Annotated in this window: 48 protein-coding genes, 3 tRNA genes and 2 pseudogenes (1 of these 53 running past the window's edge); 21 read left to right on the forward strand and 32 right to left on the reverse strand. The window is 73.6% G+C overall.

The features are described from left to right. Positions 1–110: 110 nt before the first annotated feature. The 4 genes from O3T09_RS09400 to O3T09_RS09415 all read right to left on the reverse strand — a co-directional run bounded on the left by O3T09_RS09400 (position 111) and on the right by O3T09_RS09415 (position 5878). Entirely contained in the window at positions 111–593 is a 483-nt protein-coding gene (locus tag O3T09_RS09400; protein WP_269295509.1) for a DUF3800 domain-containing protein, read from the reverse strand. A 29-nt stretch (positions 594–622) separates the two neighbouring features. After that, positions 623–3895 carry a type ISP restriction/modification enzyme gene (locus O3T09_RS09405; protein WP_269295510.1) on the reverse strand — a complete coding sequence of 1091 codons (3273 nt, stop codon included), beginning with the start codon at positions 3893–3895 and terminating at the stop codon, positions 623–625. Between the two features lie 200 nt (positions 3896–4095). Further along, on the reverse strand, positions 4096–5055 hold the full coding sequence (locus tag O3T09_RS09410) for an ornithine cyclodeaminase family protein (RefSeq protein ID WP_269295511.1): 960 nt from the start codon (positions 5053–5055) through the stop codon (positions 4096–4098). A gap of 31 nt (positions 5056–5086) precedes the next feature. Beyond that, positions 5087–5878, reverse strand: coding sequence for a glutamine amidotransferase (locus O3T09_RS09415; RefSeq protein ID WP_269295512.1), 792 nt, complete (start codon positions 5876–5878; stop codon positions 5087–5089). A gap of 128 nt (positions 5879–6006) precedes the next feature. Between O3T09_RS09415 and O3T09_RS09420 the strand changes: the two genes are divergently transcribed. Beyond that, entirely contained in the window at positions 6007–7017 is a 1011-nt protein-coding gene (locus O3T09_RS09420; RefSeq protein WP_061867064.1) for an IS481 family transposase, read from the forward strand. 61 nt (positions 7018–7078) lie between these two features. Here O3T09_RS09420 and O3T09_RS09425 read toward each other — a convergent pair whose 3' ends face one another. From O3T09_RS09425 to O3T09_RS09440, 4 genes are all read right to left on the reverse strand, one after another. Beyond that, positions 7079–7651: a GNAT family N-acetyltransferase gene (locus O3T09_RS09425; RefSeq protein WP_060774482.1), complete on the reverse strand. Its 573-nt coding sequence runs from the start codon at positions 7649–7651 to the stop codon at positions 7079–7081. 117 nt (positions 7652–7768) lie between these two features. Continuing rightward, positions 7769–8668, reverse strand: coding sequence for a DUF6707 family protein (locus O3T09_RS09430; protein WP_225941407.1), 900 nt, complete (start codon positions 8666–8668; stop codon positions 7769–7771). A gap of 2 nt (positions 8669–8670) precedes the next feature. Continuing rightward, positions 8671–9210 carry an NUDIX hydrolase family protein gene (locus O3T09_RS09435; RefSeq protein ID WP_036316089.1) on the reverse strand — a complete coding sequence of 180 codons (540 nt, stop codon included), beginning with the start codon at positions 9208–9210 and terminating at the stop codon, positions 8671–8673. A 56-nt stretch (positions 9211–9266) separates the two neighbouring features. Beyond that, positions 9267–10394: an oxidoreductase gene (locus O3T09_RS09440; RefSeq protein WP_044659058.1), complete on the reverse strand. Its 1128-nt coding sequence runs from the start codon at positions 10392–10394 to the stop codon at positions 9267–9269. A gap of 123 nt (positions 10395–10517) precedes the next feature. Here O3T09_RS09440 and O3T09_RS09445 point away from each other — a divergent pair, with 123 nt between their 5' ends. Beyond that, positions 10518–10841: a hypothetical protein gene (locus tag O3T09_RS09445; protein WP_044659057.1), complete on the forward strand. Its 324-nt coding sequence runs from the start codon at positions 10518–10520 to the stop codon at positions 10839–10841. A 12-nt stretch (positions 10842–10853) separates the two neighbouring features. Here O3T09_RS09445 and O3T09_RS09450 read toward each other — a convergent pair whose 3' ends face one another. The 10 genes and pseudogenes from O3T09_RS09450 to O3T09_RS09495 form a co-directional block, all read right to left on the reverse strand. After that, positions 10854–13190, reverse strand: a complete 2337-nt coding sequence (locus tag O3T09_RS09450) for a hypothetical protein (protein ID WP_269295513.1) — start codon at positions 13188–13190, stop codon at positions 10854–10856. 2 nt (positions 13191–13192) lie between these two features. After that, positions 13193–13798 (reverse strand): DedA family protein, encoded by a 606-nt coding sequence (locus tag O3T09_RS09455; RefSeq protein WP_060775810.1) that lies wholly within the window; start codon positions 13796–13798, stop codon positions 13193–13195. After that, complete coding sequence (locus O3T09_RS09460; protein WP_044659053.1) at positions 13795–14844, reverse strand: pseudouridine synthase; 1050 nt, start codon at positions 14842–14844, stop codon at positions 13795–13797. The genes O3T09_RS09455 and O3T09_RS09460 overlap by 4 nt, the downstream gene beginning before the upstream one ends. A gap of 56 nt (positions 14845–14900) precedes the next feature. Beyond that, complete coding sequence (locus tag O3T09_RS11895) at positions 14901–15362, reverse strand: AMP-binding enzyme (RefSeq protein WP_406924915.1); 462 nt, start codon at positions 15360–15362, stop codon at positions 14901–14903. Then, positions 15360–15923, reverse strand: a pseudogene (locus tag O3T09_RS11900) (AMP-binding protein); the annotation flags it as partial. The pseudogene O3T09_RS11900 and the gene O3T09_RS11895, both read right to left, overlap by 3 nt. A gap of 73 nt (positions 15924–15996) precedes the next feature. Continuing rightward, positions 15997–16476, reverse strand: a pseudogene (locus tag O3T09_RS11850) (AMP-binding protein); the annotation flags it as partial. Then, positions 16473–16940, reverse strand: a complete 468-nt coding sequence (locus tag O3T09_RS09480; protein ID WP_020625414.1) for a MaoC family dehydratase — start codon at positions 16938–16940, stop codon at positions 16473–16475. The gene O3T09_RS09480 and the pseudogene O3T09_RS11850, both read right to left, overlap by 4 nt. Positions 16941–16961: 21 nt before the next feature. Continuing rightward, complete coding sequence (fabG, locus tag O3T09_RS09485) at positions 16962–17717, reverse strand: 3-oxoacyl-ACP reductase FabG (RefSeq protein WP_020625413.1); 756 nt, start codon at positions 17715–17717, stop codon at positions 16962–16964. A gap of 55 nt (positions 17718–17772) precedes the next feature. Continuing rightward, on the reverse strand, positions 17773–18987 hold the full coding sequence (locus O3T09_RS09490) for an acetyl-CoA C-acetyltransferase (RefSeq protein WP_020625412.1): 1215 nt from the start codon (positions 18985–18987) through the stop codon (positions 17773–17775). Positions 18988–19033: 46 nt separating this feature from the next. Beyond that, on the reverse strand, positions 19034–20236 hold the full coding sequence (locus O3T09_RS09495) for an acyl-CoA dehydrogenase family protein (protein WP_036316076.1): 1203 nt from the start codon (positions 20234–20236) through the stop codon (positions 19034–19036). A gap of 177 nt (positions 20237–20413) precedes the next feature. On the opposite strand from O3T09_RS09495, the gene O3T09_RS09500 reads away from it, so the two are divergent. Beyond that, positions 20414–21676 carry a PucR family transcriptional regulator gene (locus O3T09_RS09500; protein ID WP_020627988.1) on the forward strand — a complete coding sequence of 421 codons (1263 nt, stop codon included), beginning with the start codon at positions 20414–20416 and terminating at the stop codon, positions 21674–21676. Here the strand turns inward: O3T09_RS09500 and O3T09_RS09505 are convergent. The 5 genes from O3T09_RS09505 to O3T09_RS09525 form a co-directional block, all read right to left on the reverse strand. Continuing rightward, positions 21666–22916, reverse strand: a complete 1251-nt coding sequence (locus O3T09_RS09505) for a glucose-1-phosphate adenylyltransferase family protein (RefSeq protein WP_044659051.1) — start codon at positions 22914–22916, stop codon at positions 21666–21668. The genes O3T09_RS09500 and O3T09_RS09505 overlap by 11 nt on opposite strands. A 77-nt stretch (positions 22917–22993) precedes the next feature. After that, positions 22994–23935 carry a DNA-formamidopyrimidine glycosylase family protein gene (locus O3T09_RS09510; protein WP_044659050.1) on the reverse strand — a complete coding sequence of 314 codons (942 nt, stop codon included), beginning with the start codon at positions 23933–23935 and terminating at the stop codon, positions 22994–22996. 14 nt (positions 23936–23949) lie between these two features. Continuing rightward, complete coding sequence (locus tag O3T09_RS09515; protein WP_069941965.1) at positions 23950–24462, reverse strand: VOC family protein; 513 nt, start codon at positions 24460–24462, stop codon at positions 23950–23952. 137 nt (positions 24463–24599) lie between these two features. Then, positions 24600–29648, reverse strand: a complete 5049-nt coding sequence (locus O3T09_RS09520) for an ATP-dependent helicase (protein ID WP_144825678.1) — start codon at positions 29646–29648, stop codon at positions 24600–24602. Then, complete coding sequence (locus O3T09_RS09525) at positions 29645–30103, reverse strand: 23S rRNA (pseudouridine(1915)-N(3))-methyltransferase RlmH (RefSeq protein WP_174232859.1); 459 nt, start codon at positions 30101–30103, stop codon at positions 29645–29647. Before O3T09_RS09525 ends, O3T09_RS09520 begins: the two co-directional genes overlap by 4 nt. Positions 30104–30208: 105 nt before the next feature. Between O3T09_RS09525 and O3T09_RS09530 the strand changes: the two genes are divergently transcribed. Next, positions 30209–31297: an alpha/beta hydrolase gene (locus O3T09_RS09530; RefSeq protein ID WP_102708780.1), complete on the forward strand. Its 1089-nt coding sequence runs from the start codon at positions 30209–30211 to the stop codon at positions 31295–31297. Positions 31298–31363: 66 nt separating this feature from the next. Here the strand turns inward: O3T09_RS09530 and O3T09_RS09535 are convergent. Further along, positions 31364–31454: transfer RNA gene (locus O3T09_RS09535), tRNA-Ser, on the reverse strand. A gap of 74 nt (positions 31455–31528) precedes the next feature. Further along, on the reverse strand, positions 31529–32035 hold the full coding sequence (locus O3T09_RS09540; protein ID WP_044659043.1) for a nucleoside deaminase: 507 nt from the start codon (positions 32033–32035) through the stop codon (positions 31529–31531). An 83-nt stretch (positions 32036–32118) separates the two neighbouring features. Here O3T09_RS09540 and upp point away from each other — a divergent pair, with 83 nt between their 5' ends. The 3 genes from upp to O3T09_RS09555 all read left to right on the forward strand — a co-directional run bounded on the left by upp (position 32119) and on the right by O3T09_RS09555 (position 34612). Next, the gene (gene upp / locus O3T09_RS09545) at positions 32119–32754 is read left to right on the forward strand and encodes a uracil phosphoribosyltransferase (RefSeq protein ID WP_069941749.1); all 636 of its coding nucleotides are present in this window, start codon (positions 32119–32121) and stop codon (positions 32752–32754) included. 474 nt (positions 32755–33228) lie between these two features. Continuing rightward, on the forward strand, positions 33229–34017 hold the full coding sequence (locus O3T09_RS09550) for a winged helix-turn-helix domain-containing protein (RefSeq protein ID WP_036316068.1): 789 nt from the start codon (positions 33229–33231) through the stop codon (positions 34015–34017). Positions 34018–34087: 70 nt separating this feature from the next. Further along, positions 34088–34612 (forward strand): SixA phosphatase family protein, encoded by a 525-nt coding sequence (locus tag O3T09_RS09555; RefSeq protein ID WP_002854135.1) that lies wholly within the window; start codon positions 34088–34090, stop codon positions 34610–34612. Positions 34613–34691: 79 nt separating this feature from the next. Here the strand turns inward: O3T09_RS09555 and O3T09_RS09560 are convergent. Next, a tRNA-Arg gene (locus O3T09_RS09560) sits at positions 34692–34765 on the reverse strand. Between the two features lie 244 nt (positions 34766–35009). Between O3T09_RS09560 and O3T09_RS09565 the strand changes: the two genes are divergently transcribed. From O3T09_RS09565 to O3T09_RS09610, 10 genes are all read left to right on the forward strand, one after another. After that, entirely contained in the window at positions 35010–36854 is a 1845-nt protein-coding gene (locus tag O3T09_RS09565; protein WP_144879285.1) for a phosphoenolpyruvate carboxykinase (GTP), read from the forward strand. A gap of 243 nt (positions 36855–37097) precedes the next feature. Then, complete coding sequence (locus O3T09_RS09570; protein ID WP_002854142.1) at positions 37098–37400, forward strand: urease subunit gamma; 303 nt, start codon at positions 37098–37100, stop codon at positions 37398–37400. 20 nt (positions 37401–37420) lie between these two features. Further along, complete coding sequence (locus tag O3T09_RS09575; RefSeq protein ID WP_098093639.1) at positions 37421–37855, forward strand: urease subunit beta; 435 nt, start codon at positions 37421–37423, stop codon at positions 37853–37855. Between the two features lie 20 nt (positions 37856–37875). Continuing rightward, entirely contained in the window at positions 37876–39591 is a 1716-nt protein-coding gene (gene ureC, locus O3T09_RS09580) for an urease subunit alpha (RefSeq protein ID WP_100056464.1), read from the forward strand. A 13-nt stretch (positions 39592–39604) separates the two neighbouring features. Then, positions 39605–40096 carry an urease accessory protein UreE gene (gene ureE, locus O3T09_RS09585; RefSeq protein WP_100056465.1) on the forward strand — a complete coding sequence of 164 codons (492 nt, stop codon included), beginning with the start codon at positions 39605–39607 and terminating at the stop codon, positions 40094–40096. 1 nt (position 40097) lies between these two features. Beyond that, positions 40098–40814: an urease accessory protein UreF gene (locus tag O3T09_RS09590; protein ID WP_100056466.1), complete on the forward strand. Its 717-nt coding sequence runs from the start codon at positions 40098–40100 to the stop codon at positions 40812–40814. An 82-nt stretch (positions 40815–40896) separates the two neighbouring features. Further along, complete coding sequence (gene ureG / locus O3T09_RS09595) at positions 40897–41508, forward strand: urease accessory protein UreG (protein WP_002854154.1); 612 nt, start codon at positions 40897–40899, stop codon at positions 41506–41508. Next, positions 41501–42355: an urease accessory protein UreD gene (locus tag O3T09_RS09600; protein WP_002854155.1), complete on the forward strand. Its 855-nt coding sequence runs from the start codon at positions 41501–41503 to the stop codon at positions 42353–42355. The genes ureG and O3T09_RS09600 overlap by 8 nt, the downstream gene beginning before the upstream one ends. Positions 42356–42393: 38 nt before the next feature. After that, the gene (locus O3T09_RS09605; RefSeq protein ID WP_100056467.1) at positions 42394–43452 is read left to right on the forward strand and encodes a HoxN/HupN/NixA family nickel/cobalt transporter; all 1059 of its coding nucleotides are present in this window, start codon (positions 42394–42396) and stop codon (positions 43450–43452) included. Further along, positions 43449–44441 carry an urea transporter gene (locus tag O3T09_RS09610; protein WP_060775568.1) on the forward strand — a complete coding sequence of 331 codons (993 nt, stop codon included), beginning with the start codon at positions 43449–43451 and terminating at the stop codon, positions 44439–44441. The genes O3T09_RS09605 and O3T09_RS09610 overlap by 4 nt, the downstream gene beginning before the upstream one ends. Before the next feature lie 26 nt (positions 44442–44467). Here O3T09_RS09610 and O3T09_RS09615 read toward each other — a convergent pair whose 3' ends face one another. Together O3T09_RS09615 and O3T09_RS09620 are read right to left on the reverse strand one after the other, a co-directional pair. Next, on the reverse strand, positions 44468–45658 hold the full coding sequence (locus O3T09_RS09615) for a globin domain-containing protein (protein WP_269295514.1): 1191 nt from the start codon (positions 45656–45658) through the stop codon (positions 44468–44470). Between the two features lie 94 nt (positions 45659–45752). Continuing rightward, complete coding sequence (locus O3T09_RS09620; RefSeq protein ID WP_002858036.1) at positions 45753–46211, reverse strand: RrF2 family transcriptional regulator; 459 nt, start codon at positions 46209–46211, stop codon at positions 45753–45755. Between the two features lie 71 nt (positions 46212–46282). Here O3T09_RS09620 and O3T09_RS09625 point away from each other — a divergent pair, with 71 nt between their 5' ends. Then, on the forward strand, positions 46283–48478 hold the full coding sequence (locus tag O3T09_RS09625) for a RecQ family ATP-dependent DNA helicase (RefSeq protein WP_269295515.1): 2196 nt from the start codon (positions 46283–46285) through the stop codon (positions 48476–48478). 10 nt (positions 48479–48488) lie between these two features. Here the strand turns inward: O3T09_RS09625 and O3T09_RS09630 are convergent, their stop codons facing one another. Beyond that, positions 48489–49964, reverse strand: coding sequence for a phosphomannomutase/phosphoglucomutase (locus O3T09_RS09630; protein ID WP_063189907.1), 1476 nt, complete (start codon positions 49962–49964; stop codon positions 48489–48491). A gap of 141 nt (positions 49965–50105) precedes the next feature. On the opposite strand from O3T09_RS09630, the gene O3T09_RS09635 reads away from it, so the two are divergent. Continuing rightward, entirely contained in the window at positions 50106–51257 is a 1152-nt protein-coding gene (locus O3T09_RS09635) for an MFS transporter (RefSeq protein WP_256748653.1), read from the forward strand. Positions 51258–51302: 45 nt separating this feature from the next. Here the strand turns inward: O3T09_RS09635 and O3T09_RS09640 are convergent, their stop codons facing one another. Beyond that, positions 51303–52373 carry a hypothetical protein gene (locus O3T09_RS09640; protein WP_240756393.1) on the reverse strand — a complete coding sequence of 357 codons (1071 nt, stop codon included), beginning with the start codon at positions 52371–52373 and terminating at the stop codon, positions 51303–51305. Between the two features lie 195 nt (positions 52374–52568). Here O3T09_RS09640 and O3T09_RS09645 point away from each other — a divergent pair, with 195 nt between their 5' ends. After that, positions 52569–53420 carry a hypothetical protein gene (locus O3T09_RS09645; protein WP_100056526.1) on the forward strand — a complete coding sequence of 284 codons (852 nt, stop codon included), beginning with the start codon at positions 52569–52571 and terminating at the stop codon, positions 53418–53420. Between the two features lie 77 nt (positions 53421–53497). Here O3T09_RS09645 and O3T09_RS09650 read toward each other — a convergent pair. Beyond that, positions 53498–53589: transfer RNA gene (locus tag O3T09_RS09650), tRNA-Ser, on the reverse strand. A gap of 196 nt (positions 53590–53785) precedes the next feature. After that, positions 53786–54664 (reverse strand): PRC and DUF2382 domain-containing protein, encoded by an 879-nt coding sequence (locus O3T09_RS09655; protein ID WP_049146144.1) that lies wholly within the window; start codon positions 54662–54664, stop codon positions 53786–53788. Between the two features lie 291 nt (positions 54665–54955). On the opposite strand from O3T09_RS09655, the gene O3T09_RS09660 reads away from it, so the two are divergent. Beyond that, positions 54956–56081, forward strand: the 5' portion of a protein-coding gene (locus O3T09_RS09660) for an FAD/NAD(P)-binding protein (RefSeq protein ID WP_095354008.1). It continues 830 nt past the right edge of the window; only the first 1126 of its 1956 coding nucleotides appear in the window; the start codon lies at positions 54956–54958; its stop codon lies beyond the right edge, outside the window.

The raw sequence follows: 56081 nt of genomic DNA on the forward strand, positions 1-56081 counted from the left end.
CCCATCACGGTGGCCAGCACCACCACCCAAACGGGCAAACCAGCTGGCCACCAGTGGGCAGTTCTGATGGCCACCAGCGGGAAGAAACACTGGCCGCCTATGGGCAGAACTCAATGGCCCTTGACATACGCGGTCCTGCTGTCCTCGCGGAGGTGGTGGTCGTCGGCGATGACTAGGAGTCCTTCAGAGACCAACCGACTGTGCCGGTGGACGCGGTTGAGGAGATGACTGGAGGCAACGACGTGAGGTTCTGCGGCCTCCCAGCCGCGACGTCGACGGAGTCCGTCGACGTCTACTCCTTGCAGGCCGAACCACGGTGAGTGACGGCAGATGAGTTCCACCGCTTTCTGACTCGCCCACGCCCGTACGCCCGGTTTCAGTTCCGCCCAGCCCTCCTTTCCCTGGAATATGGCATGACCGTGGAACTCAAGACCGGCCGGGACCGAGCCCGGGTGCGCCTCGTGGAGTCGGGCATGCAGAGCATCGAGGTCCCGGTCGATGGAGCGAATCTGCTCAGCGGTGACCACGAGGGCTCCGATGTAGTAGACCCCGTCCTGTTGCTGTTCCGACTCGTCCAGGTAACAGATGCGCATAGGTCTCGCCCCTCCGTCGTCTCCGGCGTTCAGAACATCCCACGCTGCTCGGAACCGGGGTCCCGCTTGATCGTCTTGGGAACCTTCCGTTCGGCCGGGGTCGGTTCGGGGAGTTCGTTCGCCGGGATCAGGTCTCCGGCGAGGATCTCGTCCAGGAGGTCTGCCTGGTCACCGCCCAGTGACACGGTCTCGGTCAGCACTCGGAGCAGATCGAGCAGCTCGTCGTTCCACTCGTCTGCCCACTCAGTGGGGCGGATACGGTCCAGCGGGGTGGCTGCCTTGCCGGCGGCGCGGCCGATGCCGGTGGCCGTCCTGGCGCCGAGCCACTTGTCCAGGATGTTCATGCCGGACACGGCGAAGGCCCTCACCTCCGGGCTCACGCCGGTGACGACGCCGTCCCCCACCGTCAGCCGCTGGGCCGCGGGATCGTAGGACACGGCCCGCGGAGAAGCAGGCAAGGCCGTCACGGGCTCCTCCCAGCCCAGGCCGGGCACCCGCGGCACCCGACGCGCGGGGCGCTCCGGTCCTGTGAACCGCTCCCCGTAGGTCTGCAGCCACAACAGACGTTCACCCAGCTTCACGGCACGGGTGAACAGGTCAGGGTCGGCAGTCAGCGGCACGCGGACGGGGCTGCCCTCCAGGGCTTCGTCGAACCGCTGGACGTAGGCGTCATGGCCGGCGATGCCCATGACGTAGGCGGCCAGGTCTTCCGGCGTGACCTCCCGGCCGTAGCGCTCCCCCAGCAATGGGAGCAGCTCGCCGGTGACGTTGGGCTGAGTGGCCTCAGCATCCCGGTAGAGCGGGATGACGTCCTTGCCGCCGTAGGAGCCGACGAAGTAGTGCAGATCCGGCACCGCCGTCGCCACGGTCACCACCGGCCCGCCGCTGGTGCGTGCGGTCATGGGGGAGACGAGGAAGAGCTGCCGGTCGGAAAGCGCCTGCCACAAAGCGGGGCGTTCCAAGTTGATCAATCGAGGATCGTCGAAGGTCCACTGGCGGTCAAAGGAGCGCCAGGCCACGCGGACGATCGGCCGGTGCGGGGCGTCGGCGGGCAGTTCCGCCAGTGGGGTCATGCCGTTCACGGCGGTGTGGATGGTGCGCCCAAAGTTGCCCGTCACATACTTCTCCGCGCGGGCGTCCGCGGACGGGTCGGCCAACAGCTCTCGCCACCGCCGTTGCAAAGTGTCCTGATCCGGGGCCACCGGCCAGGCACGGTTGTACTTGATCCCGGGCTGCTGCCAGGGGAAGAGGTCCGCCAGGGCGGGCATGGCCGCCCAGTCCTCCCCGCCGCTGGCCGGTGCCAAGGGGTCGCCCGCCCCACCGGGCAGGCGCACCCATGTGCCGTCGTCGGGATCCAACCGGGCCACCTCGTCCAGGGCCGCGAACTTCTCCGCGCGCGTGCCCCGGAAGCGCCGGTAGTACACGGACGCTTCCCGGGCGGCCTTGCCGGTGCGCACCAGAGTCACGATCGCCACCGGGGTCTGGATGTCGAAGACGTTCTCCTCCTGGCGTGCCCCGCGGCCCTCGCCGCCCAGGTCCATCACCCAGATCTCACTGGCCGTCCGACGGGCCAGATCGCGCAGACCCACAAAGGCCGGGCCGGTCAGCCACGAGGACGCCGTGATGAAGGAGATGATCGCCTGGTCCCCGGGGTCCTGCTGGAACGCCTTCCAGATGGCCCACCGCCAGAAATACACGTACAGGTTGTACAGCGAGGCCTGGGCGGAGAAGATCACTCCCTGCTCCTGGGCGGGGCCGATCACGTCGTCGAACAGCGCGTCCTCGCCGTCCCCGTGCTCCACCCAGCCGCCGGTGCCGGAGGTCACCCGGTCATAGGGCGGGTTGCCGATGGCCACGGTGATGCGCCGGTCCCGCTTGATCTGGCGGGCCGCCTCGGCGGCCTCGGCGAGGACCCGCGCGTCGCCGAATAGCCCCGCCTCCATGCCCGCCGAGGGGTCCTCCAGGGTGTCCGTCAGGTACACGCCGATCTCCTCCGCCTGGAAGGCGTGACCCTGCGCCTCAGCGAGCCGCTGGCCGATGCGCAGGTGCGCCACCGAGTATGGGCCGGGCAGCAGCTCGAAGGCCAGCAGGTTCTTCGTGAGGTTCTTGGCCACCTGGGCCACCCCCGCCGGGCCGCGTTCCTCCCGGGCCGCTGCCTCCGCGCGGTCGATGACCGCCAGCGGGTAGGTGCCGGAGCCCGTCGCGGGGTCCAGCGTCACCACCGAGGGGGCACCGAAGCCCAGGGTCTGACCGAAACGTTCCCGCAGCAGCGCGTCCACCACGCGCACCTGGCACTGCACCACACTGATCGGCGTGTAGTAGACACCCGCGCGGTTACGGGCGGCCGGGTCGTAGCGCTGGAGGAAGTCCTCGTAAAACCACAGCCACGGCTCACCACGGGAGTCCGTGGAGCGCTCGATGGCGGCCACGTCCATGCTGGACACCAGCCGCATGATGGCCCCGACCTCCGGGGCGATGTACTCCATGAGCGCCGGGATGCCGATGATCGGTCCGAGGGACGCCGCCAGAACATTGCGGTGGGCCGTCTCCAAGGCGTGCTTGGCCTCCTCGAGCGTCACCACGCCGTCGGCGTTCCGGTCCGCTTGGCCGGAGAGACCGGCGATGGCCATGGAGTAGGCCACCACCTGGGCGACGTCGCCCGCGAACTGGGCGTCCGTGGTCGTGTGGTGCACCGTGTGGTCCCAGGCCGCCTTCGCCTCCCGCACCGAGCGGTAGTTGTTGGACAGGCCTTCCTGGAGGCGCTCCCGAAGGAAGCGGGCCAGCGGGGCCAGGCGGTCCGCGAGCTGGCTCACTCGGGTGATCGGCCGGGGCTGGGCCAGGGTGAACTGTTCCAGGACGGTGCGCAGGCGGTCCGCGTCCCAGCCTGCGACGCCGTCGACGGGCAGGAACGCGGTGTCCACAAGGGAGCCGGAAACATAGAGGGCGATCTCGTCTCCGTTCGAGACGAGCAGCGCGTCCAGCTGGGAGAGCAGGTCCCATTGGCCCTTCTCCCGGCCGCGCCACTTCTCTCCGATGACCGTGTGGCCGGGTGCCTTGAGTTCCACCCATCCGCAGGGGCGACCGTCGATCAGGGCGGCGAAGTCCGGGCGCACGCCGTCGAGCTGGGCCTCTCGCAGCAGGCTGAGGTCCCCAAGCCCGGTGACGGAGGAGAACGCGCGCAGGAACTCGGAGACCGGGACCGTCAGCTGCGCCTCCGGCTCGGCGGAGACCCCGCTCGTGGAGGCGAGCCGCGCGTCACGGGCGTACGTCTCAGCGAGCTGGGCGAGGGGTGCGTCGATCATGTGTCCTGCCTTGCAGTGAAGAGGGTGGCGCGAGTCACTCTATCCAGACGGGGCGTGCTCGACTGGGCTGACACCGCGGAGGCCGGCCGCGCCCCGCTCGTGGCGAGAAATCTGGTCGGGCTCGCCGGCGCCCTCGTCCTCCTCGCCGTCAGTCGCCGGGACACGCCCTCGGTCCGCCAGCTGGACCCGGCCGCCCCGGCTCAGCCCAGCACCACCCGCGCCACCGCGCTCGCCACCACCAGGTCCTGCCAGGGCATGCCGGTGGTGACGAACAGGGCGGGCGCACCCTCCTGACGACGCGCGGTCCCGGCCACGAGCTCGGCCAGCGTCACCGTGTCCTCGATCCCGGCCAGCGCGCCGGAGGCCACCGCGAGGGTCACGTCCCCGGCCTCGCGGGCGGCCGAGTCCCGCGACTCCACCGCCACGGTCGCACGGCGGGCCAGGGCGTCGTCGGTCTCGCGGGCGTCCGTGGTGTGCGAGCCCATCGCCACGACCGTCGCGTGCTCCGGCACGAGCGTCCCGTCGAACAGCGGGGCCATCGCGGCCGTGCACGTCACCACGACGTCCGCCTCCGCCACGGCTTCCGAGTCCGCGGTGCTCGCGGTCACGCCCAGCTCCGCTTCGATGCGCGCGGCCAGGGCGGCGGCCCGGTCGGCGTCGCGGCCCACCACGGACACCCGCTCCAGCCCGAACACGTCCTGGAACGTGAGCGCGTGCTCCCACGCCTGCACGCCCGTGCCGAACACGACCAGGTGCCGGGGCGAGGCGTCCGCGAGCAGCCGCACCCCGAGCGCGGACACCGCGGAGGTGCGCAGGCCCGTCAGCTCGACGCCGTCCAGCACGGCCCGCGGGGCCTGGCCGGGGGCGCCCGGGGCGCCGAACAGCACGTAGACGCCCTGGATGACCGGCAGTCCGCGCTCCGGGTTGTCCGGCGTGAGGGTGACCAGCTTGGTGCCGACCTCGCTCCCGCGCGTCGAGGGCATCTGCAGCAGCTGCCCGGCGGCGGTGGCCACGCGGGTGCGGGGGGCGTCGGCCTCCGGGTCCAGGCCGGCGGCGAGGGCCGCCTCCAGCGCGTCGACGGCGGCGCGCGGGCTCAGGGCGGCGCGCACGGCGGGGCCGTCGATCCAGGGCAGGGAAGCGGTGGCGCGGTGCGTGTCCATGCGGCCACGCTACGGGGTGGGCCGGGCGGGCTCACCCGAACAGCGTGCGGAAGTTCGCCAGGATCCGGCGGGGGTGCTCGGGGTCGACGGCGACCAGCCCCGCCACCGTGGGCTCGTACTCGCCCGGCGCGAAGTACCCGTGGTCGCAGTAGATCTCGAGGCGCTCGAGGATCCCGGCCTGGTCCAGCTCCGGGTGGAACTGGGTGGCGTACTGGCGGGTGCCGAGCCGGAACATCTGCACGGGACAGTCGGCGCCCGCGGCGAGCAGCACCGCGCCGGGCGGCAGCGCGCTCATCGCCTCCTTGTGGCCCACGTACGCCGCGAACGTGCGCGGCACCCCGGCCAGCAGCGGATCGGCGACGCCCTCGTCGGTGAGCGTGACCTCGACGGGCGCGGCCGACTCGCCATGGGCGTTGTCCACGACGCCGCCGGCGTGCCGGCCCAGTGTGCCGACGCCGTAGCAGCAGCCGAGGAACGGCAGGTCTCGGCGCCGGACGACGTCGAGCATCCGCCCCAGCTCCGCCTCCACGGCGCGCTGCACGGGGGACTTGGTCTCCTCGGGATCGGTGCCCGTGAACGGGCTGCCGGGCAGGATCACGGCGGCGACGTCCGCGAGCTCCGCCTCCCAGTCCAGGCCGTCGGCCGCGGCCGGCTGCTGCACCGCGCGGTCCAGGCGCAGCACGCGCAGCCGGCCCTCCGAGTAGCCGCCGAGCCGCTCGACGGCCTCGACCTCGGCGGCCGCGGCGTCGTCCTCGGGGCGTGTCTGGACGAGGAGGAACGGCCGAGGGTGCGGGCTCGGGACGGCGCCGGTCGGGGTGGTCATCTCGGCAGACTAGCTGTTGTGGGTCATGAGGTTCTTGACACGAGGCACGGGCTGAGATGAGACGAGCGGGCTCCGCCCCGCAGGATGGGAATTGCGACATCCACTCATCCGCGGAAGGAAGCCCGCTCGTGACTCACGCTAACGCACCTCTGACCCCCACCGGCCGGCTGCGCATGGTCCACCGCCACCTGAACGACGGGATCCCGCAGTCCCACGTGGCCGCGGAGTTCCGCGTCAGTCGGCCCACGGTGGCCACCTGGGTCGCCCGCTACCGTGCCGAAGGCGAGGCAGGACTGCAAGACCGCTCGAGCCGGCCCCATCGCTCACCTGCCCGGCTCGACCCCGCGATCGTGGCCGAGCTGGAGGCCCTGCGCCGGGCCGAGAAGTGGTCCGCCCGGCGCATCCATCACCATCTGGTCGGCGAGGGCCACCAGGTGTGTCTTCGCACCGTGGGGCGATGGCTGCACCGGGCCGGGATCTCCCGCCTACGGGACCTGACCCCAGCCGGAGAAGACCTCCGCCGGCAGCCGGCCCGGAGGATCACCGCGAGGGGGCCAGGGCACATGGTGCACCTGGACGTGAAGAAGATCGGACGCATCCCTGAAGGGGGAGGCTGGCGCGCCCACGGAAGAGACAGTGAGGCAGGGCGTGCTTCCAAGCGGGGGTCTGGCCAGCGGGTCGGCTACACCTACCTGCACTCGGCGATCGACGGGTTCACCCGCCTGGCGTACACGGAGGCGCTGGAGGATGAGCGGGCGGTGACCACGATCGGGTTCTACTGCCGGGCCCGCGCGTTCTTCGCCGCTCACGGCATCACCGTGGACCGGGTGGTCACGGACAACGGGAACAACTACCGGGCCGTGGACTTCACCCGGAAGGTGGTCTCTCTCGGGGGCCGGCATCACCGGATCCGCCCCTACACCCCGCGCCACAACGGGAAGGTCGAGCGGTACAACCGGCTGATGGTCGACGAGGTCCTCTACGCCCGCCCGTACTCCTCAGAGCGGGCTCGGCGTGAGGCCCTGCAGGTGTGGGTGAACCACTACAACTACCATCGGCCGCATACCTCCTGCGGAGAGGCTCCTCCGGCCTCGTTGGCCCCGGTGCGTGTCAACAACGTCATGCCCTCCTACAACTAGCGGGGCATCGGGCCGGGAGGGCGTGACGGCGTCGTGGGGCGTCGTCGGGGGCGGGCCGCGGTCAGCGGTCGGCCCAGGGGCGGGCGTCGGAGGCCCACGGCAGGGGACGGACGCGTTCCTCGGGCAGCGGGTCCGCGGCCAGCCGGCCGTAGCGGTGCACGTCGAGCCGCCGCCCGCCCGCGCGGAGGCGGCCGCGCTGCGTGCCTTCGTGTCGGAGCCCGGCGGCCCGGGCGACGGCCCCCGCCGTCGGGCTGTCCGCCCGGTGGGCCAGTTCGATCCGCTCGAGGCCGCCCTCGGCCAGCTCGGCGTCCGTCACGGTGGTCGCCGCACGCGACATGATCGCGTCCCCGCGCCAGCCCTGATGCAGCCAGGCGGTGAGCGCGCCGGTGCCGTGCGCCTCGTCGCGCACGACGGCGACCAGGCCGATGAGCGTGTCCGTCCCGCGCTCCACCACGGCGACGGCGTCCGTCCCCTCCGCCTGGACCAGTCCGTCGACGTAGGCGCGGGCGGAGGCCTCGTCGGTGACCTCTGCGGGATCGGCCATGCCGACGGTGCCCGCGTGGAAGGCCGCCAGGACGGCGGGCGCGTCCGTGGCGCGGAGGAGGCGGAGCTGGGCGGGTGCGGAGCCGGTCATGCCGGGAGCATAGCCCCGACAGGGGCTGGAAAGTGAGGTGCGCCACACGAACCGCACCCCGGAGGGCGTGTCACCGGGGACGGGGCCGGCTCCCGACGCCCGTCCCGCGGCTGGGCCTCACCGGCGCGTGGCGGCCTTCGCCTCGAGCTCGTCGGCGAGGGTGCGCAGCGTGCCGAGCTCCCGGGCGATCCGGGAATCCAGGTCGGCGTCCGTGAGCGTCTCCGAGCCGCCGCGGGCGCGCAGGTAGAGCAGCTGGTCGAACCGGGCGCGGCGCCACTGATACTCGGCCTCGGCGTCGCGGGCCTGCAGGGCGCGGGAGATCTCCCGGTCGTAGAGCGGCGGCTCGTTGAGCTGGCGTTGGCGCACCTCGAGCACCCGGGCCGCCCGGCCCGGCTCGGAGGGGACCTCGTCCGCCTCGAGCAGGCGCCGGCCGAGGTTGGCGGCGGCGATGTGCTCGCCCTCCTCGCGCAGGATCAGCGACGCCAGGGACAGCGCGGCCTGGATGGACTTCCACCGCCCCACGGCCCCGTCCCACGGCAGGTTCGTCAGCAGACCCAGGGTAGCGAGCGTGCCCTCGGTGTCCTCGTGCAGCAGGTAGAGCCGCTCGGCCATGCCGAACACGTCCTCCAGCTGGGAGCCGGAGCGCAGGTTCAACCCGTGCGAGAGCCGGGCCGCGGTGGCGGTCAGCTCGGTGTCCTCGAGGTGGCGCTTGCCGACGGCGACGATCCGCTCCTCGGGGGAGCCCGCGTCCACGGGGGAGAAGGTGGTGTCCGGGACGGCCCTGCGCTCCTCCGGGCGGTCCGTGCGGACCCGGATCACGGAGCCGTGGGCGATCTTGACCTCGCGGCCGCCCTCGAGGGTGGCGATCACGAGCGCGGGGGTGCCGAAGTCGTCCCGCATCACCCGGGTCGAGGCCACCGGCGGGGCGGGCTCGCCGCGGCGGGTCAGGAAGCTGTCCCCGGGCTGCACGTCCTGGGACTTCAGATGGCGGAGGTAGCCGCCGACGACCGGTGCCATGCTCAGCGCCCCCATCCCACGTGGGCGAGGGCCTGGCGCACCAGGTCCCCGCGGCCGCCGATGAACTCGGCCTGGATGTCCTCGCCGAGGGCCTCCTCGGGGGTGAGCCAGGTCAGCTCGAGCGCGTTCTGGCGCGGCTGGCACTCACCCGTCACCGGCACCACGTAGACCAGGGCCACGGCGTGCTGGCGGTCGTCCGTCAGCCCGGTCTCGGACGGCGCCGGGAAGTACTCGGCGACGGTGCAGGGGACCACCGACGGCGGCAGCTGCGGGAAGGCGAGCGGGCCGAGGTCCTTCTCCAGGTGGCGCATCAGCGCGGCGCGGATGGTCTCCCGATACTGGACACGGCCGGAGACGAACGTCCGCTGGAACGTACCGGTCTCGTCCGCCACGTAGAGCAGGCCGATCTCGGTGACGTAGCCGAGGGAGTCCAGCCGCACCGGGATGGCCTCCACATACACCATGGGCAGCCGGCGCCGGGCCTCGTAGAGGTCCTCGTCGGACAGCCAGCCCGGATTCGGGTCGGGGGTGCGCACGCTCATGGTTCTGTTCTACCGGAGTTCCGCGCCGGGGGCACACCGGGTCCCGCGTGTTCCGCTCACCACTTGGCTCGGAAGTACTGCCGGGCCATCGGCACCTGCTCCGAGGGGACGTCGAGCGCGAGGGCGGCCGCGGTCGGCCAGTTCGGGTTCGCCAGGGCGGCGCGGCCCACGCAGACGGCGTCGGCGCGGTCCTCGTCCACCACGGCCGCGACCTCCTCGGCGCCGGTCAGCGAGCCGACGGCGGACACCACGATCCCCTCGGTGCCCTCCTTCACGGCGGTGGCCAGCGGCACCTGATAGCCCGGGCCCTGGGGGCCCTCGTAGGTGTCGCCGATGCCCGCGGAGGACAGGTCGAACCAGTGCACGTGCCCCTGCAGCTCCTGCGCCAGGCGGACGGTCTCCTCGATGCTCCAGCCGCCCTCGATCCAGTCCGAGCCGGAGATGCGGATGCCGAGGACCTTGTCCGCGGGCCACACCTCGCGCACGGCCGCCACGACCTCCTTGAGGAAGCGGGTGCGGCCCTCGAAGTCCCCGCCGTACTCGTCGGTCCGGGTGTTGGTCAGCGGCGAGAGGAACTGGTGGATGAGGTAGCCGTGGGCGGCGTGCAGCTGCACGGCGCCGAAGCCGGCACGGTCGGCGCGCTCGGCGGCGTCGGCGAAGGCCTGGACGGTCTCCCGGATCTCGTCCACCCGCATCGCGTGGGTGCGGATCTCCATGGAGTTGGTGGCCACGCCGGAGGGGGAGAGGGTCTCCCAGGAGTCGGGGCCCTCGAGGATCGGCTGCCCGGCGGGCGCGCCCGGGTGCATGGGGACGGTGGAGGCCTTGGCGCCGGCGTGGCCGAGCTGGATGGCGGGCAGGGCGCCCTCGGAGGCGATGTACTCGGCGATCGGCGCCCACGCGTCCCGCTGCTCGTCGTTCCACAGGCCGGTGTCCCACGGGGAGATGCGCCCCTCGGGTGTGACGGCGGTGGCCTCGGCCACCACGATCCCGAAGCCGCCGGCCGCGCGGGCGCCCAGGTGCTGGAACTGCCAGCCGTGCGGGACGCCGTCGCGCGCCTCGCACGAGTACTGGCACATCGGCGGCAGGATCAGGCGATTGCGCACGCGCACGCCGTTGATCTCGATCGGTTCGAAGATCGCGGGCACGGCGGGGGCGTCGGTCTGCGGGGTGGCGGTCTGAGTCATGCGCCCCACCCTACGAGCGGGTCCGGACACGGGAGGGCACGCGTCCGCGGCGGGCGGAAGGGGCCCGGCCCGTGCGACGAGGGAAGTCGTCACCGTTGCTGCGGCCACCCCTACCCTGGGCCCATGCCCTCCTACCGTGCCCGCCTGCAGATCGGCGACCTCCTGCCCGGCCACCGGCCCGACGAGGTCATGGACCTGGCCGAGGCGGCCGTCCAGGCCTCGCACGTGCTCGCGGCCAAGGACATCGAGGTCGTGGCGCGCGTCCCGCGGATCGTGCTGCGCTTCACGGTGCACGGCTCGCACCGGGCCGGCGAGGACGCCGAGGCCGCCGAGGTGGCGCGGCGGATGGCGGAGGCGGTGTCCGGCGTCGCCGTGACGGGCCGGCTGGACGTGCTCCGGCGCGACGGCGGTCGGTGGGTCCCGGTGCCCGCTGGGCCCGGGCGCTGAACGGGGCCGGGCTCAGGCGCCGGCCGGGTGCGGCCGGCGGGCGGCGTCGCGCTCGATCTGGCGGGCCCAGGAGCGGCGCACGGCCGCGGCCGTGACCAGCAGGAGCGCCCCGAAGGCGGCCGCGAGACCCACCCATGCGCTCTGCTGCGCCCCGAGCGGGCTGGGCAGCAGGCGGGGCAGGGCGAGGCAGAGCAGGGTCCAGGCCATGCCCAGGGCCACACCCAGGCGGCCGCGCCCACCGAGCACGAGGCGCAGGGCCGCCAGCAGCAGGGCCATCAGCACCAGCAGGGCGAGCAGCTCGGTCGGGAACCAGTCGACGTGCACGCCCCAGGCGTGGAGGGCGGCGCCCACCGCAGTGGGCGCGCCGGCGAGGAGGGTGCCCAGCAGCACGCCGAGCGCGCCGTCCTCGGCCACCCGTGCGAGGCGGCGGGCCGCCGGGCGGGCGCCGAGCCGCCGGACCACACGGAGCATGAGGACCAGGGCGAGCAGCCACGGGACGACGTCGAGGCCCCCGGGGGCCAGGACGGCCAGGGGGAACCACAGCGCCAGCGCCAGCAGGGTCCCCGCGACCGCGCCCCGGATGCGGCGGTGCCGCGGCGACGCGCCCTGGCCAGGCCCCCACTGCCGGAGCACGTACATCCCGGTCAGCAGCCACAGCACCGGCCAGATCGCCGGGTGCAGCGGGGACAGCCCGAACACGCTCGCGCCGGGGCCGTGTCGGCCGTCGGCGGTGAGCGGGTACGCGCCGGCATCGAGGGCGCCGAGCCCCGGGACGCGGCCGGCCAGACCGAGGCCCCACGCACCGGAGAGCACGAACAGCGCCCACGCGACGGTCAGCAGCGTCTGGCCGCGCCGGTCCGCGCGGGTCGGTGAGCCGGCCGGCTCCTCGGGCGGGGCGGGGGTGTAGCCGGGGATCAGGGGAAGGGCGCCCGTGACCGGCCCCGCCGAGGAGTGGGCGGTGGCCTCGGCCTGGACTGCCTGCGCCTTCGTGGAGAGCCGCTGCCGCCGCCGCCACTCGGGCAGGGCCACCCGGGCCCGGGCGAACAGCTCCTCATCGGTGAGCCGCTCCTCCGGGTCGGACAGCAGCGGCCGGTCGGCGGCGGCCGGGAAGACCTCGGGGCCCTCGAGCTCGCGCGCAGCCCGGGCGAGCGCGCGGGACTCCCGCTCCTCGTGCTCGCGACGGCGGCGGGCGGCGTCCTCCGCCGCACGGCGCTCGGCCTCCCGGGCGCGGTCCTCGAGGAGCCGGGCCTGGGCGAGGGCGCGTTCGGCGTGCAGCACGGTGTGGGCGCGGACGCGGGCGGCCTGGCGACGACGTCGCTCGGCCTCGAGGCGGGCGGCCTCCTCCGCCTCGCGACGGCGCCGCTCGGCCTCCTCGGCCCGACGGCGCCGCTCGGCCTCGACGCGTTCGGCCTCGAGGCGACAGCGTTCGGCCTCGGCCTCCTGCCGACGGCGCTCCGCCTCCGCCTCCGCCTCGAGCCGGAGCCGCTCCCGCTCGGCGAGCGCGGCCTCCTCGCGGGCCCGCCGCTCCGCCTGCACGCGGGCGCGCTCGGCGGCGACCTCCGCCTCCCGGCGGCGCCGTTCCTCCCGCTCCTGTCGGCGGGCCTCCGCCTCGGCGGCGGCACGGGCCTTCTCCTCGGCCGCCACCCGACGGCGCCGCTCGGCGTCACGCCGACGGCGCTGCTTCTCCTCCTCGCGGCGGCGGCGGGCCACCCGCGCGGCCTGGGCCCGGCGGGCCTCCTCGTCGAGGCGGGCCTGGAGGGCGGCGGCGTCGCGGGCCCGGGCGGCGTCGCGGGCCTGGGCCGCGGCGGCGGCCTCGGCGACGGGCCGCTCGTGCTCGGCGGCCCGGCGACGGGCGGCCTCGGCGGCGCGCTCCCGGCCGGCTCGCAGGCGGGCCCGCCGGCGCTCCTCGGCCGCAGTGCGGCGGCGTGCGGCCTCCGCGGCCTTCTCCGGGTCCCGCCCCGGGGCGGGGAGGATGCGTTCGACCGTGCCGACGAGCGGGTCGGTGAAACGGGCGAGGTCCGGGCTGCCGAGGCGGTCCAGGATCTCGCTGAGGTCGCGGCGTGGGCGCTGCTGGGCGGGAGCGCCCGGAGTGCGCAGTCGGTCCATGGCGCGGTGCACATCCGCGCGGCGGTCCTCGCGCACGCGGCGCTCGGCGGCGGTCTCGGGTCGGCCCGAGCGCAGGGCGCGCTCGTGACGGCGCAGATCGCGGCGGGAGATCTCCCCGGGCGCGGCCAGGGCGCGGCGGGGGCGCTCGGCGGGGGCACGCGTCGCGTCGTCGTCGGGACGGGGCGCCGAGGCGTCCCGGAGGCGCTCGAGGGCGGCACGGGACTCGGAGGACGCGTCCTGCATGCTCACCCCTTCCGGCCCCGGCGACGGTGGGCCATGATCCCCGCGATCATCAACCCTGCAAGGGTACCGAACACCATGCCGACCACCGCGGACGCCCACCACGGCAGGCCGGTGGCCCGGCCGGTGATCCAGCCGAGCCCCACCATGGACCCGGACCACGCAAGCGAGCCCGCCCCGGACAGCCACAGGAACACGGGCCAGCGGATCCCGCCGATCCCGGCCGCCGCCATCGACGCCGTCCGCCCGCCCGAGACGAACCGCAGCACGGACAGCCCCGCCAGGCTGCCCGCCGGGCCCACCCGCACCAGCAGGCTCCGGATCCCCCGGTGGATCCGACGCCACCACGCCCAGCGGTCCAGGCGGTCGGCGAGGCCGTGGCGGAACAGCGCGTAGAGGCCGACGTCCCCGGCCCAGCAGCCCAGCCACGCCGCCAGCACCGCGGCCACGGGGGAGACCCGGCCCTCGGCCGCGAGCGCCCCCGAGCCGATGACCACCACCTCCGACGGGACGGGCGGGATCGGGGCGTCCAGGGCCACGAGGAGCGCGGTGAGCGGGTGGAACCACGCTCCGAGCGCGTCCATCAGGGCGGCCGGGTCCCCGCCTGTCACCGCGGTCGCTCCTGCAGCTCGGCGGGGGAGGTGAACTCCCGCTCCTCGCCCGTCACCGGGTCCGTGAAGCGCAGCGACCGGGAGAGCAGCTGCAGGGGACGCGTGACGTCGTCCGGGGCGAGGTCGAGCAGGTCCGGGTAGAACGGGTCGAACGCGATGCCCAGGCCCAGGGCGGCCAGGTGGATGCGCAGCTGGTGGGTGCGGCCCGTGCGCGGGGTGAGCCGCAGGTGCGCCACGCGCCGCCCCGCCAGCGTCCCGGCGGAGACGCCGACGCCCAGCAGCTCCACCCGGGACTCCGCGTTCGCCCCGGCGTGGGGCCGGTTCGACCGCCGGGTCCGCACCGGCGCGCCCGCCCGGCGTCCCGAGGCGGCCGGCGGGATCTCCTCCACCACGGAGCGCAGGATCCCCTTGTCCTTGCGGATCCGGCTGCGCACGGTCAGCGGGAATCGCCCCAGGACGGGGTCGGCCGGGGCGCCGGGGCGGCGGGCGCCGTCGTCGGGGGCGTCCGGCAGGAGCGCCACGGCCTCGTAGGTCTTGGCCACGGCACGCCGCTCGAAGAGCAGGTGGTAGGCGCCGCGGGTGGCCGGGTTCGCGGAGAACATCACGACGCCGGCCGTCGCCCGGTCGAGCCGGTGCAGGGGCACGAGGTCATCGAGGCCGAGCTCGTTGCGCAGCCGCACCAGCGCGGTCTCCTGGACGAAGCGGCCGCCCGGGGTGGTGGGCAGGAAGTGCGGCTTGTGGATGACCACGAGGTGCTCGTCGCGGTGCAGGAGCGTGTGCGTCACGGGCAGCGGGGCCTCGTCGGGGACGTCCCGGTAGTACCAGAGGTCGTCGTGCACGCCGAGCGGCGTGTCCGCCGGGATGGGGGCGCCGTCCGCGGCCACGACCTGCCCGGAGGCGAAGCGCCGCCGGATGCCGTCCGGGTCCACGTGGCCGAAGCGGTCCAGGACGTACTCCTGGACGGACGCCCAGGGTCCGGAGGCGGGCAGGCGCAGGCGGGTCGCGTTGACGCCGTTACGCAGGGGAAGGGGGGAGGGGACGGCCACGTTCCCGATTCTCCCAGGAGGGGAGGACAGGGAAGCGCGGCCGTCGTCGCGGGCGGCTACGGCGTCGCGGAGTGCGACTCGGGGGAGGCCGGCTCGGCCAGCGTGGTCGCCAGGTCCCGCTTGCGGATCTTGCCGGTGGCGGTCTTGGGGAGGCTGTCCACCACGACCACCTCGCGCGGGTACTTGTACGCCGCCAGGGAGACCTTGGCGTGCTCGATGACCCCCGCCGGGGTCACGCTCATGCCCGGCCGGGTGCTCACGACCGCCACCACCTCGCTGCCGAGGGAGGGGTGCGGACGCCCCACCACGGCCACCTCGGAGACCGCCGGGTGCGTGGCGATGACCTCCTCCACCTCGCGGGGGTACACGTTGTACCCGCCGCGGAGGATGAGCTCCTTCTTGCGGTCCACCACGTAGATGAACCCGTCCTCGTCCCGGTACCCCATGTCCCCGGTGCGCAGCCACCCGTCCACGAGGGTGGCCGCCGTGGCCTCGGGGTTGCGGTAGTAGCCCTTCATGATGGTGGGGCCGCGGAAGAGCAGCTCCCCCACCTGGTCCTCCCCGGGGCCGAGCAGGTGTCCCTCCGCGTCCACCACGCGGCACTCGGTGCCCCACAGCGGCTTGCCGATGGACATGACGCGGCGCTCCTCCCGGGAGACGTTCACCGCCACCGAGCTGGTCGACTCGGAGAGGCCGTACCCCTCCAGGATGGTCGCCCGCGGGAACTTCGCCTCGAAGCGCCGCAGCACCTCCTGGGGCAGGGCCGAGCCTCCGGAGACCACCTGGCTCACGGACGAGAGGTCCCGCCCGGTGTCGGGGTCCTCCACCATGCCGATCAGCATGGTCGGCACGGCGGAGATGCGGGTGATCCCGTGGCGCTCCACCAGGTCGAGCGCGGCGGCGGCGTCGAAGCGGGGGAGCAGGACCATGGTGCAGGCGTGGCGGACGCAGATGTTCAGCACGCTCGTGAGCCCGTACACGTGGAAGAAGGGCAGCACGGCCAGGACCACGTCGTCGGGCCGGATCGGGATGCGCGCGCCGGAGACCGTCGTGTTCATGTAGATGCCGAAGTGGGTGAGCTCGGCGCCTTTGGGGGGGGCCGGTCGTGCCGCTCGTGTAGATGATCACCGCGGTGTCGTCGGCCTGGGTGGGGGCCATGTCCACCGAGGGGCCGGGGGCCAGCAGCTCCGCGAAGTCCCGGGTCCCCGCGGGCCGCTCCCCGGCGCCCGTGGAGACCACGTACACCGTCGGACCGCCGTCGGACCCGCCCGCCTGGGCCGCGCCCTTGACCGCCGCCTCGGCCGCCGTATCCACGGTGATGAGCACGGCCGTGTCCGAGTCGGACAGGTGATGGGCGATCTCGCGCGGCGTCAGCAGGGGGTTGAGGGGGACCATGACGAAGCCGGCACGGACGAGGCCGAAGTAGGCGAACAGGAACTGCGGGATGTCCGGGAGCTGCACCGCCACCGAGGTGCCCGGGGCCAGGCCCAGCCCGCTGAGGTTCGCGGCCACCAGGTCGGCGGCGGCGTCCACCTCCGCGTAGATCCAGGCACGGTCGCCCAGGATCACGCAGGGGCGGTCCGGGTGCTCGGCGGCGCTCTCGCGCAGGAGCACGGAGATGTTGAACGTCATGACGCGTCCTTTCCCGGGCGGAGGAGGAAGAGCGAGTCCGACACGCAGGCCGGCTTCGCCACTCCCTCGATCTCCACGGTGGTGGTCACCATGGCCAGCGCCCCCTGGGGGCCGCGGTCCAGGCGGGTGAGCTCGGCGCCGGCGCGGATGCGCGCGCCGACGGGGGTCGGATGGGGGAAGCGGACCCGGTCCGATCCGTAGTTGACGACCATGGCCATCCCCTCCACCCGGTAGATCTCCCGCACCATCGAGGGCAGCAGCGCGAGGGTGAGGAAGCCGTGGGCGACCGTCGAGCCGAAGGGTCCCCGGGCCGCCCGCTCGGGGTCCACGTGGATCCACTGGTGGTCGTCGGTCGTGTCCGCGAACAGGTCCACCTGCTCCTGGGTGACGGTGCGCCAGCGGCTGTGGCCCAGGTGGGTGCCCACGGCCCGCTCGAACTCGTCCAGTCCGTCGAAGGTCTGCATGGCGTTCTCCTCGTGGGGGGCTCAGGCCTTGGGTCCGCCGGCCACGTAGAGGACCTGGCCCGAGATGAAGGAGGCCTCCTGGCGGGCGAAGAAGGAGGCCGCGGCGGCGATGTCCTCGGGGGTGCCGGTGCGGGCGACGGGGATCTGCTCCGCCGCCTTGGCCACGTACGTCTCGTAGGGGACGCCGATCCGCTCGGCGGTGGCCCGGGTCATGTCCGTCTCGATCAGGCCCGGCGCGATGGCGTTCACCGTGATCCCGAAGCGGCCCAGCTCGATAGCGACGGACTTGGTGAAGCCCTGGATCCCGGCCTTGGCCGCGGCGTAGTTCGCCTGCCCCCGGTTGCCCAGCGCGGACGTGGAGGAGATGTTCACGATCCGCCCCCACCCCTGCTCCGTCATATGGCGCTGGGCGGCGCGGGTCATGAGGAAGTGCCCGCGCAGGTGCACGTCCATCACCGTGTCCCAGTCCTGGGCGCTCATCTTGAACAGCAGGTTGTCCCGGAGCACGCCCGCGTTGTTGATCAGCACGGCGGGCGCACCCAGCTCGGCGACGACGGCGTCCATCACCTGGGCGACCGACTCCTCCCGGGCGACGTCGGCGGCGAAGGCGCGGGCCGTCCCGCCGGCCTCCTCGATCTGCCCGACGACGTCGGCGCACGCCTCGGCCGAGAGGTCGACGGCGGCGACGGCGAAGCCGTCCTCCGCCATGCGTCGGGCCAGGGCGGCGCCGATGCCGCGCGCGGCTCCGGTGACGACGGCGATGCGGGGCTCGGTCATGGGGTTCCTCCGGGAGGGTCGGTGCGGGTGCGGGTGCGGACGGGGCGGGAAGGACTCAGGACAGGCGCTCGATGACCATCGCCATGCCCTGGCCGCCGCCGACGCACATGGTCTCGAGGCCGATGTGCTTGTCGTGCTCGCGCAGCGAGTTCAGCAGGGTGGCGGTGATCCGGGCTCCGGTCATACCCCAGGGATGGCCCAGCGCGATTGCCCCGCCGTTGACGTTGAGCTTGTCCAGGGGGATCCCCAGGTCCTCGGCGGAGGGGAGCACCTGCGCCGCGAACGCCTCGTTGATCTCCACGAGGTCGACGTCGTCGATGCTCATCCCGGCCCGCGCCAGCGCCTGCCGGGACGCCTCCACGGGGCCCAGGCCCATGATCTCGGGAGAGAGGGCGGAGAGGCCCGTGGACACGATCCGGGCGAGCGGGGTCAGCCCCAGCTCGGCGGCGCGAGTGTCGCTCATGACGACGAGCGCCGCGGCGCCGTCGTTGAGGGGGCAGGCGTTGCCGGCGGTGACGGTGCCGTCGGGCCGGAAGACGGGGTTCAGCTGGGAAACGGCCTCGAGCGTGGTGCCCGCGCGCGGGCTGTCGTCCCGGGTGACCCGGATGCCGTCGGGCAGGACGAGCGGGGAGATCTCCCGGTCCCAGAAGCCGGAGGCCTGGGACTTCTCCGTGAGCTGCTGGGAGCGCACGGCGTACTCGTCCTGGGCCTGGCGGGAGACGCCACGCAGCTGCGCCACGTTCTCAGCCGTCTGGCCCATGGCGATGTAGACGTCCGGCAGCTCGCCCTCCTCGGCGGGGTCCGTCCACACGGGGGCGTCGCCCTCGGCCCGGCGGGCCGAGCGCTCCCACGCGGAGCGGAACGCCGGGTTGCGGGTGTCCTCGTCGGAGGCGCCGCGGTCCAGCCGGCTGGCCGACTCGACGCCGGCGGAGACGAACACGTCCCCCTCCCCGGCGCGGATGGCGTGGAACGCCATGCGGGTGGACTGCAGGCTGGATGAGCAGAAGCGGGTGATGGTGGTGCCGGGCACGGAGGGCAGGCCGGCCAAGACCGCGACCACGCGGCCGAGGTTGCCGCCCTGCTCCCCGCCGGGGGCGCCGCAGCCCAGGATGAGGTCCTCGACCTCGGCGCGGTCCAGCTCGGGGACCCGGTCCAGGGCGGCGGTGACCATCTGGGCGGCCATGTCGTCGGCGCGCAGGTCGCGGAGGGACCCCTTGCGGGCGCGGCCGATGGGGGAGCGGACGGCGGAGACGATGACGGCTTCAGGCATGGTGGTGCTCCTTCGGGAAGGGGGGCGGGGAGAGGGCGGGGAGGTCTCAGGCGAAGGCCGACACGCCGGTGATGGCGCGGCCGACGATCAGCGACTGCATGGAGTCGGTGCCCTCGTAAGTGTAGACGACCTCCATGTCCGTCAGATGGCGGGCGACGTGGTTCTCCAGCAGCAGCCCGTTCCCTCCCAGGATGTCCCGGGCCATGGAGGTCACCCGGCGGGCCTGGCGCGCGGCCGACATCTTCGCGAGCGAGGCCATCGGGCCGGTCAGGCGACCCTGGTCCTGCAGCTCCAGGAGGCGGAAGCACGTGAGCTTGATGTTGGTGACGTCGGCCAGCATGGTGGCCAGCTGCCCCTGGACCAGCTGGTGGCCGGCGATCGGCTTGCCGAACTGGACGCGCTGCCCGGCGTAGGCGACGGCGGCCTCGTACGCGGCGACGGCGTGGCCGAGCGTCTCGACGGCCACGCCGCCGCGGGTCGTGCTCAGGACGCGGTTGACGTCCTTGAAGGAGGAGCAACCGGGGAGCCGGTCCGCCTCGGGGATGCGCAGGCCGGAGATCACGATGTCCGGCTGGAGGATCGCGCGCTTGCCGATCTTGCCGGTGATCACGGTCGGCTCGAAGCCGGCGGGGAACTCCGTGTCCGGCTCCCGCTCCAGCACGAACGCCTTCACCTGGCCGTCGGCCACGTCGCGGGCGTAGATGACGATGACGTGGGCGTAGGAGGCGTTGCCGATCCAGCGCTTCGCGCCGTCGAGCACCCAGGTGTCGCCCTCTCGGCGGGCGGTGGTCTCGAGGGCCACCGAGTCGGACCCGTGGTCGGGCTCGGTGAGCGCGAAGGCGCCGATCATCTCCATCCGGGCCATCCGGGGCAGCCAGCGCTCCTTCTGCTCGTCCGAGCCGAAAGCGTTGATCGAGCCCATCGCCAGCCCGGAGTGCACCCCGAAGAAGGTGTTGAAGGATCCGTCCCCGCGGGCCAGCTCCATCGACACCAGGGCTCCGGCCATGCGGCTCATGCCGGGGCAGCCGTACCCCTCGATGACGGTGCCCGCCACGTTCAGCTCCGCCAGCTTGGGCACGAGCTCGAACGGGAACTCGGCGCGCTCCCAGTAGTCGTTGATGACGGGCATGAGCTCGGCGTCGACGAACGCGCGGACGCGGTCGCGCACCTCGCGCTGCTCCTCCGTCAGCTCGTCGTCGAGGAGGTAGATGTCGTGGTCGGGCAGGACGCCCGAGCGGGTCTCGCTCATGTCGGCTCCTCTGGGGGGGCTCGGGTGGGATGGGTCCGGGTGCGGACGAGGTCTCCGCCCACCGTATGACCGGCGCCACAGTGGCACTATGGGCACGGAGCACAGAGTCGGTTGTGCAGCCAGGACACGAGTCCCGCCCGGCCGGACGCCGCCGGCGGGGGCGGCGAGGAGGACGGCATGGTGCAGGAGGCAGGGGTCCCCGAGGAGTCCGGGGACGCGGAGCGCCGTCTGCGGGAGGCCTGGTCGGCGCTGCTGGAGGACGCCGACCGGATCGCCGACGAGATCGCCGCCGCCACGCTGGGCGGCGACCAGGGCGGGGCGTGGTCCACGCCGGAGCTGCGGGCCAGGCTGCGTCGTAGCACGCGGGAGCACGTCCGTCGGGGCCTGCGGGGCCTGGCCGGCGTGCCCTCCGGGGAGGGCGCGGGAGGGCGCCTGGTCGACACGTGGCGGGCCACCGGCGTCGAGCGCGCCCGCCAGGGGGTGCCCCTGGAGACCGTGATCTCCACCTACACCTCGGGCAACCGGCTGCTCTGGGAGGAGCTGGGACGGCGGGTCCGCGAGGGCAGGCTCGACATCACGACCGAGGAGCTCCTCGAGGCGGGGCGCCGGCTGTGGGAGGACCTGAGCGTCACGGGCGAGGTCCTCAGCGCCGCCTACCGGCGGGAGACCGCGCGCCTCACCCTGCGCGACCTGCGCCGTCAGGAGGACTGCCTGGCCGGGCTGCTGGAGGGGAAGGGCGCGGACCCCGTCTACGCGGAGCAGGCCGAGGAGATCCTGGGCGTCCGGGCGACCGCCCCCCTCGCCTGCGTCGTCGCCCTCGCCGAGGACCCGGGGAGCGACGTGCTCCATCACCCCGAGGACCGCATGGGGCGACTCGGGGCGACGTCCCGCTGGGCTGTGCGCGAGGGGGCGCTCTACGGTGTCGTCGAGCCTCCCTCGACGGACGAGGAATGGCTCACGGAGGCGCTGGGCCCGCTGGTCGAGGGCCAGGTGGGAGTGGCCTGGGCCCGGCAGGGGATCCCCGAGACGGCGGCGGCGTTCCGGCTGGCGACGCGGGCGGCGCACACGCTCCCGCCGGGCGAGCGGCGGCTCGCCTGGGCCTCCCATCGGCTGCCGGAGGTGCTGCTGGAGTCCAGCCCGGAGGTCGCCGCGCTGCTGGTGGAGGAGGTGCTGGGACCGCTCCGGGCGCTGCCCGCGGACCAGCGCGCCACTCTGATGGAGACCCTGCGGGCGCTGCTGCGCCGCTCGGGCTCCGCGACCCTCGCCGCGGAGGACCTGATCTGCCACCGCAACACCGTCATCTACCGCACCAAGCGCCTGGTGGAGCTGACGGGGTGCAGCCTGCAGGACCCGCGGGGACGCCTGATGCTGGAGCTGGCCGTGCTCGCCGCAGACCGGGCCGGCGGGCCGGTCCGGAGGGCGCGGCCGATCAGTCCCTGACGGGGGCGCCCGAACCGGTGGTCTCGTCCGAGGAGGCGGGCCCGCGCTCGCCCGGCTCGAGGACCACGACCTCGTCGGCCGGCTCCGCGCGCCCCGTGGCGCCCTCGGCCGGGATGGCGGCGCCGACGTCGGCGATCACCGTGTCCAGCACCGCGCCCGAGGGCACCGTGCACTCGCCCAGCAGGATGCTCCCGCGCACCACGGCGCCGGCCTCGACCACCACGCTGGGGCCCACGACCGAGTCGGTCACCTCGCCCGCGATCCGGCAGCCGGGGCTGAGCAGGGAGCCGGTGACGGTCGCCTCGGGGGCGACCCAGGCCGGCGGAGCGGCGTGCGGATTGGTCAGCAGCGGCCAGCCTTCGGCAGCGACGTCCAGGCCGGTGCCGTCGAGGATCTCCCGGTGGGCGCGGACGTACGCGTCCAGGGTGCCGATGTCCCGCCAGTACCCGACGAGGCGGTGCTCCCGCACGCGCCCCCGCGCCACGAACGCCGGGATGATGCTCTCCCCGTAGTCGCCGAGGGAGGAGCCCACGGGGTCGCCGTCCTCATCGGTCTCGCCCTCGTCCTTGGTGGCCGCCTCGTCCTCGCCCGCCACGAGGTCGCCGACCACCTCGGAGAGCGCGGCGACGTCGAACACGAACACCTCGGTGGCCACGAGCGTGCCCGCCGGGTCCTCCGGCTTGTAGGCGTAGTCGGTCACGGCGCCGTCGTCGTCCACCTGGACGACGCCGAAGCGCGAGGGGTCCTCGTCCGTCTCGGTGGTGACCACGGTGAGCTCGGCGCCGGAGCGGGTGTGCTCGGCCAGCACGGGGCGCAGGTCCAGCTGGTACAGGTGATCGGCGGAGAGCACGACGACGGTCTCGGCGCCGAACTGCTCCAGCAGCGGCAGCTGCTGGGCGATCGCGTGGCCGTTGCCGCGGGCGAAGCCCTCCTCGGCGCGGCCCTGCGCGGGGGGCAGGAGCCGCAGGCCGTGGCGGGTGCCGTCGAGATCCCACGGCCGGCCGCCGGCCAGGTGCTGGTTGAGCGTGAAGGGGCGGTACTGCTCCACGACCCACACGTCCCGCAGGCGCGAGTGGGCCAGGTTGGACAGGACGACGTCGATCAGCCGGTACTGGCCCGCCAGCGGCACCATCGGCTTGGCGCGGGCCGCGGTGAGCGGCATGAGGCGGCCGCCGGTGCCGCCGGCCAGCACGAGCGCGACGACGGCGCCCTCCGGGTCCTTCGGGAACGGGTCGGCCATGACTTCTCCTCGGGTCGGGGGCGGGTTCAGCGTAGGGAACGGGGACGACACGCGGCCACCGTTGGGGCGCGTCCGGCTCAGCGCTGGCAGTGCGGGCACCACCACAGCCGCCGCGCATCGTCCTCGGGGGAGCCGTAGTCCTCCTGGCGGACGGGGCCGCGGCAGCGCAGGCACGGGGTGCGGTCGTGCCCGTAGACCCAGTACGACGGCGTCCCCCCGCCACGCGCGCCGGGCGTCCGGCCGGGTGCCGTGTCGGGTGACGGACCGGCCGGGACCAGCACCTCGACCCCGAAGGGTCGCGCCGGGTTCGGACGCACGCCCGTGGTCCGGCGCCGGGCGCCCGCGGCGGGGGCGGCGGGCGGGACGTTGGCGCGCAGCAGGTCCCGGGCGAGCAGCACGAGTCCGGCGACGTCCTCGACCTCGCCGATCGGCCGGTGCGGGTCGATACCGGCCAGCAGGAGGGTCTCGCAGCGGTAGATGTTGCCGATCCCGGAGACGAGCCGCTGGTCGAGCAGGGCCAGGCCGACCGGCCGCTCGGGCCGGGCCGTGAGCCGCCGCACGCCCTCGGCGAGCAGCGCGGCGCCGTCGTCGGGCGTGTCCCAGGCCGGGTCCAGCAGGTCGGGGCCGAGGTGGCCGAGGACGGCGGCCTCGTCGGCGGTGGGCACGAGGGTGAGCAGGCCCAGCTGGGCGCCGAGCACGCGGTGCTCCGCCGTCTCCAGCACCGCCCGCACCTGCCAGGCGGGGGCGCCCCACCGGGCGTCGATGGCCGAGACGAGCCAGCGGCCCTCCATCTTCAGGTGCGAGATCAGGGTGAGCGGACGGGCCCCGGGGCGGGCCGTGGGCGGGGTCAGCCGCATCAGCAGGTACTTGGCGCGCGGCAGGACCTCGGCCACCGTCCAGCCGGTCAGGTCCGCGGTGGCGTGGCGGGGCACGCGCAGATCCGCGTGCGTCAGGACCCGGCCCTCGAGCACGGGGCGGAGCCGGTGCGCGACGCGGACGAGGGAGTCGCCTTCAGGCACGGGCCGTCACCGGCTCAGGCCGCGTTGAGCTGCCAGGTCACGCCGAAGCGGTCCCCGACCCATGCGAAGCGGCGGGAGAAGCCGTCGTCGTCGGGCGGCATGCAGTCACGGCCGCCGCCGGCGAGGAGCGCGTCGTGGATGGCGTCCACCGCGGTGGCGTCCGGCAGCTCGACGAACAGGCTGATGGCCGGGGTGAACGTGAACCCGTGCGGGGTGAAGGAGTCGAAGAAGCGCAGCCGCTGGCCGGCGATCTCGAGCTCGCCGTGCAGGACCTTGCCCGCCCAAGCGGCGCCGCGCGGGGAGGATTCGTCGAAGAGGTCGCGGCGGACCTCGGTGACCGGCAGGTGCTCCACGAACGCGGTGAGGTAGGCGTCCATGGCCGCACCGGCGTCACCCTCGAACAGGAGGAACGGGGTGACGGAAGGGTCCGAGGGGTGCGGCAGGGAGTCCTCCAGGGCCTCGGGGGCGGGGGACGTGCCCGTGGGGGCGGTGCCCACGTCCTCGGGCGGGGCGGCGTCGATGCTCATGGGCCGAACCTACCCCCGGGCCCCGCCTCCGCGACAGGGCCACCCCGGGCAACGCGGGTTGAGTTGTCGCGGGTGTCCGACGGCGGGACCCGTGACAACTCAACCCGCGTTGCGGACGGGCGGACGGGCGTGGGTTCTCAGTTCCGGAACCGAATGCCCGATGGGCTCGAGTAGAACCCCGCGGCCAGCAGCGCCTCGGCCAGCGGCGTGCCGAGCACGGGCCCGCCGTTGACCTTCTCCAGGCTCAACCGCTCGGTGCGGCCGGTGCGCAGCGCCCACACGAGCGCCTCCGCCGCGGCCCGCAGCTCGCCCGGATCCTCCGTGAACGCGAGCAGCGTGCGCCCGCCGCGCTCCATGTAGAGCGCCAGCCGCCCCGCGATCAGCACGACGACGGCGCCCGCCTTCCGGCCCGGGCGATGGCCCGTGGGCACGACGCCGTCCGGCCCGGCCGGCACGGACGGCCAGTCCAGCGCGGCGCCGTAGGGATTCGCCGGATCCGTCGCGGCCAGGGCGAGCGCGAGCGGGGCGGTGTCGACGGCGGCGTCCTCCTCGTCCCGCTGGAACCCGCGCAGCCGGTCCACGACGGCGCCGGTGGAGAACTGCGCGCCGCCCAGCCCGTCGACGAAGTGGCCGCGGCGCACCTGGCCCGCGTCCTCCATCCGGGTGAGCAGCCGGTACTGCCCCGCGAATCCGCCGGGGACCTCCTCGGCCACCACGGAGCCGCGCGTGATCACGCCGTACCGGTCCAGCAGCAGCTCGGCGGTCGCGTGGGCGCGGATCGTGGGGTCCTGCTCGGCGGCGGGCAGCAGGGACCAGCGGCCGGCCGAGCGGGCCTGCTCGGCGGCCGAGAGCCCGACGGTCCCCGCCGTGAGGCCGGCCGAGCCCCGGGCGCCGCCCTCGGGCGAGGTGAGCCCCGCGTACCGGCCCCGCCCGCGCACCCCGGCCAGCCGCCCGCCGAGCCCGCGCCCGGCCGCCGCCCCCGCGGCCCCGCCCGTCCGCGCGGTGCGGGCCCGCGGCGTCTGTCGGCCGGTGCGGTGCGCGGTCTTGCCGAGCGAGAGCAGGCCGCGGACGGGGGCGAACGTGTCGTTGCCGACCCGGCCGTCCCACACCAGGCCCCACAGCGCGGCCAGCACCGCGGGGCCGCGGGCCAGGTCGGCCGGGTCGCGGTGCGGGTCGGGGCCGACCGCCCGGCCTGCGCCACCCGCGTCGCCGCCCGCCGCCTGCACCGCCCGCACCCGCTCCACGAGCTGGGGGAAGAACCAGGCCCCGCCGCCGGCGAGCACCTCGAGCACGGCCGCGCGCAGGGCGGCGTCGGCCGGCGTCTCCTCCGCGGGCTCGGGCAGGCGCAGCGTGAGGTCCACGGCGTCGGCGGGGTGCAGGGCCACCCAGCCGTCGTTGCCGGTGGCCTCCCCGACGCCCGACCACACGTACTCGCCCGTGGCCAGCAGCTCGTCGAGCAGGGCGGGGGCGTAGTCCCGCACGCGGGCGGGCAGCACGAGGGATTCCCACGCGCTCGCGGGCAGGGGCGTGCCGGCCAGCTGGTCCAGGACGGTGGCCACCCCGTCCACGCCCTCGAGCGTGGCCGGCGGCCGCCAGGCCCCGTCGCGCCCCGTCCGCGGCCGCAGGTGCTGCCAGTCGGCGAGGAACCGGGCGTAGGCGGCCTGGTCCACCGGCTCGACCTCGGCGCGCAGCGCGGCGAGGGAGCGCATGCGGATCCGCCGCAGCACCTCGGCGTCGCACCACTCGGCGTCCAGGCCGGTGGCTCCGGGGGTGCCCTCCGGCCGGAACGCGCCCGTGCTCACGCGGCGCTCGGTGGCCAGGCGCTGCAGCACCGAGAGCACGACGGCGCCCCCCAGCCCCAGCGCAGCCCCCGCCTCGGCGGCGGTGAAGGGGCCGTGGGTGCGGGCGTAGCGGCCCACGAGGTCCCCGAGCGGGTCGTCGACCGGGTCGAGGAATGCGGTGGGCACTCCGTGCGGGATCGGCGTGCCGAGCGCGTCCCGCAGGCGGGCGGCGTCCTCGACGGCGGCGAACCGCTCGACCCCGTCCTGGCGCAGGCGGAACGCGCGGCCGGCGCGCTCGAGCTCCGCCAGCATCCCGGCGACGGCGTCCTCGTCCGCGGCCTCCTCCGCCTCCCCCTCGGCCCGTGTGCGCCGCGCGGCCTCGGCGACGGACAGCGGTCCCAGCAGGCGCAGCAGGTCCGCCACGCCCTCGACCCCGCGGGCGCGCCGGTCGGGCGCGAGCCGCTGCAGCTGGGCCTCGACCTCCGCGATGACCTCGGCGTCGAGCAGCTCGCGCAGCTCCTCCGTGCCCAGCAGCTCGGACAGCAGCGCGGGGTCGAGGGAGAGCGCGGCGGCGCGGCGCTCGGCCAGCGGGGAGTCGCCCTCGTAGATGAACTGGGCGATGTAGCCGAACAGGATGGACTGGCTGAACGGCGAGGGTGCCGTCGTCGTGACCTCCACGAGCCGGACGGCCCGTGAGGACACCCGCCCCGCGAGCTCCTTGAGCGCCGAGAGGTCGTAGACGTCCTGGAGCACCTCGCGCACGGTCTCCAGGATCACGGGGAACCGCGGGTGCTTCCGTGCCACGTCCAGCAGCTGCGCGGACCGCTGCCGCTGCTGCCACAGGGGGGTCCGCCGCCCGGGGTCACGGCGCGGCAGCAGCAGGGACCGGGCCGCGTTCTCCCGGAACCGGGCGGCGAACAGCGCGGACCCGCCGACCTCCGCCGTGACGATCTCGTCCAGCTCCTCGGCCGTGAACTCGAACAGCTCCGCGCCCGGCGGCTCCGCGTCCATCAGGGGGATGCGCAGCACGATCCCGTCGTCGGCCGCCATCGCCGCGCCCGAGCCGGTCTCCAGCCCGTACCGCTGCGCCAGCCGCGCCCCCACCGCGAGCGCCCACGGGGCGTGCACCGCCATGCCGTAGGGGGAGTGCAGCACCACGCGCCAGTCGCCGAGCTCGTCCGTGAACCGCTCCACCACGAGCGTCTGCTCGGTGGGCAGCACCCCGGTGGCCTCGCGCTGGTCCTTCAGGTAGGCCAGGAGGTTGTCCTGCGCCCACGGGTCCAGGCCTGCGGCGGCCAGGCGGGTGCGGCCGGCCTCGGGGTCCGCGTCCAGCTCGCGGCGGAAGCGCCCGACGGCGTCGCCCAGCTCCGCCGGCCGGCCCGCGGCGTCGCCCCGCCAGAACGGGAGCTTGCCGGGCTGCCCGTAGGCGGGCAGCACCAGGACGCGGTCCGCGGTGATGTCCACGATGCGCCAGCTCGTGGCGCCCAGCAGGATGACGTCCCCCACGCGGGACTCGTAGACCATCTCCTCGTCGAGCTCGCCGACCCGGCGCCCGCCGGAGCGGGCCGAGCCCGCGGACGCGGTGCCCGCCGACTCGGCCGTGTCCCCGGCCGCCGCGCCGCCGGGGGTGCCGTCCGCGCCGCCGTCGGAGGCCAGGAACACCCCGAACAGGCCGCGGTCCGGGATGGTGCCGCCCGAGGTGACCGCCAGGCGCTGGGCGCCGGGGCGGGCGGCGAGCGTGCCGTTCTCCCGGTCCCACAGGATGCGCGGGCGCAGCTCGGCGAACTCGTCCGAGGGGTAGCGGCCGGCCAGCAGGTCGAGCACGGACTCGTAGGCGGAGAACGGCAGCGTGGCGAACGGCGCGGACCGGCGCACGAGGTCGAACCACCCCTGTGCGTCCAGGTCCGCGACGGCGACGGCGGCCACGGTCTGCTGGGCGAGGATGTCCAGCGGGTTGGCGGGGATCCGCAGCGACTCGATGCGCCCGGCCGTCATGCGCTCGGCCACGACGGCGGTGTCCACGAGGTCGCCCCGGTGCTTGGGGAAGAACACGCCCCGGGAGACCTCGCCCACCTGGTGGCCGGCACGGCCCACGCGCTGCAGACCGGAGGCCACCGAGGGCGGCGACTCCACCTGGATCACCTGGTCCACCGCGCCCATGTCGATGCCCAGCTCGAGCGAGCTCGTGGCCACGACGCAGCGGATCTGGCCGGTCTTCAGCGCCTCCTCGACGATGGCGCGCTGCTCCTTGGACACGGAGCCGTGGTGGGCGCGGGCGAAGTCGGAGACGGTGCCCGATCCGGTGCCGGTCTGCCCGGCCACCTGGGCGGGGCCGTGGAAGCCGGTCGGGTCCGGTGTGCGGAAGCCGGGGACGGCGTCCGGGTGCTCGGCCGCGGCGGCCGCCTCGGCGCGGGCCTCCCAGATCTCGTTGAGCCGACCGGTGAGGCGCTCGGCCAGGCGCCGGGAGTTGGCGAACACGAGCGTGGAACGCCGCTCGGCCACCAGGTCCACGATCCGCTCCTCGACATGCGGCCAGATGGACCCGCCCGTCACCGCGCCCTCGTCGCCGAGCCCGCCCGTCGAGGAGCCGGGCCCCAGGTCGTGGGCTGCGGCGGGGGAGGAGAGGTCCGTCAGGTCCGGCACCGGCACCGTGACCGTCAGGTCCCAGCGCTTGGCCGAGGCGGGCCGCACCACCGTCACCGGCTGCGTGCCGCCGAGGAACCGGGCCACCTCGGCGGCCGGCTCGACCGTGGCGGACAGGCCGATCCGCTGCACCGGCGTGTCCAGCAGGGCGTCCAGGCGCTCGAGGGAGACGGCCAGGTGGGCGCCGCGCTTGGTCCCGGCCACGGCGTGCACCTCGTCCACGATCACCGTGCGGACCCCGGCCAGCGCCGCTCGGGCCTGCGAGGTGAGCATGAGGTACAGCGACTCGGGCGTGGTGATGAGGATGTCCGGCGGATCCTGCTGCAGGCGCCGCCGCTCGGCCGCCGGGGTGTCCCCGGAGCGCACACCCACCCGCACGCGCGGCACGGGCCTGCCCTGGTGCGCGGCGGTCTGCGTGATGCCCACCAGCGGGGCCCGCAGGTTCCGCTCCACATCCACGCCGAGCGCCTTCAGCGGCGAGACGTAGAGGACGCGGGTGGCCGCCGTCCCCTCGGTGGCGGGCTCGCGCACGAACGAGTCGAGCGCCCAGAGGAAGGAGGAGAGGGTCTTGCCCGAGCCGGTCGGCGCGATCACCAGCGCGTGCCGCCCCGAGGAGATCGCGTCCCACGCGCCGAGCTGGGCCGGCGTCGGGGCCTCGAACGCGCCCGTGAACCAGGCGCGCGTGGGCTCGGTGAACCGGCCCAGGACGACGTCGGCCGCGGGCGTGGCCGAGCCCGCTGCGGTCTCCGCGGGCCCGCTCATGCGTGGTGGTACGGTCGGCCGGCGGAGATCTCCTGGGCTCGGTAGACCTGCTCCGCCAGGATCAGCCGCACGAGCTGGTGCGGGAAGACGAGCGGGGACAGGGACCAGACGCGGTCCGCGCGGGCGTGGACCCGGGCGTCCACCCCGTACGCGCCTCCGATCACCATCGTCACCGGGGCGCCGACGTCGAACCGGCTCTGCAGGTGCCGCGCCAGACCCGGCGAGTCGAACGCCGTCCCCCGCTCGTCCAGCAGGATCAGGTGCTCGTCCGCGCCGACCGCGCCCAGGATCCGGTCCGACTCCTCCGTGCGCGCCGCCTCCTCCTGCCGCGCGGAGTGCGGCAGCAGACGCCACGAGAGGTCGTAGGGCTTCTTGAGGCGCCGCTCGTAGCGGTCGATCCCGTCGACGACCCACGCCTCATGCTTCTTGCCGATGGCCAGCACCCGAACAGACATGGCCCCATGATCGCACCGGCCGCGGACACGGTACGGGGGTCGGCCCCCGCCGCTCGGTTACGCTCGCCGGGGCGGGGTGCCTGGCTCCGCACCGGAAGGGGGCCCATGACGTCGACCGCACGGTCCCCGCGGGTGTCCCGCCGCGCCGCGCTCGGCCTCGGGGTCGGCGCCCTCGCGGTGGGCGGGGTGGCCGTCGTCACCGACCTGGCCGGCGCGACCGCCGGGCCGCTGGGCGCCAACGCGCCGGCCCTATACGGCATGCGCAGCTCCACCGGGCACACGTACGCGGCCCTGCCCGGGCGCGCCGGACGCATCGACGTGCACCGGCCGCCGGGCCAGGGCCCGTTCCCGGTCCTCGTGTGGAACGCGGGCTCCGGCTGGCGCAGCGATCGCGGCTACAGCGACGGTGTCGACGTCGCCCGCGGCCTGGTCCCGCACGGCTACGCCGTCGCCGCGTTCTCGGTGCGCAGCTCCAAACAGGGCACGTTCCCCGCCCAGGTGGAGGACGCGACGGCGGCGGTCCGCTGGGTGCGGCGCAACGCCCCGGGCCTGCAGCTGGACGCGGGGCGGGTGGCCGTGGCCGGCTCGTCGTCGGGCGGCTGGAACGCCCTCATGGCCGGCCTCACGGGCGGACAGGACCTGGACCGCGAGCAGGTGCCGCTGCCCGGCCGGGAGGTGCCCGACGGCGGCCACGCGATCCCGGAGGAGGACCGCGTCCACGCGATCGTGGACTTCTTCGGCCCCACGGACTTCCTGACGATGAACCGCCAGATGCTCCCGGGCGCGTGCGCGGACTACAACCGCGCGAACCGGCTGAAGCACTGCCACCTCGACGACCGCAGCACCAAGTCGGACATGCTGGGGGTGCCGGTCCTGGCCTCGGGCGGCCTGACCCGGCTGGCCTCCCCGATCGCGCACCTGCGCCCGGACTCGCCGCCCCTGCTGGTCGTCCACGGGCGCAAGGACGTCACGGTGCCGTGGGGGCAGAGCCTCGAGCTGTACCGGGCCGCCGAGGCCGCCGGACTGCGCACCGCGTTCTACTCGGTGGCCGAGGGTGGCCACGACCTGGGCATGATGACCGCGAAGACCCGCAGCGCGGAGGTGCTCCGCAACGGTGTGCCGGCCAGCGCCGTGCACGCCTCCATCTCGTGGTCCGCGGTGGCCTCGTTCCTGGACGCCGTCCTGCCGCGCTGAGGCGGCGGCCGGACCCGCCCCGGCATGGCGAAAGCCCGGGAGCGCAGGGCTCCCGGGCTTCACATCTGGCGGTGACGGTGGGATTTGAACCCACGGTACGGGGTTACCGTACACAGCATTTCGAGTGCTGCACCTTCGGCCGCTCGGACACGTCACCAGACCAGAACACCCTACCCGAGCCGTGGCGGCGCGCCCAAACCGGCCGCCCGCCGTCGTCGGGCACGGGCGCGTTCAGTCGCGCTGGGCGGCGAAGAACCCCCGCAGCAGCGCCGCGCTCTCCTCGGAACGGACGCCGGCGCGGACCTGCACCTGGTGGTTGAAGCGGGGGTCGCGGACCACGTCCAGCACCGAGCCGCACGCGCCCGCCTTCGGGTCCCACGCCCCGAATACGACGCGCGGGATGCGGGCCAGCAGCAGCGCACCGGCGCACATGGGGCAGGGCTCGAGGGTCACCACGAGGGTGCAGTCCGTCAGGCGCCAGCCGTCGCCCGCCCCGGCGGCGGCCCGCAGCTCCGCCCCGCGGCGCAGAGCGAGGACCTCGGCGTGGGCGGTGGGGTCGTGGTGCTGCTCGCGCTCGTTCCCGACGACGGCCAGGACGGTCCCGTCGCCGGCCACGAGGGCGGCACCGATCGGCACGTCGCCGGCCGCTCCGGCCGCGCGGGCGGCCCGGAGGGCCAGGCCCATCCACACGTGCTCCTGCTCGGCCGTGGGCGCGGGGGAGGGGACGGGGGCGGACACGCGGCCAGCCTAGCGGCGGTGTCGGCGCCCCCGCGGGCACGGGGACGGGCGGAGGGGCACGCGTGGGCGGTACCGTGGGCGCCATGCGCGTCCACATCGTCGACCACCCGCTCGTGGCCCACAAGCTCAGCGTCCTGCGGGACAAGAAGACCCCGTCCATGATCTTCCGGCAGCTCACGGAGGAGCTCGTGATGCTGCTCGCCTACGAGGCGACGCGCGACGTGGCCATGGAGGAGGTGCGGATCGAGACCCCGGTGACCGCGACCACCGGCTTCCGCCTGGCCCGCCCGCGTCCGCTGGTCGTGCCGATCCTGCGCGCGGGACTCGGGATGCTGGAGGGGATGACCAAGATGGCGCCGTCCGCCGAGGTCGGGTTCCTCGGCATGGCCCGCAACGAGGAGACGCTGGACATCGTCACCTACGCGGAGCGGCTGCCGGCCGACCTGTCCGGGCGTCACGTGTTCGTCCTGGACCCCATGCTGGCCACGGGAGGCACGCTGATCGAGGCCATCCGCTTCCTCTACCAGCGCGGCGCGGCGCGGGTCACCTGCCTCTGCCTGCTCGGAGCGCCCGAGGGCATCGAGCGGTTGGAGGCCTCGCTGGGCGACGTCGAGGTGGACCTGTACCTGGCCGCCGTCGACGAGCGCCTGGACGAGCGGTCCTACATCGTCCCCGGCCTCGGTGACGCCGGCGACCGGCTCTACGGCCTGGCGGAATGACCTGATCGGACCTCCGCGTCCGCCGCGAGACGACCACGGTCCCCGCCCCCACCGGGCGGGGACCGTGGTCGTCTCACGGGAGCGTCTCCGGCGGGGACGTCAAGCGGAGCCGCGAATGTGTCGTCCATTTAGTGGACGTCATGGCCCGCTGTGACCCGTCATCATCGCGTCATATGGAATGCCTGGAAGTCGCCTGCATAAATATTCCGCATAATCACTCGTCCTGTGGCGCGTCCTGCCGTGTTGAACAATGAAAGAGTCACGCGGGCGAGCCGACCGTCCTCGCGACGCTATTCCGATCCGCGAATAGTGATGTTGAGCACATTCAGGACTCTTCTTCTCAAATAATGAGACAAAAGTGCGAACGTTACTTGCCAGTCCCCTCGGTGAAGTCACATTCTTGTCATGTGACGCCTCGTCCGCCGCACCGACCGAGCGGTGGAGGGGCCATGAGCCGAAAGAGGAGTGGTGGCCATGGGTCAGTCCGCCGGATACGTGCACATCTCCGTCCGCAACGCGCAGCGCCGGGCCGACGGCATGTCCCGCCGAGGCCAGGCCCGCGCAGGCCTGCGCCTGGCCGGTGGCACCGACGCCCCCGACTCCCAGACGGCGCCGACGCCGGTCCTGGCGCCGAACGGCATCCCGGGTCCCCAGGCGGTGGCCCGGGAGAACGAGGCCCGTGGGTTCGTCATCTACGTGGGCATGGACGAGCTGGCCGCCTCGGCCGCCGGCACCTCCCTCACGCGGCTGGCCAATGAGCTGCGCCACTACGTGGAGTCCCTCGTCCCCGGGGCGGAGTCGCACGCCGCCGTCGCCCTGGCCCCCGCCGGCGCGGAGGGCCGCGACATCGAGGTCGTGCGCCAGGTGCTCGGCGACCCGACCGTGCAGGGCGGCACCCGTCCCGACCTGGCGCAGGCGCCGGCCCCCGTGTCCACGCGCCAGCCCGGTGTGCTGATCGACCTGTCCCGGCGCGAGGTGCAGCTGGACGGTGAGTCGCTGAACCTCACCTTCAAGGAGTTCGAGCTCCTGAACTACCTCGTGGAGAACGGCGAGCGCACCGTCGGCCGCGAGGAGCTGCTCGACGCCCTGTGGCGCAACGCCGACGAGGTGCCCAACGAGCGCACCATCGACGTGCACATCCGCCGCCTGCGCGCCAAGCTCGGCCGCCTCGCGAACACCGTGCGCACCGTGCGCGGCCAGGGCTACCGCTTCTACCGCCACCCCGAGGTGGTCGTGTGGGCGGCGCCGGAGTACAGCATCTGACCCGCGCCCGCCCGTGTCCGACGACGGCCCCCGCTCACCCGAGCGGGGGCCGTCGCCGTAGCCTGGCCGCATGAGCACCGCCGACGCGAAGACCCTGATCGTCCTCCGGCACGCCAAGGCCGGCTGGCCCGACGCGGCCGACGACCATGCCCGCCCGCTCGCCGAGCGAGGCCACGCCCAGGCGCCCGCCGCCGGCGACTGGCTCCGCGAGCACGACCTCGTCCCGGACGCCGTCGTGTGCTCCGATGCGCTGCGCACCCGTCAGACGTGCGTGTGGGTGTGCGAGCGCCTGGGCGAGCTGGCACCCACGCCCTACCTGGACCCGCGGCTCTACGGCGCCGACGCGGCGCGGGCCCTGGCCGTCGTCAACGAGACGGAGGAGACCACGCGACGGCTGCTGGTGGTGGGCCACATGCCGTGGGTGCAGGAGCTGGGCATGCGGCTGATGAGCCTGGACTCGGACCAGGACGCGGCGCTGCGCATGAGCGAGCACTACCCGACGCTCGGGATGCAGGTGTTCCGGGTGGAGAAGCCGTGGGCCGAGCTCGACGGCCGCGACGCCGCCCTGACGCACTTCGTGGTTCCGGGGCGCTGACCTCCGCGGCGGCGCGCGTGGCAGAGGCGCGCCGACATGACGAAGGCCCCGCTCCAGCAGGAGCGGGGCCTTCCGATCGTGCGCCCAAAGGGATTCGAACCCCTGACCTTCTGTTCCGTAGACAGACGCTCTATCCAGCTGAGCTATGGGCGCATCATCCGATCCGCCGGAGCGGCTCGAACTCGTAGAACACTACAGGACCTCTCCGGCGAAGTGCAAATCGACGGTCTGCGGTGGTCTGAGTCGGGGGTGTGGCGGGGGCGCGGCCATGATAGCCGGGCTCGGGTACCATGGCAGGACCGTGCGGCCACAACGATGTGGTGCGCGCTTCGGCGGTGCACGCATCGGAGTGGACGGGACGGAACGGCCCCGGACCCCAATGGGAGGACTCTCCACCATGGCTGACAACGCCACCACCTCGTTCGCGGATCGCGCCCTGGCGGACGCGCCCACGGACTACGCCCAGCTGCGCGAGTGGGTCGCTCAGATCGCAGAGCTGACGCAGCCGGACTCCGTCCAGTGGGTCGACGGCTCCGAGGAGGAGCGCGACCGTCTCGCGGACGAGCTCGTGGCGGCGGGCACCCTGACCCGCCTGGCCGAGGACAAGTTCCCCCACTCCTTCGCCGCGTTCTCCGATCCCGCCGACGTCGCCCGTGTGGAGGACCGCACCTTCATCTGCTCCGAGAAGGAGGAGGACGCCGGCTTCACCAACAACTGGATGGACCCGGCGAAGATGCACGGGATCCTCGACGACGCGTTCACCGGCGCCATGCGCGGCCGCACCATGTACGTGATCCCGTTCGTGATGGGCCACCTCGACGCCGAGGACCCGAAGTACGGCGTGGAGATCACCGACTCCGCCTACGTGGTCCTGTCGATGCGCATCATGGCCCGCATCGGCCAGGACGTGCTGGACAAGATGTCCCGCGAGCAGGCCTTCTACGTGCCGGCCGTGCACTCCGTGGGCGCCCCGCTGGAGCCGGGCGAGCAGGACGTGCCGTGGCCGTGCAACGAGACCAAGTGGATCGTGCACTTCCCCGAGGAGCGCTCCATCTGGTCCTTCGGCTCCGGCTACGGCGGCAACGCCCTGCTCGGCAAGAAGTGCTACGCGCTGCGCATCGCCTCCGTGATGGCCCGGGACGAGGCCTGGCTCGCCGAGCACATGCTGATCCTCAAGCTGACCAACCCCGAGGGCCGGTCCTACCACATCACCGGCGCCTTCCCCTCGGCCTGCGGCAAGACCAACCTCGCCCTCATCGACCCCACGATCGAGGGCTGGAAGGCCGAGACCCTGGGCGACGACATCACCTGGATCCGCGCCGGCAAGGACGGCGAGTTCCGCGTGATCAACCCGGAGACCGGCTACTTCGGCGTCGCCCCCGGCACCGGCTGGTCCACCAACCCGAACGCCATGCGCGCGATCTCCAAGGGCAACTCCATCTTCACCAACGTCGCCCTCACCGACGACGGCGGCGTGTGGTGGGAGGGCATGACGGACGAGGTCCCCGAGCACCTCACCGACTGGCGCGGCAACGACTGGACGCCCGAGTCCGGCACCCCGGCCGCCCACCCGAACTCCCGGTTCTGCACGCCCATCGAGCAGACGGACATGCTGGCCGACGAGTACCGCGACCCGCGGGGCGTGAAGCTGGACGCCATCCTGTTCGGCGGCCGCCGCAAGACCACCGTGCCGCTGGTGACCGAGGCCTTCGACTGGGAGGACGGCATCCTCAAGGGCGCCACCCTCTCCTCGGAGACCACCGCGGCCGCCGCCGGTGCCGTGGGCGTCGTGCGCCGCGACCCGATGGCCATGCTGCCGTTCCTCGGCTACGACGCCGGTGACTACCTGGCCCACTGGGTCAGGGAGTCCGGCAAGGCCGACCCGGAGAAGCTGCCGCGCATCTACCTGGTCAACTGGTTCCGCCGCAACCGCGACGGCGGCTTCGCCTGGCCCGGCTTCGGCGAGAACTCCCGCGTCCTGAAGTGGGTCGTGGAGCGCCTCGAGGGCAAGGCCGAGGCCGAGGAGACCCCGATCGGCCTCGTGCCGGCCGCGGGCTCGCTCGACCTGTCCGGCATCGAGGTGTCGGCCGAGGACCTCGAGGACGCCCTCAAGGTCGACGCCGCGGAATGGGCCGAGGAGAACGAGCTCATCGAGCAGTGGCTCGGCCGGTTCGGCGAGTCGCTGCCCGCCGTCGTGCGCGAGCGCTTCGAGGCGCAGAAGGCCCGGTTCGCCCAGGCCTGACCGGCCCGGCCGACCACGACGGCCCCCCACCTCCGCGCTGAGGTGGGGGGCCGTCGTCGCGCCCGGGGTGACGCCGGGGTGGGTGAGCCGCCTCCCACTGCCGCCGGATTTCCCGCGCTCTTGCTCTGACGTGGACGTCCTCTCAGAGTCTCGTTCGGTTTCCTCCCAGGAAACGAGGCGTATAAATGTGCCCGTGCGTGGGCCGTTCCGACCCCGCCGGGCACACCTCATGAAGGAGCACACATGCATCTGCAGCCCAAGGACCTCGAGAAGCTCCTGGTGGTGGTGGCCGCCGACCTGGCGCGCCGTCGCCAGCAGCGCGGCCTCAAGCTGAACCATCCGGAGGCGATCGCGATCATCACCTATGAGCTGATGGAGGGCGCGCGCGACGGCCGCAGCGTCGCCGACCTCATGAGCTGGGGCAGCACCATCCTCACCGTCGACGACGTCCAGGAGGGCGTGGCCGACATGATCTCGATGGTCCAGGTCGAGGCGACCTTCCCCGACGGCACCAAGCTCGTCACCGTCCACGACCCCATCCGCTGAACCGGACCCAGGAGGAGACCATGAAGCCCGGAGAGTACGTCCTCGCCGACGCCCCCGTCGTCTGCAACCCCGGCCGTGAGGCTGTCGAGCTGTCCGTCACCAACCGGGGCGACCGCCCCGTGCAGGTCGGCTCGCACTTCCACTTCGCCGAGGCCAACCGCGCCCTCGACTTCGACCGTCAGGCCGCCCTCGGCTGCCGCCTGGACATCCCGGCCGGCACCGCCGTGCGGCTCGAGCCCGGCGACGAGACCACCGTCAAGCTCATCCCCCTCGGCGGCGACCGCGTCGTCTACGGCTTCCGGGACATGGTCGACGGTTCGCTCGACCCCCACGAGGCAGCCGGCCTCCACGCCGCGCCCGCCGCTCCCGCCACCCCGGCCCGTCACGAGTCCGCCGCGGGCGACGCCCCGTCGCCGCTGAAGGAACGCGCCGGCTTCGACAACGAGACCCGCTGAGTCCGCAGAGAGGACACACCATGAGCTTCGAGATCAGCCGAGAGCAGTATGCGAGCCTCTACGGACCCACCACCGGCGACGCGATCCGCCTGGCGGACACCGAGCTGTTCGCCGTCGTCGAGGAGGACCTGACCACGCCCGGCGAGGAGGCCGTCTTCGGCGGCGGCAAGGTCATCCGCGACGGGATGGGCCAGAACAGCCAGCTCGTCCGCGACGTCGGCGTCCCCGACCTGGTGATCACCAACGTCGTGGTCATCGACTGGACCGGCATCTACAAGGCCGACATCGCCGTGCGCGACGCGCACATCGTGGCCATCGGCAAGGCCGGCAACCCACACACCATGGACGGCGTAGACATCGTGATCGGGGTGGCCACCGACGTCATCTCCGGCGAGGGCAAGATCCTCACCGCCGGCGGCATCGATACCCACGTGCACTTCATCAGCCCGGACCAGATCGAGACCGCGCTCTCCTCCGGTCTGACCACCATGATCGGCGGCGGCACCGGTCCCTCCGAGTCGTCGAAGGCCACCACCATCACCCCCGGCGAGTGGAACATCCACACCATGCTCCGCTCGTTCGAGCACTGGCCCATGAACTTCGGCCTGCTCGGCAAGGGCCACGGCTCCTCCATCTCCCCGATGGCCGAGCAGATCCGTGCCGGCGCCATCGGCCTGAAGGTCCACGAGGACTGGGGCGCCACGCCGTCGTCCATCAACACCGCCCTGCAGGTGGCGGACGAGTACGACGTCCAGGTGGCCATCCACACGGACACCCTCAACGAGTCCGGCTTCGTGGAGGACACCCGCGCCGCGATCGACGGCCGCGTGATCCACACGTTCCACACCGAGGGCGCCGGCGGCGGCCACGCCCCGGACATCATCGAGCTGGCGCAGTATCCGAACATCCTGCCCGCCTCCACCAACCCGACCCTGCCGTACACGACGAACACGGTCGAGGAGCATGTGGACATGCTCATGGTGGCGCATCACCTGAACGCGGACCTGCCGGAGGACGTGGCCTTCGCTGACTCCCGCATCCGCCAGGAGACCATCGCGGCCGAGGACGTCCTGCAGGACATGGGCATCTTCTCCATGACCTCCTCCGACTCCCAGGCGATGGGCCGCGTCGGCGAGGTGCTGATCCGCACGTGGCAGGTCGCGGACTCCATGAAGCGTCAGCGCGGCCCGCTGCCCGAGGACGAGGGCACCGCGGGGGACAACCACCGCATCAAGCGCTACGTGTCGAAGTACACCATCAACCCCGCCATCGCCCACGGCATCGCCGATTCGGTCGGCTCCGTGGAGGTCGGCAAGTTCGCCGACCTCGTGCTGTGGGAGCCGCAGTTCTTCGGGGTGAAGCCGGACCTGGTCATCAAGGGCGGGCAGATGGCCTACGGGGTCGTGGGCGACCCCAACGGCTCCATCCCGACGCCACAGCCCCGCTGGTACCGCAGGTCATTCGGCGCGTACGGCCAGGCCGTGCACACCTCTGCCATCACCTTCATGTCCGAGGCGTCCATCCGGGCCGGCGTGCCGCGCGCCCTGGGGCTGCAGAAGACCATCCGCGCCGTGCACGGCATCCGCGACCTCACCAAGGCGGACATGCGCCACAACGGCGAGACGCCCCGCCTCGAGGTGGACCCGGAGACGTACGAGGTCTGCGTGGACGGGGAGCCCGTCACGTGCGAGCCGCAGGACGTCCTGCCCATGGCCCAGCGCTACTTCCTGTTCTGAGAGAGGGGACCGCATGATCGTCACCGAGATCCTCGGCAACGTCCACGACGACGCCGGCGCCACCCTGGTGGGCGACCGCCACCGGGAGCAGGTGCACCTCGAGGGCTCCGCCCTCGTCAAGCGCATCCAGCGGCTGCGCACCGACCACGGCAATGAGTACGGGCTGCGTCTGCCCGCCGGGTCCCCGGACCTGCGGGACGGCGACATCCTGACCGTCGACGACGAGGGCGAGCGCGGCAACGCCGTGATCGTGCGCGTGCTGTCCACGGACGTGCTGGTGATCTCGGCGCGATCGCTGCGCGAGATGGCGTTCGTGGCGCACAGCCTGGGCAACCGGCACCTGCCGGCCCAGTTCTTCGACGCGGACGGGCCCTTCGGCCGGGACGCGATGGTGGTGCAGTACGACCACACCGTCGAGGACTTCCTGCGCGCCCACGACGTGCCCCACGAGCGGCAGGAACGCGTCATGGACGTGCCCTTCCGCCATGCCGAGCACACCCACTGACATGGCCGGGACCACCTCCACGGCGGCGCCGGGCGTCCCGTCCGGCGTCGCCCTCCTGGGGATGCTGCAGCTGACGGACTCCGCGCTGCCCACGGGCGCCTTCAGCCACTCCCTGGGCCTGGAGACCTACATGAGCGACGGCCGGGTCGAGGGCGAGGAGGACTTCGCCGCCTGGCTGGAGATGTTCGTGGAGCAGCAGCTCACGTTCACGGACGCGCTGGCGGTCCGCCTGGTCTACGCGGCGGAGAATTTCGACGCCGTCGCGGACCTGGACGAGCTCGTCACCGCGCAGGCGCTCCCCGCCCAGATCCGCGAGGCGGGGCGCACGATGGGGCGGCGACTGCTGCGCATCGGCGCCCCCGCCTACCCGGGGGACTGGGTCCGCCGCTACCACGAGGGGGTCGAGGCGGGCACGCTCGACGCCCACCAGGCCCTCGTCTGGGGCGTCATCGCCCGGGAGATCGGGGTGCCCGTCGAGGAGGCGGTGGCCGCGCACCTGCACGCCTCCGTCATGTCGCTGACGCAGAACGCCGTCCGCGGCATCCCGCTGGGCCAGGACGCGGGCCAGCGGGTCGTCCGCCGGGCCCAGGAGTGGGTCCTGCGGGCCGTCGAGGTCTCCCGTGACCTCGACCCCGACGACCTCGGGGCCATCGCCCCGGGGCTGGAGATCGCCCAGATGCGGCACGAGCGGCAGCGCGCCCGCATGTTCATGAGCTGAGCGGCCCGCGCACCACACCGGGCCGGCCGTACCCCGCGCGGGGCCGGCCCGGCACCACCGACACACACAGAAGGAGAACACCATGGATCCCGTGATCATCGGCATCGGAGGCCCCGTGGGGGCCGGCAAGACCCAGCTCGTGGAGCGCCTCACCCGCGCGATGAGCGAGGAGATCTCGATGGCCGCCATCACCAACGACATCTACACGATCGAGGACGCCAAGATCCTCTCCCGCACCTCGGTGCTCCCGGAGGAGCGGATCGTGGGCATCGAGACGGGCGGCTGCCCCCACACCGCCATCCGCGAGGACACCTCCATGAACGAGGCGGCCATCGAGCAGCTCAAGGCCCGTTTCCCGGACCTTCAGGTGATCTTCGTGGAGTCCGGCGGCGACAACCTCTCGGCGACCTTCAGCCCGGAGCTCGTCGACTTCTCGATCTACATCATCGACGTCGCCCAGGGTGAGAAGATCCCGCGCAAGGCCGGCCAGGGCATGATCAAGTCGGACCTGTTCATCGTCAACAAGACGGACCTGGCCCCGTACGTGGGCGCCGACCTGTCCGTCATGGAGTCCGACTCGAAGGTGTTCCGCAAGGACCGCCCGTTCGCCTTCACGAACCTCAAGACCGACGAGGGCCTGGACGTCGTCATGGACTGGATCCGCAACGACGTGCTGATGGCAGACCTTGGCTGAGGGCCTCACCGGCGAGCTGCGCCTGCGCGTCGCCGTCCGCGGCGGCCGCTCCGTGGCCGCCCGGCAGTTCCACCAGGGGGCGCTGCGCGTGCTGCGCCCCCATTACCTGGACCGGTCCGGGCAGGTCTCCTACACCGTGATCAACCCCGGCGGCGCCTACTTCGGCGCCGACCGGTACGGGATCGAGGTCGACGTCGAGGAGGATGCCTCCCTGCTGCTGACCACGCAGTCCGCCACGAAGGTCTACCGCACCCCGCAGGGCCCCGCCCGGCAGGACATGACCCTGCGGCTGGGACCCGGTGCCGTCCTCGAGTACGTGCCCGACCAGCTGATCGTGTACCGGGGCGGGTCCTATCTGCAGGACACCCGCGTGGTGATGGACCCCTCCGCCTCTGTGCTGCTGGCCGAGGTGATCACCCCCGGGTGGTCGCCCACCGCCGAGCCGTTCCGCTACGACCGGCTCGGCATGCGCACGGAGGTGACCGTCGATCCCGGCGGGGACCCCCGCCGGCTCGTCGTGGACCAGCTCCGGCTCCACCCCGCGGAGGGCCAGGGCCTGACCGGGATGGGCATGCTCGAGGGCCACTCCCACACCGGGCAGCTGCTGGTCGCTGACCGTCGGCTGGACGCGGACCTCGTCGCCGAGCTCACGGAGGTCGTCGACGCCTCGGACACGGTCTCCGGCATCACCCGGGCGGGCACGGGCCGCGCCCACGGGGTGGACTGCGTGAGCGTGCGCTCCCTCGCCGCCTCCACCGGCCGCATCACCGCCCTGCACCACGCGCTCGCGGACCTGCTCCGTGCCCGCTGGCGGGACCAGTCCCCGCTCGCCCTGCGCAAGTACTGACCCACCCCATCCGTGCCCGCCGAGGAGGAGGACCCCCTATGAGCCATGCCGTCCCGACCGCCGTGACGCCCCACAGGACAGCCGCCCCGGAGCGACCGCTCCGGGTGCGGGTGGCGGCCGTCTACGCAGTGGTGGTGGCGCTCCACGTCCTCGCCGCGGCGCTGCTGCTGGGCGGGTACGGCGGAGCGTCGCCCTCGCCCGTGCTCCTGGCCGCGCTCGTCACCGCCTACGGGGCGGGGCTCAAGCACAGCTACGACTGGGACCACATCTCCGCGATCGACAACTCGACGCGCAAGTTCGTCTCCGAGGGCGGCAGCCCGGCCGGCGTGGGCCTGGCGTTCAGCCTGGGCCACTCCCTCGTGGTGACTCTCGCGGCGGTCTTGGCCGTCGCCGGGGCGGGGCTCATGCAGGGGGCCTTCGCCGATGGGTCGCCGGCGAACCGGGTGCTCGGACTGATCGGCACCGGCGTGTCCGGTGGCTACCTGCTGCTGCTCGGCGTGTACAACGGCGTCTCGGCGCTGCGGCTGCGCCGGGCGTCCGCAGTACGGCGTCCGGGCCCGGCGGAGGAGCCCACGGGTCTGGTCACGCGCCTCCTGCGGGCCCCGCTGCGCCGTGTGCGCTCCCCGCGGGACATCTTCGTCATCGGGTTCCTCTTCGGCCTGGGCTTCGACACGGCCACGACCATCGGCCTGCTGCTGCTGGCCGTGTCCGTCTCCGCCGCCGGCATCCCCCTGGTGACCCTGCTGGCGCTGCCGGTGGCGTTCACCGCCGCCATGACGCTCTGCGACACCACCAACGGGCTGGGCATGATGCGGCTCTACTCGAGCGCTCTGCAGCAGTCCGAGCGCCGGCGCCGCTTCAACCTCGTCGTCACCTCCGTGTCCGCGGTCTCGGCCCTGTTCATCGCGGTGCTCACCCTCGGCGCGTTCGTCCATGAGCTGCTGGGCTTGACGGACCCGGTGACCACCTGGCTGGCGGAGGTGGACCTCGGCCACGCGGGACTGGCGCTCGTCGGCGTCTTCGTTCTCATCTGGCTGTGCGCCGCCCTGCTCGAGCACCGGCGCGGCCGGGTCTGTCCCGTGGGGGATGGGGCATGACGACGTCGACCACGGCTCCGTCCCGATCCCCCCGTGCGCCGCGTCCCCTCGGGACGGCCCTCCGCACGGTGCTGCGCGGGGTGTCCCAGATCTTCTTTCTGGAGAACTCCCTGAGCGGCGCGCTGATCCTGGGTGCCCTGGCGCTGATGCACCCCTGGGCGGCGGTGACGACGGCCCTGGGCTCCGCCGTGCAGGCGCTGTGCTCGGCCGTCCGGCACCCCGACGAGACCGAGGACGACCTGCGGGCCCGGGCGGTCGTGCTCGGCGACGAGGCGCGGCACGGGATCATGGGCTACAACGGCGCGCTCGTGGGGGCCGCCGCGGCGCTCGTCTTCGCGCCCACCCCCCTCACAGCCGTGCTGGCCACGGTGGTCGGCGCCGCAGCCTGCGTCCCCGTGCACGTGCTCGTGGCCCGGCTCTTCGCGACCCGGCCCCTGCGCTCCGCGGGACTCCCGGTGTCCACCGCCCCGTTCTGCCTGACCGCGGGCATGCTGACCCTCCTCACGGCCGCCCTCGCCGGGCCCTCCGCCCCGCTGACCTCATCCGGGTCCCCGTGGCCCGGTCTCGGCCTGGGACTGCTCAACAGCTTCGCGGAGGTGGTCCTGGCGGACGGCGCCCTCCCGGGCGCGCTGATCCTGGCGGCCCTCTTCGTGGGGTCCTGGCGGGTGGGGCTCTACGGGCTGTTCGGCGCGGTGGCCTCCTTCGCCGCGGCCCGTCTCATCGTGGGGCACGAGCTCACGGACGTGTCCACGGGCCTGTGGGGGTACAGCTCCGTGCTCGTCGCCATCGCGCTCGGCGCGGTGGTCCAGGGGCTCGGCGGCTGGCGACGGCGGGTGCCGCTCGTCGTCGTCGGCGTGGCGCTGAGCCTGGCCTTCCAGCACGTGCTGGTGGAGACCGCGATCCCGGTGTTCACCTGGCCTTTCCTGCTGGGCATGTGGGCCACGCTGCTGCTGGTCGCCGGGGCGCGGCGGGCGGCCGGCCGGGGCTGAGACCCGACGTCCGGAGGAGGGCCGGATCAGGCGGCGAGCCAGAGGTCCGGGCCGAAGATCTCGTAGCGGATGGACGTCGCGGGCACGCCGGCGTCGATCAGCTTCGAGCGGGTGGACTGCATGAACGCGAGCGGGCCGCACAGGATGTAGTGCCCGTCGCGGGGCAGTTCGACGTCGTCGAAGTGCATCACACCCTCGACGGTCGTGACGCCCTCGGGGTCCTGCTCCGGCCGCACCCCGAGGAAGAGGCGGGCGTCGCCGTGCGGCAACGCCGCCAGGGACTCCGTCACCTGTTCGCGCAGGGCCACCGCCTCCCAGGACGCGTCGCCGTGGAAGAAGAGGACCTGGCGGTCCGAGCCCTGCTGGGCGAGCGCGTCCAGGATCGCGGCGGCCGGGGTGATGCCGATGCCGGCGGTCGCCAGGACCAGGGGAGCGGTGGAGTCCTCGTCCTCGAGGGTGATGTCGCCGTAGGGGTTGGACAGCTCGATGACGTCGCCGACCTCCACGTTCTGGATGAGCATGGGCGAGACCTCGCCGCCCTCGTCCAGCTTCACGGTGATGACACGTTCGGTGGTGGACTCGGCCTTCTCGGAGAGGGAGTACTGGCGGCACTGGCGCAGGCCGTCCTCGACCTTCAGGCGCACGGACACGTAGCCACCGGCCCTGCCGCGGGACTGCGGGGTGTCGTCGGTCGGCTCGAAGCGGAAGGTGACGGCCGCGTTGCCGGTGGGCTCCTTCGCGACGACCCTCCAGTCCGTCCACATCCTGTCGTTGGCCTGCTGGGAGTAGAGGCCCTTCTCGATCTTGATGAGGGCGTCGGCCATGAGCCAGTAGACCTCGGTCCAGGCGTCGGCCACCGCGGGCGTGACGGCGTCGCCGAGCACCTCGCCGATGGCCCAGAAGAGGTTCTCGTAGACGATCGGGTACTGCTCCTCGACGATGCCGAGGGCGGTGTGCTTGTGGGCGATGCGGGACAGGACGGCCTCGGGCAGGGTGCCCGGGTTCTCGAGCAGGTGCACCGCGAACTTCACGATCGAGCCGGCGAGGGCCTGGGCCTGCTCGCCGTTGCGCTGGTTGGCGCGGGAGAAGACGCCGTCGAGGAGCTCGGGGTGGGCCTCGAACATGTGGGCGTAGAACAGGGGCGTGATCTCCGGCATGTGCTCGGCGACGACGGCGGCGGTGGCCTCGATGACGGGGCGGGACTTCTCGGACAGCACGGGGGTCTCCGTCTCCTCGGTGGGGAATCTTGCGCTGGTTTTGCCAGATTACACCCGGCCATCGCCGTCGGGAACTCGCCCCCGGCTCGTTCCCTCAGTGCGCCACGGGGATCTCCGGCAGGCCCAGCAGCACGGGCCCGCCGACAGGCCCGGCGCTCACCAGATCCCGGATCCGCACGGTGTCGAGCTCGGCGAGGAAGGCCTCGCGTGCGCGGTGCAGGGCGCCGCGCAGGCGGCAGTCGCCGGCGTAGGGGCACGCCACCCCGGAGTCGCGCCCGGCGCAGTCGATCACCTCGTCGCGGCTGCTCAGCGAGCGCACGAGCTCGCCCACACGCTGGTCCAGACCGGCCGCGGCGATCATGGCCCCGCCGTGCCGACCGCGCAGCACCTCGATGGTCCCGCGGCGACGCAGCTCGGCGACCGCCTTGATCACGTGGTTGTAGGGCACCTGGATCCGGTCCGCGATCTGCTGGCTGGTGAGCCGTTCCCCCTCGGCGGCCGCGAGCGTCATGAGCACACGCAGGCAGACGTCGGTGTAGGCGCTCAGCTTCATCCCGCCATCATCCCACCGGTGCACGGCGCCGCCGCGCCTGCGGTGTCCGGGCCGATTGGCATACTGACGCCATGGACGCCACCTCGCACCCCGACGCCGGCCCCCGCCTCCCCGAGACCTCCGCGCCGGGGGGCGACGCCGCGCTGCACGAGGAGGCCCTGGCCGTCCTGCGTCGGCTCGTGGACCGGCCGGACGCGCGATTCAAGGACGGGCAGTTCGAGGCGATCGAGACGCTCGTGGCCCACCGCCGCCGCGCCCTGGTGGTGCAGCGCACCGGCTGGGGCAAGTCCGCCGTGTACTTCGTGGCCTCCCTCCTTCTGCGCGCCCGCGGCGCGGGGCCCACGCTGATCGTCTCCCCACTGCTCGCGCTCATGCGGGACCAGGTCGCGGCCGCCGCCCGGGCGGGCGTGCGCGCGGCGTCCGTGAGCTCGGCGAACGCCACGGAGTGGGACGAGGTCCGGGCCCGGCTCGCGGCGGACGAGGTGGACGTGCTGCTGATCTCGCCCGAGCGCCTCACGAACCCCCGGTTCCGGGACGAGCAGCTGCCGGACCTCGTGGCGCGCATGGGTCTGCTCGTGGTGGACGAGGCCCACTGCATCTCCGACTGGGGCCACGACTTCCGGCCGGACTACCGCCGCATCCGGGACCTGATCGGGCTGCTTCCCGCCGAGGGGCCGCGCGCGGTGCCCGTGCTGGCCACCACCGCCACGGCCAACGCCCGTGTGGTGGCGGATGTGGTGGAGCAGCTCGGCGTCGCCTCCGAGCGGGATGTGTTCGTGCTCCGCGGCCCCCTGGCCCGCGCCTCGCTGCGCCTGGGTGTGCTGCGCCTGCCCAGCCCGGCCGCGCGCCTGGCCTGGCTCATCGACCACCTCGGGGACCTGCCGGGCTCCGGGATCGTCTACGCCCTCACCGTCTCCGCCGCCGAGGACACGGCGCGCGCCCTGCGCGAGGCGGGGCACGAGGTGGTCGCCTACACGGGCCGCACAGACCCGGAGCGTCGCGCCGAGATCGAGGAGGACCTCAAGGCCAACCGGGTGAAGGCCGTCGTGGCCACCTCGGCGCTCGGCATGGGCTTCGACAAGCCGGATCTGACGTTCGTGGTGCACCTCGGTGCGCCGGGCTCGCCCGTGGCGTACTACCAGCAGGTCGGCCGCGCCGGCCGTGGGACGGACCACGCGGACGTGCTCCTGCTGCCCGGGCCCGAGGACCGTCGCATCTGGGAGTACTTCGCCACCGCCTCCATGCCGGACGAGGAGCAGGCGCGCGCCGTGCTGGGGGCGCTCGCGGACCACGGCGGGGCCCTCTCCGTGGCGGCGCTCGAGCCGTCCGTGCGGATCAAGCGCACCTCCCTGGAGCTGCTGCTCAAGGTCCTCGCCGTGGACGGGGCGGTCGAGCGGGTGGGCGGCGGCTGGCGCGCCACCGGGCGGGAGTGGACGTACGACGCCGAGCGGTACGCCCGCGTGGCCGAGGCCCGCCGGGCCGAGGAGCGGCTCATGCTCGACTACCAGACCACGGACCGGTGCCGCATGGAGTTCCTGGCCCGCACCCTGGACGACCCCACCGCGGCGCCGTGCGGCCGCTGCGACGTCTGCGCCGGCCCCTGGTACCCGACGGGATCGGACGGGGCGGCGCGTGAGCGCGCGGAGGCCGCCCTGCGCCGCACCGGTGTGCCGATCGAGCCCCGTCGCATGTGGCCCTCGGGCATGGACCGGCTGGGCGTGCCCGTCAAGGGGCGCATCGCGTCCGAGTCGCAGGCCGAGGAGGGCCGCGCGCTCGCCCGCCTGACGGACCTCGGGTGGGGCACCGTCCTGCGGGACCTGCTGGACCGGGAGGACGCGCCGGTGCCGGAGGAGGTCCTGCGGGGCGCCGTCGACGTCCTGGCCGGCTGGGGGTGGCGGACGCGGCCGATCGCCGTCGTCGCGATGCCCTCGCGCACCCGCCCGCAGCTGGTGGGGTCGTTCGCCGAGGGGATCGCCCGGATCGGCCGGCTGCCGTTCCTCGGCTCGCTTGAGCACGCGCGCGGCGGCCCCACGGCCGGGCCGGGCGGCAACAGCGCCTACCGGCTCGGGTCCGTGTACGGCCGGTTCGCCGTCCCCGAGGCGATGGCGCAGATGTTGCGCACCGCCCCGGACGCCGGCCGCCACGGCCCCGTGCTGCTGGTCGACGACCTCGTCGACTCGCGGTGGTCGCTCGCCGAGGCTGCGCGGGTGCTGCGCGAGGCCGGCGCCCAGGGGGTGCTGCCGCTCGTCCTGGCCCAGGCCGGATGAGCCGCCGAGGTCAGCGCTCCGCGCGGACGATCGCCAGCACGGCGTCGCGGAGCGCCTCCATGGTGGCGGCCGTGCGGGCCTCGCCGTTGTAGCGCAGGAACGGCTCCGTGTTGGACGGGCGGAGGTTGAACCACCACGTGCCGTCCTGGGCGGCGACCGTGGTGCCGTCCATGCGGGTCACCGTGGTGGCCACCCCGGCGAAGTCCTCGTGCACGGCCTGGCCCTCGCCGACGCCCTCGCCCACGGCGGGGGCGAACTGCGCCACCACCGCGGCCACGGCGGCGTCCTTGTCCGCGACCTGCGAGTTGATCTCTCCGGAGGCCACGTACGGCTCGTACTCCTCGGCCAGCTCGGACAGCGGCTGCTCCTGGCCGCCCAGGGCCGCCAGCACGTGCATGGCCGCGAGCATGCCGGTGTCCGCGTTGAAGAAGTCGCGGAAGTAGTAGTGCGCGGAGTGTTCGCCGCCGAAGACGGCGGACTCGGCGGCCATGACCGCCTTGATGAAGGAGTGGCCCACGCGGGTCTCCACGGCCCGGCCCCCGTCGGCCGCCACGAGCTCGGGGACGGCGCGGGAGGTGATCAGGTTGTGGATGACCACGGGGGTCTGCTCGCCGTCGGCCTTCGCGCGGGCGATCTCGCGGCGGGCCACCAGGGCGGTGACCGCGGAGGGGGAGACCGGGGCGCCCTGCTCGTCGATCACGAAGCAGCGGTCGGCGTCGCCGTCGAAGGCCAGGCCGATGTCCGCGCCGTGCTCCACGACGGCGGCCTGCAGGTCCCGCAGGTTCTCCGGTTCCAGCGGGTTGGCCGGGTGGTTCGGGAAGGTGCCGTCCAGCTCGAAGTAGAGCGGCTCGATCTCCAGCGGCAGGGCGGCCAGCTCGGCGTCGCCGAGGACGGCCGGGGTGGTCTTGCCCGCCATGCCGTTGCCCGCGTCCACCACGACCTTCAGGCGGCGCACCCCCGTCAGGTCCACGAGCGAGCGCAGGTATGCGGCGTAGCCGGGGAGGATGTCCTCCTCCGTCACGGTGCCGGCGGTCTCGGCGGCGGGGATCTCACCGGCGTCGAGGTAGGCCTGGGCCGCGTCGCGGATCTCGAACAGCCCGGTGTCCGAGGAGACCGGCACGGCGCCGGCCTGGGCCATCTTCATGCCGTTGTACTCGGCCGGGTTGTGCGAGGCGGTGAACACCACGCCCGCGGCCTGCTTCACGCCCGCCGCGTAGTAGAGCATGTCCGTGGAGATCAGCCCCAGGGTGACGACGTCGGCGCCGCGGCGCGTGGCACCCTCGGCGAAGGCCGTCATGAACGCGGGCGAGGAGGGGCGCATGTCCCCGCCGACCAGCACGGTGTGACCGGCCAGGCCCAGCACGTCCACGAAGGCCGCGCCCACCGCGCGGACGCTCTCCGCCGTGATGGACTCGCCCACGATGCCGCGGACGTCGTACGCCTTGAAGGAGTCGTGCAGGTCGAGGGAGGGGGTCGAGGTAGTCACCCGACCGATCGTAGTGGACAGCCTGGATACAGTGAGGGCGTGCCCCCGACCACTCCGCCCCCGAGCGCGGGGCCCCCGGCCGTCCCGCCGTCGGGACCCGCGCCGGCCGCTCCCGGGGAGCCCGCGTACCGCAGGCTGCTGATCGGGCTGTTCCTGGCGGGGGTGGCCACGTTCGCCCAGCTCTACTCCCCGCAGGGCCTGCTGCCGCTGGTCAGCGACGACCTGGGCGTCCCCGCGGACCGTGCCGCCCTGCTCGTCTCCGCCAGCACACTCGGCCTCGCCCTGTCGGTGGTGCCGTGGTCCGTGGCCGGGGACCGGTGGGGCCGCCGACGCGCCATGGTGGTCTCGATGGTCTCCGCCAGTGCGTGCGCGCTCACGGGCGTCCTCGCACCCACGTTCGAGGCCATGCTGGGCCTGCGCCTGCTCGAGGGCATGGCGCACGGGGGCGTCGCGGGACTCGCCGTGGCGCTGCTGGCGGAGGAGGTGGTCCCGCACGCGGTCGCGGCTGCCGCCGGCACCTACATCGCCGGCACCACCCTCGGCGGGCTCTCCGGCCGGCTCCTCGCCCTGCCCGTCGCGGAGGCGTCCTCGTGGCGCGGCGGGATGCTGGCCGTCACCGTGGTCGGGGTGCTGTGCACCGTTGGGTTCCTGGCGATCACGCCGCGCGCCCGACGTTTCACGCCGTCGCCCACCTCCCCGGCGACGCTCGTGCGCATCGTGCGCGGCCACCTGCGCTCGCCGGAGCTCGTCGCCGTCTACCTGCAGGGGGCGCTGCTGATGGGTGGGTTCGTGGCGCTGTACAACTTCGTGGGGTACCGCCTGCTCGACCCGCCGTTCTCCTGGACGCCGACGGCGGCCGGCCTCGTCTTCCTCGCCTATCTCGCGGGCACGTGGTCGTCGCCGCGCGCGGGTCGGCTGGCCGCGCGGGTGGGCCGGCTGCCCGTCCTGGCCGGTGCGACGGCGGCCATGGCGGCAGGCGTCGCCCTCACGTCGGTCCCGCATCCGGCGGTGCTGGTGCCCGCCCTCGTGCTCGTGACGGGCGCGTTCTTCGCCGCCCACGCCGTGGCCTCCGCGTGGTCTGGGACGGCCGCCCCCACGGGCCGCGCCCAGTCGACCTCCCTGTACAACTTCGCGTACTACGCCGGCTCGAGTCTCTTCGGCTGGCTGGGCGGCGTGTTCCACGAGTCCCACGGGTGGCCGGGGACGGTGCTGATGGTCCTGGCCCTGGTGCTGACCGCCCTGGCGAGCGCCGTCGTCGTGCTGCGCGGGCGCGGGACGGCCCCGGCGCGCTGAGCCGGGGCCGTCGTGGGGGCGGGTGTCAGCGGGCCGACCCGCGGGTCACCAGCCGAGGGCCTCGGCATCCGTGCCGGTGGCGGACCGGGCCTGGTCGCGCCAGGCGGCGAGGACCTCCGGGTCCTGCAGCTCGAGCCACGCGATCATCTGCTGGTAGGTCACGCAGTAGGTGTCCTCCTCGACGCAGACCTCGCGCATGACCTTCTCCACAGCCGGGTTGAACGCGTTGAGACCCCAGTCGTTGAAGTGGTTGCCGAAGACCAGCGGGGCGCGGTTGCCCGCGAACGCCGAGTCGTACATGTAGCGGTAGGTGCGGTACTGGAAGTCGGTGAGTCGGGCGACGTCCTCCGGGATGTCCTTGCCGCCGTTGCCGGAGATCCAGAAGTTGTAGTCCATCGCCATCACGAACGGGCTGGCCGCGTCCTTCTCGGCGAGCACGGGGGACCAGGTCATCGGCATCTCGAACTCCCAGATCCCGTCCTCCTGGTAGGGCCAGGCGACGCCGGAGGCGGCCGCGGCACGCGACGTGTCGTACTCGAGTCCGTTGTCCTTCCACATCGGGACGAGCTGGTCCCACTCCCCGTCGAGGCAGGGCAGACGTCCGCCCTTGACGTCGTCGGGGGTGACCTCCAGCGCCGGCAGGGAGCTGCCCGGGTTGTAGGTGCCGGGGTCGGAGAGGATGTCCGTGAACGAGCCGTACTCCTGCTTCCATTCGGCCGTGGACCAGTGGTCTGCGCCGTACCTCGTGGGCGCGCACAGGTGGCCCGCGTAGTGGGTGCCGATCTCGTGGCCGGCGGCGTGGGCCGTGTTGATGTTCTCGATGCGCTGCGCCACCTCGGCCTCGTCGCCGCCGAACTCCGTGCCCACGTAGCCGGGCTCGTTGCCGGGCGCCGTGTAGTTCTCCCGATTGGCGGTCTCGATGAGGTTGATCGCGGACTGGAACACCGTGAACTTCGCGTCGGAGTCCGCGGCCGCGTCCAGGAAGGTCTTCCAGCGCGCGTCCTGACGGCCGCCGTCGAAGGAGAAGAGGACGAACTGCGGCGGGCGTTCCTCCGCCGTGAAGGCCCGCATCGGCACGCCCTCATGGGAGCGGGCGGACGGGCGGGGGAAGGACATGCGGTCTCCTGGCTCGGTCGAGTGGCGGGCGGAGTGTCTCCTCCATGGCCGCCGTGTCCAGACACGGAGGACTCCGCATTCCACCGTAGGCGAGGCCCTCGGTGGCTCTGGGGCCCTGGCAGAACTGTGACCAGGTTGTGATGTGGCGCCGCGGCCGTCGGCATGGCCCTCGCGGGCCACACCTAGACTGGAGGCATGGAATATCTCGTCCCTGTCCTCGCGGTGGTCGTCATCGGCGCCCTCGCGTTCGCCGCCGCCCGGTGGATGTCGGCCGGTCGAGCGCGTCAGGCGGCGGATCAGCGCACGCCGTCCGGTCGCGGGCTGGACATCGGACCGGAGCGGGCGCGTCTGGCGGCGGGGCTGCTGGACGAGGACGCCCATCGGCGCGTGTACGGGCACATCGCCCAGAGCCGCGTGATGGAGGCCGTGCGCGACTACCGCGCCCACACGGGACGCGGCCTGAAGGACGCCGTCATGGACGTGCAGTCCCTCGCCGTGCATCCGCAGGTCTACTCCGAGCCGGTGCAGGAACCGGACGCCACGTCCGCCGGAGTCGCGGGGCCCGTTCCCGACGACCATGGAGAGCCCCACCGGGACGACGCGGTCCCGGCCGAGACCCCCGGGCCGAAGCGGCCCGGACAGGATTTGAGCGGGCGGAGGGAGCCGGACGCCCAGACGACCGAACGCGAGACCTCTGACGCTGTGGCCGAGGACGACGCCCAGCAGGACACCGACCACGCCTCAGCTGCGCCGCGTCCGACGGCGACGCCCGCCGATGAGCTGACCACCCTGACCGTCCCGGCCGAGTGGACCGCCGCCCCCGCCGAGGAGGAGCTCCCCTTCGAGGTCGAGGTGATGCGGGGGACGGACTCCGTCCGCCTCTCCTCGCAGGACCTGCCGCCGTGGCTGCGCGACCAGCTCTCCGCCATGGTGCGGGACGGCAACCTCGAGTCCGCCGCCGTCCAGCTGTCCAGCCACTCGGAGCTCTCCGTCCCGGAGGCGTACGAGCTGCTGCGCCGCATGCGCGAGCGCCGCGGGGAGGGCTAGTCACCAGCCGGTCGGTATGTCAGGTCCCCGCGTACAGACGCGAAGAGGGCCGGAATCGCGTGGATTCCGGCCCTCTCTGGCGGAGACGGGGGGATTTGAACCCCCGGCCCAACTTTCGTCGAGCCCTTCATTAGCAGTGAAGTCCATTCGGCCGCTCTGGCACGTCTCCTCCATCCGGCGCGCCTCGCACGGGGCGACGCGCGGTCAGACCGGTTCAGTTTAGCGCGCCAGGCCAGGGCAGGGCAAAGGAGCGGCGTGCTCACGGACGGATCACCATCGCGCACGAGCGGGGCCCCGGATCCATGGATCCGGGGCCCCGCGTGATCTGTCAGCCGTCCGGCCTGAGGCCGACGCGTCCGTTCAGATCAGATGCGATCCTTGCGGTCGTTGCGGCCGTCGAGGTCGCGATCGGTGGCGTCGCCGTCGACCTTGACGTCCTCGTGGCGGACCTCCTCGGTCACCGTCTCGGTGTCCTGCACCTGGCGCTTGCCCAGGGAGACCTTCTCGGCGTCCACGGTCTTGTTGACGACCGGGGTCTCCTCGTAGGTGGTGACCTCGACGTCGCCGTCGCGGCCGGCGGTGCGGGCCTCGGCGGAGTTCGGGTCGACGGACTCGCGCTCCACCACGACCTCCTCGCGGGTGACGGGCACCTCGACGGTCTCGGTGGTGGTGTAGGCCTGCTTGCGCAGACGGACGCGGCCGGAGGCGCGGCGCTCGGTGCCGACGTTCAGGTGCTCGTCCTTGACGACGACGGAGTCGGCGTCGGTCACGTCGCGGCGGTCACGGTCGGTCACGTCGCGGCGGTCGCCGTCCACGACGGCCTCGTCGCGGCGGTCGGCCACGCCGGCCACACCCGCGGTGCCGGCCACGCCGGCGGCGCCGGCGTCGGTGCGCACGTCGTCACGACGCACGTCGCCGTCGTGATCCGCGGCGGAGTACTCCATGGAGTAGTACTCGTAGATGCGCTGCTCCTCCTCGGGGGTCAGCGAGCCGTCCGCGTCCACGTTCGGGGCGTCCTTCACGAAGGACTTCTCGAAGGGCACCGTGATGCCGTCGGCGGTGGTCTGGGCCTGCTGCAGCGGCACGAAGGTCTCGCGGGCGCCGAACAGGCCGGTCTTCACCGTGACGAAGGTGGGCTCGTTGGTGACGTCGTCGAGGTAGACCTGACCGACGGAGCCGATCTTGTCGCCGTCGGTGGCGAAGACGGTGGAGTTCTGCAGCTGGTCGAGAGCGTTGCGGTCCATGAGGAATTCTCCTTCTGAATTGGTGTTTTGTTGCCTTACGCTCATTCACAATTCCCCATGGGCCCGAGTGGCGTCAACCATCGGCCCCCCAGATTCCCAATTCCCAGACTTCTCCCAGAATCTCGGTGTGATCCGCATGATTCCGCGGATTCTTCGTCCGGGCCTGCTGTGGATCCTGGGGGATCGGTGGGAGTGTGGCGCATGCGGTCCGCGACCCTTGACGGCCACCGATATTGTGTGGAATACGCGCGCCGCAGGCGTGAAAACGATCCCGAGGAGAGTGGAGGCCCCATGTCCGAGCCCCTGGTGGCCGAGCGCCGCCTCGCAGTGGTGGGAGCCGGCCCCCGCGGCGTCATGCTGCTGGAGCGGATCCTCGCCCGACTCGAGGGCGCGGCCCCGGACGCACACCCCCGGCGGCTGCGCATCGACGTCGTGGACCCCTATCCGCCCGGGCCAGGGCGGGTGTGGCGCACGGACCAGTCCGAGCTGTACCTCATGAACACCCCCGCGTTCTTCCCGACCGCGTGCGCCGCCGACAACCCCGGTCTGCGCCCCTCCACCGCCGCGCAGACCTTCGACCAGTGGCGTCGCGTGCACCCGGAGGCCAGCCTCGGCGTGCGCCGCCACCAGTACCCGGCCCGAGCGGTCTACGGGCGCTACCTCCGGCACCTGTACAAGGACGTCGTCGCGGGGCTGCGCGCCCGCCCCGAGGTCGTCGAGGTCGTCGAGCACCGCGCGGAGGCCACCGCCCTGCACCCCCGGCCCGACGGCGGCGCCCGCCTGGAGCTGCGGGACGCCGACGGTGCGGTCTCCGCGCTCGACGCGGACGCCGTCGTGCTCTGTCTGGGCCATCAGCCTGCGGAGCTCAGCCCCGGCCAGAACCGGATGGCCGCCGCCGCGCGGGGCAGGGACGAGCTGCACTACCAGGGCCCGCAGATCCCCTCGGACGTGGACTGGGAGACCGTGGAGGCCGGGGCGGACGTCCTCGTGCGGGGCATGGGCCTGAACGCGTTCGACCTGCTGGCCCAGCTCACCCAGGGCCGGGGCGGGGTGTACCGCCGCACCGGCGACGGACCCGGCCGGGCCCTGCGGTACGAGCCGTCGGGGGACGAGCCGCGCCTGCACCTGATGTCCCGCCGCGGCATCCCGTACCTGCCCAAGGCTGAGGTGGACGCCTTCGTGCCCCGCGGCGTCACCCTCAGCTACCTCTCCGACGCCGCCGTGGACGCCCTCGCCGCCCGGCACGGGGCCCTGGACCTCGCCGAGCACCTCTGGCCGCTGCTGCACCGCGACGTGGTCCGGCACTACTACGCCACGCTCGTCCGGGCCCAGCCCGAGATCCTCGGCGGCCCCGTCGAGGCGCGCCGATTCCTCGGGGAGCTCGTCGGCCAGCTCGAGGAGGCCGGCCGCGGCGCCC

This window comes from Micrococcus sp. H39-S4 (assembly GCF_027158145.1).
In the GTDB taxonomy this organism is placed as follows: Bacteria; Actinomycetota; Actinomycetes; order Actinomycetales; family Micrococcaceae; genus Micrococcus; species Micrococcus luteus.

Coding starts and splice junctions, on each gene's coding strand:
- O3T09_RS09440 (WP_044659058.1), bottom strand. CDS start 10,394: ATGACTCAGACCGCCACCCCGCAGACCGACGCCCCCGCCGTGCCCGCG.
- O3T09_RS09525 (WP_174232859.1), bottom strand. CDS start 30,103: ATGTCTGTTCGGGTGCTGGCCATCGGCAAGAAGCATGAGGCGTGGGTC.
- O3T09_RS09530 (WP_102708780.1), top strand. CDS start 30,209: ATGACGTCGACCGCACGGTCCCCGCGGGTGTCCCGCCGCGCCGCGCTC.
- O3T09_RS09415 (WP_269295512.1), bottom strand. CDS start 5,878: ATGACCACCCCGACCGGCGCCGTCCCGAGCCCGCACCCTCGGCCGTTC.
- O3T09_RS09520 (WP_144825678.1), bottom strand. CDS start 29,648: ATGAGCGGGCCCGCGGAGACCGCAGCGGGCTCGGCCACGCCCGCGGCC.
- fabG (WP_020625413.1), bottom strand. CDS start 17,717: ATGACCGAGCCCCGCATCGCCGTCGTCACCGGAGCCGCGCGCGGCATC.
- ureC (WP_100056464.1), top strand. CDS start 37,876: ATGAGCTTCGAGATCAGCCGAGAGCAGTATGCGAGCCTCTACGGACCC.
- O3T09_RS09405 (WP_269295510.1), bottom strand. CDS start 3,895: ATGATCGACGCACCCCTCGCCCAGCTCGCTGAGACGTACGCCCGTGAC.
- O3T09_RS09430 (WP_225941407.1), bottom strand. CDS start 8,668: ATGGCACCGGTCGTCGGCGGCTACCTCCGCCATCTGAAGTCCCAGGAC.
- O3T09_RS09605 (WP_100056467.1), top strand. CDS start 42,394: ATGAGCCATGCCGTCCCGACCGCCGTGACGCCCCACAGGACAGCCGCC.
- O3T09_RS09450 (WP_269295513.1), bottom strand. CDS start 13,190: ATGCAGGACGCGTCCTCCGAGTCCCGTGCCGCCCTCGAGCGCCTCCGG.
- O3T09_RS09620 (WP_002858036.1), bottom strand. CDS start 46,211: ATGAAGCTGAGCGCCTACACCGACGTCTGCCTGCGTGTGCTCATGACG.
- ureE (WP_100056465.1), top strand. CDS start 39,605: ATGATCGTCACCGAGATCCTCGGCAACGTCCACGACGACGCCGGCGCC.
- O3T09_RS09435 (WP_036316089.1), bottom strand. CDS start 9,210: ATGAGCGTGCGCACCCCCGACCCGAATCCGGGCTGGCTGTCCGACGAG.
- O3T09_RS09565 (WP_144879285.1), top strand. CDS start 35,010: ATGGCTGACAACGCCACCACCTCGTTCGCGGATCGCGCCCTGGCGGAC.
- ureG (WP_002854154.1), top strand. CDS start 40,897: ATGGATCCCGTGATCATCGGCATCGGAGGCCCCGTGGGGGCCGGCAAG.
- O3T09_RS09590 (WP_100056466.1), top strand. CDS start 40,098: ATGGCCGGGACCACCTCCACGGCGGCGCCGGGCGTCCCGTCCGGCGTC.
- O3T09_RS09645 (WP_100056526.1), top strand. CDS start 52,569: ATGGAATATCTCGTCCCTGTCCTCGCGGTGGTCGTCATCGGCGCCCTC.
- O3T09_RS09490 (WP_020625412.1), bottom strand. CDS start 18,987: ATGCCTGAAGCCGTCATCGTCTCCGCCGTCCGCTCCCCCATCGGCCGC.
- O3T09_RS09625 (WP_269295515.1), top strand. CDS start 46,283: ATGGACGCCACCTCGCACCCCGACGCCGGCCCCCGCCTCCCCGAGACC.
- O3T09_RS09425 (WP_060774482.1), bottom strand. CDS start 7,651: ATGACCGGCTCCGCACCCGCCCAGCTCCGCCTCCTCCGCGCCACGGAC.
- O3T09_RS09505 (WP_044659051.1), bottom strand. CDS start 22,916: ATGGCCGACCCGTTCCCGAAGGACCCGGAGGGCGCCGTCGTCGCGCTC.
- O3T09_RS09515 (WP_069941965.1), bottom strand. CDS start 24,462: ATGAGCATCGACGCCGCCCCGCCCGAGGACGTGGGCACCGCCCCCACG.
- O3T09_RS09400 (WP_269295509.1), bottom strand. CDS start 593: ATGCGCATCTGTTACCTGGACGAGTCGGAACAGCAACAGGACGGGGTC.
- O3T09_RS09410 (WP_269295511.1), bottom strand. CDS start 5,055: ATGGACACGCACCGCGCCACCGCTTCCCTGCCCTGGATCGACGGCCCC.
- O3T09_RS09640 (WP_240756393.1), bottom strand. CDS start 52,373: ATGTCCTTCCCCCGCCCGTCCGCCCGCTCCCATGAGGGCGTGCCGATG.
- upp (WP_069941749.1), top strand. CDS start 32,119: ATGCGCGTCCACATCGTCGACCACCCGCTCGTGGCCCACAAGCTCAGC.
- O3T09_RS09495 (WP_036316076.1), bottom strand. CDS start 20,236: ATGAGCGAGACCCGCTCGGGCGTCCTGCCCGACCACGACATCTACCTC.
- O3T09_RS09655 (WP_049146144.1), bottom strand. CDS start 54,664: ATGGACCGCAACGCTCTCGACCAGCTGCAGAACTCCACCGTCTTCGCC.
- O3T09_RS09550 (WP_036316068.1), top strand. CDS start 33,229: ATGGGTCAGTCCGCCGGATACGTGCACATCTCCGTCCGCAACGCGCAG.
- O3T09_RS09610 (WP_060775568.1), top strand. CDS start 43,449: ATGACGACGTCGACCACGGCTCCGTCCCGATCCCCCCGTGCGCCGCGT.
- O3T09_RS09480 (WP_020625414.1), bottom strand. CDS start 16,940: ATGCAGACCTTCGACGGACTGGACGAGTTCGAGCGGGCCGTGGGCACC.
- O3T09_RS09570 (WP_002854142.1), top strand. CDS start 37,098: ATGCATCTGCAGCCCAAGGACCTCGAGAAGCTCCTGGTGGTGGTGGCC.
- O3T09_RS09445 (WP_044659057.1), top strand. CDS start 10,518: ATGCCCTCCTACCGTGCCCGCCTGCAGATCGGCGACCTCCTGCCCGGC.
- O3T09_RS09500 (WP_020627988.1), top strand. CDS start 20,414: ATGGTGCAGGAGGCAGGGGTCCCCGAGGAGTCCGGGGACGCGGAGCGC.
- O3T09_RS09575 (WP_098093639.1), top strand. CDS start 37,421: ATGAAGCCCGGAGAGTACGTCCTCGCCGACGCCCCCGTCGTCTGCAAC.
- O3T09_RS11895 (WP_406924915.1), bottom strand. CDS start 15,362: ATGAAGGGCTACTACCGCAACCCCGAGGCCACGGCGGCCACCCTCGTG.
- O3T09_RS09555 (WP_002854135.1), top strand. CDS start 34,088: ATGAGCACCGCCGACGCGAAGACCCTGATCGTCCTCCGGCACGCCAAG.